The organism is Pseudomonas sp. NPDC089569 (genome assembly GCF_050280625.1).
Classification (GTDB): Bacteria; Pseudomonadota; Gammaproteobacteria; order Pseudomonadales; family Pseudomonadaceae; genus Aquipseudomonas.
This window is the reverse complement of the sequence record NZ_JBNNVQ010000044.1, coordinates 1-44540: the sequence shown is the minus strand read 5'-3', so window position 1 is coordinate 44540 and position 44540 is coordinate 1. Positions and strand designations below refer to the sequence as shown.

Annotated in this window: 38 protein-coding genes and 3 pseudogenes; 17 read left to right on the top strand and 24 right to left on the bottom strand. The window is 61.0% G+C overall.

From position 1 onward, the window contains the following. Window positions 1–589 precede the first annotated feature (589 nt). On the top strand, window positions 590–943 hold the full coding sequence (locus tag ACQKP2_RS18140; RefSeq protein WP_427578358.1) for a DUF6124 family protein: 354 nt from the start codon (window positions 590–592) through the stop codon (window positions 941–943). Between the two features lie 338 nt (window positions 944–1281). On the opposite strand, the gene ACQKP2_RS18135 is transcribed toward ACQKP2_RS18140, so the two are convergent. Beyond that, window positions 1282–1638, bottom strand: a complete 357-nt coding sequence (locus ACQKP2_RS18135) for a hypothetical protein (RefSeq protein WP_427578357.1) — start codon at window positions 1636–1638, stop codon at window positions 1282–1284. Window positions 1639–2251: 613 nt separating this feature from the next. Here ACQKP2_RS18135 and ACQKP2_RS18130 point away from each other — a divergent pair. Beyond that, window positions 2252–2605: a DUF6124 family protein gene (locus ACQKP2_RS18130; protein ID WP_427578355.1), complete on the top strand. Its 354-nt coding sequence runs from the start codon at window positions 2252–2254 to the stop codon at window positions 2603–2605. Between the two features lie 232 nt (window positions 2606–2837). Next, on the top strand, window positions 2838–3299 hold the full coding sequence (locus tag ACQKP2_RS18125) for a hypothetical protein (protein WP_427578354.1): 462 nt from the start codon (window positions 2838–2840) through the stop codon (window positions 3297–3299). Between the two features lie 110 nt (window positions 3300–3409). On the opposite strand, the gene ACQKP2_RS18120 is transcribed toward ACQKP2_RS18125, so the two are convergent. From ACQKP2_RS18120 to ACQKP2_RS18110, 3 genes and pseudogenes are all read right to left on the bottom strand, one after another. Beyond that, complete coding sequence (locus tag ACQKP2_RS18120; RefSeq protein ID WP_427578353.1) at window positions 3410–3970, bottom strand: YSC84-related protein; 561 nt, start codon at window positions 3968–3970, stop codon at window positions 3410–3412. Window positions 3971–4359: 389 nt separating this feature from the next. Continuing rightward, window positions 4360–4959, bottom strand: a pseudogene (locus ACQKP2_RS18115) (methyl-accepting chemotaxis protein); the annotation flags it as partial. Window positions 4960–5220: 261 nt separating this feature from the next. Further along, window positions 5221–5979 (bottom strand): annotated as a pseudogene (locus ACQKP2_RS18110) (MCP four helix bundle domain-containing protein); the annotation flags it as partial. A 488-nt stretch (window positions 5980–6467) separates the two neighbouring features. Between ACQKP2_RS18110 and ACQKP2_RS18105 the strand changes: the two are divergent. Further along, window positions 6468–6929: a hypothetical protein gene (locus ACQKP2_RS18105; RefSeq protein WP_427578351.1), complete on the top strand. Its 462-nt coding sequence runs from the start codon at window positions 6468–6470 to the stop codon at window positions 6927–6929. Window positions 6930–6997: 68 nt separating this feature from the next. On the opposite strand, the gene ACQKP2_RS18100 is transcribed toward ACQKP2_RS18105, so the two are convergent. Beyond that, window positions 6998–8026: a D-cysteine desulfhydrase family protein gene (locus tag ACQKP2_RS18100; protein WP_427578350.1), complete on the bottom strand. Its 1029-nt coding sequence runs from the start codon at window positions 8024–8026 to the stop codon at window positions 6998–7000. A 239-nt stretch (window positions 8027–8265) separates the two neighbouring features. Between ACQKP2_RS18100 and ACQKP2_RS18095 the strand changes: the two genes are divergently transcribed. Together ACQKP2_RS18095 and ACQKP2_RS18090 are read left to right on the top strand one after the other, a co-directional pair. Continuing rightward, a complete protein-coding gene (locus ACQKP2_RS18095; RefSeq protein WP_427578349.1) occupies window positions 8266–9489 on the top strand; it encodes a YbfB/YjiJ family MFS transporter in 1224 nt (407 codons plus the stop codon). Between the two features lie 25 nt (window positions 9490–9514). Then, window positions 9515–10756: an MFS transporter gene (locus ACQKP2_RS18090; protein ID WP_427578347.1), complete on the top strand. Its 1242-nt coding sequence runs from the start codon at window positions 9515–9517 to the stop codon at window positions 10754–10756. Window positions 10757–10758: 2 nt separating this feature from the next. On the opposite strand, the gene ACQKP2_RS18085 is transcribed toward ACQKP2_RS18090, so the two are convergent. Beyond that, a complete protein-coding gene (locus ACQKP2_RS18085; protein ID WP_427578346.1) occupies window positions 10759–11658 on the bottom strand; it encodes a LysR substrate-binding domain-containing protein in 900 nt (299 codons plus the stop codon). 271 nt (window positions 11659–11929) lie between these two features. On the opposite strand from ACQKP2_RS18085, the gene ACQKP2_RS18080 reads away from it, so the two are divergent. From ACQKP2_RS18080 to ACQKP2_RS18065, 4 genes are read left to right on the top strand one after another with little or no spacing between them, the layout of a single operon-like run. Further along, the gene (locus ACQKP2_RS18080) at window positions 11930–12244 is read left to right on the top strand and encodes a DUF485 domain-containing protein (RefSeq protein ID WP_427578344.1); all 315 of its coding nucleotides are present in this window, start codon (window positions 11930–11932) and stop codon (window positions 12242–12244) included. Beyond that, entirely contained in the window at window positions 12241–13914 is a 1674-nt protein-coding gene (locus tag ACQKP2_RS18075) for a cation acetate symporter (protein ID WP_427578342.1), read from the top strand. Before ACQKP2_RS18080 ends, ACQKP2_RS18075 begins: the two co-directional genes overlap by 4 nt. Window positions 13915–13962: 48 nt before the next feature. Beyond that, on the top strand, window positions 13963–14517 hold the full coding sequence (locus ACQKP2_RS18070; protein ID WP_427578340.1) for a cytochrome b: 555 nt from the start codon (window positions 13963–13965) through the stop codon (window positions 14515–14517). 3 nt (window positions 14518–14520) lie between these two features. Continuing rightward, window positions 14521–15528 (top strand): NAD(P)H-dependent flavin oxidoreductase, encoded by a 1008-nt coding sequence (locus tag ACQKP2_RS18065; protein ID WP_427578338.1) that lies wholly within the window; start codon window positions 14521–14523, stop codon window positions 15526–15528. A 186-nt stretch (window positions 15529–15714) separates the two neighbouring features. On the opposite strand, the gene ACQKP2_RS18060 is transcribed toward ACQKP2_RS18065, so the two are convergent. Beyond that, on the bottom strand, window positions 15715–16605 hold the full coding sequence (locus tag ACQKP2_RS18060) for a LysR substrate-binding domain-containing protein (RefSeq protein ID WP_427578337.1): 891 nt from the start codon (window positions 16603–16605) through the stop codon (window positions 15715–15717). A gap of 114 nt (window positions 16606–16719) precedes the next feature. On the opposite strand from ACQKP2_RS18060, the gene ACQKP2_RS18055 reads away from it, so the two are divergent. The 4 genes from ACQKP2_RS18055 (at window position 16720) to ACQKP2_RS18040 (ending at window position 20739) form a co-directional block, all read left to right on the top strand. Beyond that, window positions 16720–17397, top strand: coding sequence for an MOSC domain-containing protein (locus ACQKP2_RS18055; RefSeq protein WP_427578336.1), 678 nt, complete (start codon window positions 16720–16722; stop codon window positions 17395–17397). A 232-nt stretch (window positions 17398–17629) separates the two neighbouring features. Next, complete coding sequence (locus ACQKP2_RS18050) at window positions 17630–19147, top strand: CoA-acylating methylmalonate-semialdehyde dehydrogenase (RefSeq protein ID WP_427578335.1); 1518 nt, start codon at window positions 17630–17632, stop codon at window positions 19145–19147. A 127-nt stretch (window positions 19148–19274) separates the two neighbouring features. After that, complete coding sequence (locus ACQKP2_RS18045; RefSeq protein ID WP_427578333.1) at window positions 19275–19664, top strand: tautomerase family protein; 390 nt, start codon at window positions 19275–19277, stop codon at window positions 19662–19664. Window positions 19665–19689: 25 nt separating this feature from the next. Then, window positions 19690–20739, top strand: a complete 1050-nt coding sequence (locus ACQKP2_RS18040; RefSeq protein ID WP_427578332.1) for an NAD(P)H-dependent flavin oxidoreductase — start codon at window positions 19690–19692, stop codon at window positions 20737–20739. 118 nt (window positions 20740–20857) lie between these two features. Here the strand turns inward: ACQKP2_RS18040 and ACQKP2_RS18035 are convergent, their stop codons facing one another. Further along, window positions 20858–21583: a hypothetical protein gene (locus ACQKP2_RS18035; RefSeq protein ID WP_427578330.1), complete on the bottom strand. Its 726-nt coding sequence runs from the start codon at window positions 21581–21583 to the stop codon at window positions 20858–20860. A gap of 13 nt (window positions 21584–21596) precedes the next feature. Beyond that, window positions 21597–21761 carry a hypothetical protein gene (locus ACQKP2_RS18030; protein WP_427578329.1) on the bottom strand — a complete coding sequence of 55 codons (165 nt, stop codon included), beginning with the start codon at window positions 21759–21761 and terminating at the stop codon, window positions 21597–21599. A gap of 179 nt (window positions 21762–21940) precedes the next feature. On the opposite strand from ACQKP2_RS18030, the gene mdeB reads away from it, so the two are divergent. Next, a complete protein-coding gene (mdeB, locus tag ACQKP2_RS18025) occupies window positions 21941–24640 on the top strand; it encodes an alpha-ketoglutarate dehydrogenase (RefSeq protein WP_427578327.1) in 2700 nt (899 codons plus the stop codon). A gap of 24 nt (window positions 24641–24664) precedes the next feature. Here the strand turns inward: mdeB and ACQKP2_RS18020 are convergent, their stop codons facing one another. The 7 genes from ACQKP2_RS18020 to ACQKP2_RS17990 all read right to left on the bottom strand — a co-directional run bounded on the left by ACQKP2_RS18020 (window position 24665) and on the right by ACQKP2_RS17990 (window position 33030). Further along, window positions 24665–25420 carry an ABC transporter ATP-binding protein gene (locus ACQKP2_RS18020; protein ID WP_427578325.1) on the bottom strand — a complete coding sequence of 252 codons (756 nt, stop codon included), beginning with the start codon at window positions 25418–25420 and terminating at the stop codon, window positions 24665–24667. Continuing rightward, the gene (locus tag ACQKP2_RS18015; RefSeq protein WP_427578324.1) at window positions 25414–26475 is read right to left on the bottom strand and encodes a FecCD family ABC transporter permease; all 1062 of its coding nucleotides are present in this window, start codon (window positions 26473–26475) and stop codon (window positions 25414–25416) included. Before ACQKP2_RS18015 ends, ACQKP2_RS18020 begins: the two co-directional genes overlap by 7 nt. Next, window positions 26472–27659, bottom strand: coding sequence for an ABC transporter substrate-binding protein (locus tag ACQKP2_RS18010; protein WP_427578322.1), 1188 nt, complete (start codon window positions 27657–27659; stop codon window positions 26472–26474). Before ACQKP2_RS18010 ends, ACQKP2_RS18015 begins: the two co-directional genes overlap by 4 nt. Before the next feature lie 64 nt (window positions 27660–27723). Next, window positions 27724–30138, bottom strand: a complete 2415-nt coding sequence (locus tag ACQKP2_RS18005; RefSeq protein ID WP_427578321.1) for a TonB-dependent siderophore receptor — start codon at window positions 30136–30138, stop codon at window positions 27724–27726. A 96-nt stretch (window positions 30139–30234) separates the two neighbouring features. After that, complete coding sequence (locus ACQKP2_RS18000; protein ID WP_427578319.1) at window positions 30235–31212, bottom strand: FecR domain-containing protein; 978 nt, start codon at window positions 31210–31212, stop codon at window positions 30235–30237. Next, window positions 31213–31728, bottom strand: coding sequence for a sigma-70 family RNA polymerase sigma factor (locus ACQKP2_RS17995; protein WP_427578317.1), 516 nt, complete (start codon window positions 31726–31728; stop codon window positions 31213–31215). 84 nt (window positions 31729–31812) lie between these two features. Continuing rightward, the gene (locus tag ACQKP2_RS17990; RefSeq protein WP_427578315.1) at window positions 31813–33030 is read right to left on the bottom strand and encodes an MFS transporter; all 1218 of its coding nucleotides are present in this window, start codon (window positions 33028–33030) and stop codon (window positions 31813–31815) included. Window positions 33031–33299: 269 nt separating this feature from the next. On the opposite strand from ACQKP2_RS17990, the gene ACQKP2_RS17985 reads away from it, so the two are divergent. Next, window positions 33300–35540 (top strand): TonB-dependent receptor, encoded by a 2241-nt coding sequence (locus ACQKP2_RS17985; protein WP_427578314.1) that lies wholly within the window; start codon window positions 33300–33302, stop codon window positions 35538–35540. 76 nt (window positions 35541–35616) lie between these two features. On the opposite strand, the gene ACQKP2_RS17980 is transcribed toward ACQKP2_RS17985, so the two are convergent. The 5 genes from ACQKP2_RS17980 to ACQKP2_RS17960 form a co-directional block, all read right to left on the bottom strand. Continuing rightward, on the bottom strand, window positions 35617–36987 hold the full coding sequence (locus tag ACQKP2_RS17980; RefSeq protein WP_427578312.1) for a purine-cytosine permease family protein: 1371 nt from the start codon (window positions 36985–36987) through the stop codon (window positions 35617–35619). 5 nt (window positions 36988–36992) lie between these two features. Next, a complete protein-coding gene (locus ACQKP2_RS17975; RefSeq protein ID WP_427578311.1) occupies window positions 36993–37670 on the bottom strand; it encodes a cysteine hydrolase family protein in 678 nt (225 codons plus the stop codon). A gap of 91 nt (window positions 37671–37761) precedes the next feature. Then, complete coding sequence (locus ACQKP2_RS17970) at window positions 37762–37914, bottom strand: hypothetical protein (protein WP_427578309.1); 153 nt, start codon at window positions 37912–37914, stop codon at window positions 37762–37764. 202 nt (window positions 37915–38116) lie between these two features. Next, a complete protein-coding gene (locus tag ACQKP2_RS17965) occupies window positions 38117–39160 on the bottom strand; it encodes an LLM class flavin-dependent oxidoreductase (protein WP_427578308.1) in 1044 nt (347 codons plus the stop codon). 221 nt (window positions 39161–39381) lie between these two features. Next, entirely contained in the window at window positions 39382–39867 is a 486-nt protein-coding gene (locus tag ACQKP2_RS17960) for a flavin reductase family protein (protein WP_427578307.1), read from the bottom strand. Between the two features lie 324 nt (window positions 39868–40191). Here ACQKP2_RS17960 and ACQKP2_RS17955 point away from each other — a divergent pair, with 324 nt between their 5' ends. Next, a complete protein-coding gene (locus ACQKP2_RS17955) occupies window positions 40192–41598 on the top strand; it encodes a purine-cytosine permease family protein (protein ID WP_427578305.1) in 1407 nt (468 codons plus the stop codon). An 886-nt stretch (window positions 41599–42484) separates the two neighbouring features. On the opposite strand, the gene ACQKP2_RS17950 is transcribed toward ACQKP2_RS17955, so the two are convergent. The 3 genes and pseudogenes from ACQKP2_RS17950 to ACQKP2_RS17940 all read right to left on the bottom strand — a co-directional run. After that, window positions 42485–43636, bottom strand: a complete 1152-nt coding sequence (locus ACQKP2_RS17950) for an ABC transporter ATP-binding protein (RefSeq protein WP_427578304.1) — start codon at window positions 43634–43636, stop codon at window positions 42485–42487. 17 nt (window positions 43637–43653) lie between these two features. Continuing rightward, the gene (locus tag ACQKP2_RS17945) at window positions 43654–44430 is read right to left on the bottom strand and encodes an ABC transporter permease (RefSeq protein WP_427578360.1); all 777 of its coding nucleotides are present in this window, start codon (window positions 44428–44430) and stop codon (window positions 43654–43656) included. A gap of 51 nt (window positions 44431–44481) precedes the next feature. Beyond that, window positions 44482–44529 (bottom strand): annotated as a pseudogene (locus tag ACQKP2_RS17940) (hypothetical protein); the annotation flags it as partial. Window positions 44530–44540 lie beyond the last annotated feature (11 nt).

The window sequence follows — 44540 nt, the reverse complement described above, 5'->3', positions numbered from 1 at the left end:
TGAGAAAATATCTAAACAACCGCAATTGCCGTTAGCGGACGTCACGAACGGCGACCGTTGGACGTCAGCGGTCGCTTGCCGATAGCCGCTTTTGGCCGTCAGCAGTCGCGTGCTCATGTCCGCTTTTGGCCGACTTCTGCCCGTCGAGAACGTCCGCTTTCAGCCCTTCATTTGTACACGTGCTGATTGGCCGTCGTGCATCCAGTGCAGCTTTTCTCGGGAGGAGCGGGGCGCGTGTTTAAAAGCCCCCCAGATTTACTTCCAGAAAGCTACAAAATCTTGCGTCGTTACCTACCACTACGCCAGAATCCGCCGGCTTTTGCGCCTGGGGGCCGCTCGGTATCTTGATTCCTGTCACTGCCCATCAGTGATCGGGTTTCGCAGCTCGGCTAATCTCTAGGCGCACAACGTCTACCGTCCGTGAGCAGATACTTTTTTGAGTCTGTCACTCACGTCATGGCGGCTGTGCGTGGGAGACCTCAGGGTCTGCCGGGTTCCTAGAGTCCTGGTCTGCGAACCCGCGTACAGCTGCCACCCTATTTCGTTTCGCAGCGACGGGTGGGAGCTCCACATTTCTAGGAGTTTCACCATGTTCAAAGTCACACCTAACCCGCCGGACCCCGCATCCCCCTACGAACCCGACTCAAAAAAACTCAACGAGGCCGCCGAGCGAGCCCTCGACTTTCATTTCCCCTCGACGGCCGATATCAAGGCCGCGCCGCGCACCCCCAGTACGCTGTTCAGCGTCGATCCAGAGGCGTCGAGCGAAACCCTGGCGGTGTATCTGGTCGAGACGCTGGCCTCGGTGGATGTGATGGTCCATCAGTTGGTGGATCATCTGGACGGTGGCTCGCGCAATGCGCTGCTGGGCATTTCCAATAGCGTGATGCTGGCGGAGATCACGGCGAACCGGTTGCTGGATCAGATCGATCCTGTGACGTAGGCGCGGCCGGCAGCGGAAGGCAAAGCGGGGCATATGTATCGCTGTGTATCCGGCCCCCCTGTTCGGAGACTGGCTTACAAATGTCCCTCGATGCGGATACGTCCGGGATACATGGAAAAAGGGCGCAGATTTATTTTTACTCTGATGCAGGGCTCGCGTTATCTAAGGTTATCGACGTGCCTACGAGGGAGTGCTGCATCGGAGGCAGAGGTGCAAATTAGAGCAAGTAAAATAAATCCGAGTTGGCTTTTAGCCTTGACTTGAGACCGGCTAATGGGCGTCCCATTTTTCGTTATTTTTCGTTCTATTCTTCACTGAGCGCTATAGAGTTCTTCCGGTTACCACACCAAGATGGGAAATACATCGCGCCGCGTACTCACAACATAAGATTCAAACCCATTCTTCTCAGGATAGATTTTCAGGATCATTTCCCTACTGAAAGTGATGGTGAAAACGCCAAAACTATCAATTGAAAAGCCCTCTACATCGAGGTTTAGAAAGTCGAAAAGTAAAGGGCTGGTAGAGGGGTCTTCACCATGCCCCCACCTGCATACCCTACTGATATCGCAAGCGAATGGGCATTGAATTAACACGCTTGCCATGTCACCAAAAAGCAGGATCAGTGAACTGATCCCGACAGTTACTCCTGTTAGAGCGGAAGGAGTCATTTCAGCCAAATCTGAATCGTTTATCATTGCCGTGCTCTTTCCATAGAGGTGGTTGTTGAAGAATCATAGGCCTGAATCGGCTCTAGTGCGGTAGGCAGATCATATCTCCATTTGTTAGGGCAGCCATTCATGCCAACCGTTCGATTCTGGCGAAAGCGGCTCAGGCGAATGTCTGCTACTGGCCGACTTCTGCCCGTCAAGAACGTCCGCTTTCGGCCCTTCATTTGTACACGTGCTGATTGGCAGTCGTGCAGCCAGTGCAGCTTTTCTCGGGAGGAGCGGGGCGCGTGTTTAAAAGCCCCCGGATTTACTTCCGGAAAGCTACAAATTCTTGCGGCGCAGCCTACGGTGAAGCCAGAATTCGCCGGCTAGTGCGCTTCAGGGAGAGGCTCTATCGTTTACGTGCCGCTGCCAATTCAGCGGCCGGGTCTGGAAACCCGGAAATGTAAACGGCAACCAAAAGCGCCCTTCATCACGTATGCTTGCGCGCCTTTGATGTGCACTCCGTTATGGCGGTTGTGCGCAGGAGACCTTCAGGTCTACCGGGTTGCCGTTTTCCCGGGTTTCCAGCCTGCGTACAGCTGTCACCCCTTCGTCTGGAAACGAACGCGGCAGCTCCACTCGCAAACGGAGAGTCACCATGTTCAAAGTCACACCCAACCCGCCAAACCCCGCATCCCCCTACGAACCCGATTCAAAAAAACTCAACGAGGCCGCCGAGCGTGCCCTCGACTTTCATTTCCCCTCGACGGCCGATATCAAGGCCGCACCGCGCACCCCCAGTACGCTGTTCAGCGTCGATCCGGAGGCGTCGAGCGAAACCTTGGCGGTGTATCTGGTCGAGACGCTGGCCTCGGTGGATGTAATGGTCCATCAGTTGGTGGATCACCTGGATGGCGGCTCGCGCAATGCGCTGCTGGGCATTTCCAATAGCGTGATGCTGGCGGAGATCACGGCGAACCGGTTGCTGGATCAGATCGATCCTGCGCCGTAGGCGCGGCCGGCAGAGGAAGGAAAAGCGGGGCCTATGTATCGCTGTGTATCCGGCCCCGCTGTTCGGAGACTGGCTTACAAATGCCCCTCGATGCGGATACGTCCGGGATACATGTGTGCAGTCAAATAGCCTGGCCTTAGCGAGACAGCACAAGCGCCTCGCACCACGGCTTATCGCCCTTGCGGCATGACCCAGGCGGCCCAGGTCGCACACTGTACCCGGAGAAACAACCATGTCCCGTATGTCGAACAAATCCCGTATTGGCCTGATCGCCGTTGCACTGGCCGGCAGCTTGAACCTGGCGTCCACCGCTTTTGCTGCAGACGCCTTGCCGCAGGGCTATCAACTGGCCGCAGCGGAAAAGACCAGCGAAGGCAAGTGTGGCGAAGGCAAGTGCGGCGCCGGCGAAGCCGCCGCCAAAGTGACCAAGGCCGGTGAAGGCAAGTGCGGTGAAGGTAAATGCGGCGACGCCTCGTTCGCTCGCACCGACACCGATCACGATGGCCGTGTTTCGCTGAAAGAACTGCTGACCGTGGCCCCGCAGGGCGGTGAGGAATTCAAGGCGATGGACACCAACCATGACGGTTACCTGTCCGAAGCCGAGGTCTACAAGTTCCGCACCAATCAGTACGTTTCCAACGGCAAGAAAGTACCGACCGAGCTGTTCACCAAGATGAGCAAAGTCCAGGGCTGAGAAGGGGGCAGATTGATTTTTTACTGAGCCAGATAAAAAGCCTGCGGGGCGCAACACCCCGCAGGCTTTTTCAATCCACTGGAAGGACCCGCCTGGGACTTTCGTGGTTTTCAGCGCTTGATCAGGGAAATCTTCGTGCCTTCGATACTGATCCCGGCCATCAGCCCTTGCTGGTCGAAGATGAACGCATAGGCGTCATCCTTGAGTGTCGAGCTGGACAGGTTCTTCGAAACCCCTTCATCCACCACGACAACCGTTGGCCCTACACCAATTTCCCAGCCCTTGGTGTCGGCGACATATTTGACCGCCTTGTCGGTCATCAGAAACACCACATAACCATACGACTGCGCACCGGCCTGCAGGCCCCACGAGCCGCTGACGGAGTTGTAATAGTTCTCGACCTTCGTGCCCTTCATCAGTACGCCTTCGCCATAACTGCCGCCGAATACCAGGCCGGCCTTGATGATTTTCGGGAACACCAGCACGGCTTTGGCCTGGTGCGAAATGGTTTCGGAAAACGGATTGGTCTTGTAGAGCGTCTGCAACGCTTGTCGAGAGTCGGCATTCAGGTCCTCGGCGGTGGCCGCTCCTGCCGTATTTAGAAAGCTCGCCGATGCCAATGAGGCGAGCACGAGAAAGAAAGATAGAAAGAACCGCATCGAATGAGTCATTTGCATACTCCGATAAGGGAGCAGTGGACGGGAGCAGCAGTCAGCCCGGATTCAACCGGGAACCGAACCTGCCGAACGTTATCCGGCGCGCCCAGAAGTGTGTGGATGACAGGCGTCGCGCTTGAATGAAGGTGGTCCGGGACCACGGGGGCGATGCGACGCCATCAATGTTGTGACCATTGGGGTGGGGCAGGGTTCGTTGTCGGAGGTTGTCGCTCATATCCCGTGACGGGGCGCCCGTGAGAGGCGAAATCGGCCAGGCGTCGAAGGTTCTGCACTGCGGCGACTGGCGTGACCCCACCGGTCGCGCCACTCATGCCACGCAGTCGCAAGTAATCCTGGGTCGAAGGGCCGTCGGCAACACGTACCCGGACAATGCAGCGATTGAATCAAACGGTAAATTGAGCGACCACCTTGTTCAAGCCAATCGCCAACTTCGACAGCTCATTGCTGGCAATGGAGGTCTCATTGGCTACCGATGTACTTTGAACGGAGAGATCCCTGATGCTCATCAGGTTTTGATCCACGGACCGGGCGACTTGTGCCTGTTGCTCGGACGCGGTTGCGATCTGCAGGTTTCTTTCGTTGATATCAGCCACCGCCCTGGATATTTCCCGAATGGCTTCCCCGGCTTCGCGTGCAATCTCAAGCGTTTTGATGGCTTCTGCACTGCTTTCCTGCATCGAAAGCACGGACTTGTCGGAGCCTGACATGATGCCGCTCATCATTTGCTCAATTTCCTGTGTCGACTCCTGAGTCCGATGAGCCAAGGCCCTGACCTCATCGGCTACCACGGCAAAGCCGCGGCCTTGTTCACCCGCGCGGGCGGCTTCGATGGCGGCGTTCAAGGCAAGCAGGTTGGTTTGCTCGGCAATGGCCCGAATAACGTCGAGCACTTTTCTGATTCCTTGAGTCTGTTGCGCCAATTGCTCAAGGTCGTTGCTGGTTTGCTCAACGGTGCCCGCCAGATTTTCAATCGACGATATCGTCCGGGTGACCCGATCCAGGCCGGTCTGCGCGGCTGTACCGGAATGTTGTGTGGACCTGGAGGCTGACAGCGCATTGCTGGCGACGTCTTCGACGGCCGCCGTCATCTCGTTGACGGCCGTTGCCGCCTGTTCGGTTTCGAGACTCTGGCGTTGAATGCCCGATTTCGATTCATGGGTGATCGCGCTCATTTCTTCAGCCGCCGATGCCAGCGATGCAGCCGACTCGGAAATATGATGGATCGTGCCCTTGAGATTCTTCAGCATCGCCGCCGCTGACTGTTGCAGATCCGTCAGTTCATCGGTTCCCGACACCTCGACGCTGCTCCTCAAATCCCCACCGGCAATCATCTGGTTGATATGCATCAACGATTGAAGCGGCAATACGATGCTTCGTGTGAAGAAAATGGCGATGGCCACTGTGAGCGCCAAGCCTGCGGCAATGATCGCGATCACCCAGGCCAGACCGCTGTCGAAGGCGGCACGCGCATTATCGCCCGACGTTGCTGCACCAACGGTGTTAAAAACGGCCAACTGGTCAATACCGTCTATCAACTCATCAGCCGCCGGGGCAGTTTCGGTGCGGATATAAACAAATGATTGAGCTTGGGATTGTTTGTCCGCTTGCATCAACAGGGTATGCACTTTGTCGCGGTAATTTTTTACCAGTGCTTTGACTCTTTCATATTTGGCCCGCTCACCTGCAGAAGAAACATTGGACTCATAGGCCGAGGTGGCGTTATCGAGTTTTTTATCCTGTTCGATGACTTTGGCACGCGACGCATCATTATTGGTCGCGCCTTGAATAATGTAATACAGCAGTGACAAGCGAAGATTGTAGGCGTTCGATTTGATCGCGGCAGAGCCCTGTATGCTGGGCAGCCAGTCGGATTCGAGCATTTTCGCTTCCTTGCCGATTTGCGACATTTTCCAAATCGACAGTCCGCCCATCAACACCAATAAAAGGCATATCACACCAAAACAAAGTGCTGCGCGTGCGCTTAGCCTAATGCGTCTTATCATCATTTTTCAGTTCCAGTTCAATCCAGGTCGATTCAGGCTCAATACATCGGTTCAGTTTCCAGAGCTGACGGTCAAGCGACGGGGTTAGGAGCGCATACACCCTATTGAGCCCGATCAGGAAGGGGAATCAGTCAAGCCTTAAAAGGAAAATCGGGTTGGCCAAAAGGGGCTGTGCTTCAAACGGGAACGAAGAAAGAGAAGGCTGAGAATGTTCGCAGAAGGCAAGCAGAACTCGTGCTTTGCTCGATCCTGCGGCGTAGGAGCGACCTGCAGAAGAAAAGCGGGGACTATGTATCGCTGTGTATCCGGCCCCCCTGTTCGGAGACTGGCTTACAAATGCCCCTCGATGCGGATACATCCGGGATACACGTGTGCAGTCAAATAGCCTGGCCTTAGCGAGAAAGCACAAGCGCCTCGCACCACGGCTTATCGCCCTTGTGGCATGACCCAGACGGCCCAGGCCGCACACTGTACCCGGAGAAACAACCATGTCCCGTATGTCGAACAAATCCCGTATTGGCCTGATCGCCGTCGCACTGGCCGGCAGCTTGAACCTGGCCTCCACCGCGTTTGCCGCAGACGCCTTGCCGCAGGGCTACCAACTGGCCGCAGCGGAAAAGACCAGCGAAGGCAAATGTGGCGAAGGCAAGTGCGGTGCTGGTGAAGCCGCCGCCAAAGTGACCAAGGCCGGTGAGGGCAAGTGCGGTGAAGGCAAATGCGGCGACGCTTCGTTCGCTCGCACCGACACCGACCACGACGGCCGTGTTTCGCTGAAAGAACTGCTGGCCGTGGCCCCGCAGGGCGGTGAGGAATTCAAGGCGATGGACACCAACCACGACGGTTACCTGTCCGAAGCCGAGGTCTACAAGTTCCGCACCAACCAGTACATCTCCAACGGCAAGAAAGTACCGACCGAGCTGTTCACCAAGATGAGCAAAGCCCAGGGCTGATCGATCGATGCGACAAAAAAACTCCCCGGATTCACGTCCGGGGATTTTTTTGCGCTTGAAAAACCGGCTCAGTCGAAGGCGCTGCGGTAGGCAAACAGCCCCGGCAAGCCGCCGGTCATGACAAACAACAGGTGACTGCCCGCCGGGTAGTCGCCCCGGCGCACGGCAGCCAGCAAACCGGCGAAGGCCTTGCCGCCGTAGACCGGGTCGATGAGCAAGCCTTCGTGGGAAGCCAGCAGGCGTACCGCCTCCAGCATTGCATCGGTCGGTGCGCCGTAGGCGTCGCCGCGCTGGCTGCCATCCACACTCACCGTGTGTTCGACCAAGGCAACGGAGGGGGCGAGGAGCTGCAGGGTTTGCCGGGTCTTTTCCAGTGTCGTGGCCAAGGCCTGTTCCTCGGTTGCCAGTACCGAGTAGCCGAGGATTTGTGTGGAGGCGCGCGCCAGCGTCACACCCGCCAGCAATCCGGAATGGGTCCCGGCACTGCCGTTGGGCACGACAATCTGGTCGAAATGAATACCCAGTGCATCCGCCTGACGCAGGATCTCCGCTGCGCAGGCGGCATAGCCCAGGCTGCCACGGGGGCTGGAGCCGCCCAATGGCATGACGAAGGGCTTTTTCCCTTGGCCTTTGAGCGTTTCAACCAGTTGCCCCGCATGGACATCCGGTGCCACCCCCCTGGCCAAGCGATGGATGTTTGCCCCGAACAGACCATCGAGCAGGACGTTGCCGTTGTGGCAGAAGTCCTGATCGCTGCGCACGGCGGACGGGGTCAGGATCAGTTCGCAAGCCAGGCCATGCCGGGCGGCGACGGCGGCGGTCAGGCGCGCGTGATTGGATTGAAAGCCACCCCAGGTCACCAGGGTGTCGGCGCCTTCGGCCAGCGCTTCGCCCAGCAGGAATTCCAGCTTGCGCAGTTTGTTGCCACCGCCGCCAAGGCCGGTCAGGTCATCGCGTTTGACGTACAGGTTGCAGCCATTGAACTCGGGCAGGCTGCTCAATCGGGACAGTTTCTGGATCGGTGTCGGGCCTTCGAGCAACGCAGCCCTGGGGTAGGCGGCCAGCGCGGTATCAAGAGGGTTCAAGTCATGGGTCATGAAAGTTCGCTCGTCGGGTGAAAAGGGAGTGAAAGCCATGAGCCACTGTAGGAAAGCCTTGATCGGAAGATATACCGCTTCGCGGGAATTACAGTTGATACGCCGTGTAATAAACCCTCGGCAAAGTCAGCTGCCATCGGCATATCTTTTTTACAGATAGCCGATAGCTAATTTATTCGTTACTGGAGATATCGTCTCGCGCGTAGTGTTCGCCCAACTGAAGACTGCAAGGGCAGACGATGAACAGCGTAAAACCCACGATTGCCGCCACCGCACCCCATCCGGTCAGTCCATGGCGGGGCACCGTGGCCGGCTTCTCCGCCAGCCTTGTCGGCATCGGCCTGGCGCGGTTTGCCTATACACCGCTGCTGCCGGCCATTGTGGACGCCCATTGGTTCGATGCGTCGAAGGCCGCCTATCTTGGCGCGGCCAATCTGGCGGGGTACCTGGCCGGCGCTTTGTTTGGCCGCACGCTGGCGGCGAAAATCTCTACGCGATGGACCCTGCGACTCATGATGCTGCTGGCCAGCCTGGCGTTTTTCGCCTGTGCGTGGCCGCTGTCCTTTGTCTGGTTTTTTGCCTGGCGCCTGTTATCGGGTGCAGCCGGCGGCGCATTGATGGTGCTGGCGGCGCCGACGGTGTTGGCCCATGTGCCGCCGTCCCGCCGAGGGTTGGCGGGCGGGGTGATTTTCATGGGGGTGGGCGTCGGGATTGCGGCGTCCGGGACCCTGGTGCCGCTGTTGTTGCAACAGGGGCTTGCGCAAACCTGGCTCGGGCTGGGCGTCATTGCGTTGTTGCTGAGCGCCATTGCCTGGCACGGTTGGCCGACGGACAACGCCCCGGCGACCGGCACTCCTCATCCTCGTCGCACCCCATCGAATGGCACGCTCAAGGCGCTGTATGTCGAGTACGCGTTGAACGCCGCCGGTTGGGTGCCGCACATGATCTTCCTGGTGGATTTCGTTGCCCGCGGCCTGGGTCAAGGGCTGCAAACGGGGGCGCAATACTGGGTGCTGTTCGGTATCGGTGCCACGGTCGGTCCGCTGCTGGCGGGAGTGCTGGCCGATCGGGTCGGGTTCGGCCGGGCGTTGCGGGTGGCGTTCCTCATCGAGGCCGTCAGTGTCGCGGTGCCGGCGATGGGTGCGGGCACTGTCTGGCTGATGGCGTCCAGCGTGGTCGTCGGCGCCTTCGTCACCGGCACCGTGCCGCTGGTGCTGGGACGGATTCAGGAAATCCTTGTTCATCACCTCGCTCAACAGAATGCGGCCTGGCAAACCGCCACGGTGGGGTTCGCGCTGTTTCAGGCAATCGCCGCCTATGGCTTGTCGTTCCTGTTTTCCTGGAGTGGTGGCAACTACCACCTGCTGTTCCTCATTGGCACGTCGGCCATGCTGATCGCCTTTTTCATCGATGTGATGGCGGCGCTGCGTGGCTCGCAGCCATCCGGACAATCGGCCCTCTGACCTTCACCTGCGGAGTACTCGTCACATGAACTATGCCGATCGCAATCGCGCCTACTGGCGGCGCAACCTGGCCATTTGTGTGTTCGGCTCGTTCACCACCCTGGTGAGCCTGAGCATGCTGCTGCCGTTCTTGCCGTTGTATGTGCAGCAGTTGGGCGTGACGAATCAGGCTGACGTGGTGCAATGGTCGGGAGTGGCCTTCGGCGCGACATTTTTCGGTACGGCGATGACCGCGCCGCTGTGGGGGCGGTTGGCGGATCGTTACGGTCGCAAGCCAATGCTGGTCCGTGCGGCCATCGGTATGGCGGTGGTGATGTCGTTGATCGGGCTGGCGCGGGACGTCACCGAACTGGTGGCGCTGCGCCTGATCGCCGGGCTCATCGGTGGTTATGCCTCGGCCGCAATTGTGATGATCGGCACCCAGGTGCCCAGGGAAAAGGCGGGTTGGGCCCTGGGTGTGCTGTCGACCGGCGCCTTGTCCGGCAACCTCGTCGGGCCGCTGGTGGGTGGGTTCCTGCCACAACTGGTGGGGATTCGCGGCACCTTCTTTGTCGGCGGGACGATGATCGCGGTGGCGGCGATTATCACCATCCTCTGTGTTCGCGAAGACTTTGACCGGACAACGGATGGATCGCGGCGCGACAAACAGACTTCAACCGACGGTGACAGCTCGCGCTGGCCAGTCGTCGCCGCGCTGTTGGTGACGGCGATGATGGTGCTGCTGGCCAATATGTCCATCGAGCCGATCATCACCGTCTATATCGGTTACCTCGGCGTGGCCCTCGATGAACAGGCGTGGATTGCCGGTGTGGTGATGGCCGGTTCGGCCCTGGGCAGTATCCTGACCGCCGCCAGGCTTGGCGCATTGGCCGATCGCATCGGCGGCTGGAACGTCATCATCGGCTGTCTGGTGTTGACGGGTATCGTCATGGTGCCCCAGGCCTATGTGACGCAGTGGTGGCAACTGGCGGTGTTGCGGGGCGTCATGGGCATGACCCTTGCCGGATTGCTGCCGGCCATCGCCAAACTGCTGCGTCAATCGGTGCCGGAGCACAGCACCGGTAAAGTCCTGGGTTATCTGCAGTCGGCGCAGTTTGCAGGGCAGGTGATCGGCCCGCTGATCGGTGGCCAGATCGGCGCGCATGTGGGTTTGCATCACGTGTTCCTGGTGACCGGCGCGCTGCTGGTGCTGTGTGCCGTTATCAACGCCTGGGTCAAAGGCCGTTTCAATGCGATGCCGGTGTTGCAGGCCAGTGTCGGCCGGTGAAACTACAGCGTTACGCCAGCCAGCGCCGGAGCAGAGGCGGCGTCCTCATGCAGGCTGTGGAGGAAGGTGGCCAGTGTGCTGGAGAAGTAGCCGTCGATCCGCCGCACGAACACGGTCTGCACTTCAGCCAGCTCCGCCGGCAGATCATGCATGGCGACCAGCCCTTCGCGGGCGGCATTGGCCACGACTGCCCGGGGTAACAACGTGACCCCGACCCCGGCGGCTACGCAGGCGATGATGGCTTCGATTGAGCCGAACTCCAGTGGCTCGGGGGCGACGATGCCCAGGCCGGTCAGCAGCGTATCCAGGCGTTGGCGGTAGGAGCAGCCGATGCGGAATACCACTGTCTTGAGGTTCTCGACGTCGGCGACCGACTCCAGGCTGCGCAGGGCAGGTGAGGTGACCAGTACCAGCTCTTCGCAAAATGCCGTTTCGCTGTGCAGCTCCGGGTGGTTGACCGGCCCGGCAACGAATGCACCTTCGAGCCTGCAGTCGATGACGCTCTGGATCAGGCTGCAGGTGGTGCCGGTGCGCACCACCGGGCGAACCTCGGGGTAGGCCTTGGCAAACCGCGCGATCAGGCGCGGCAGGCGCATGGCCAGGGTGGTTTCCAGCGTACCGATCTCCAGCAACCCTTTGGGCTGGCCGTCATCGCGGGCGGCGCTGGAGGCATCGAGCAGCAATTTCGACAGCCGGGCGGCGTAGGGCAGGATGCGGCGCCCGGCGGGCGTGACCTGAACGCCCTTGGCGCTGCGCTGGAACAGCGCCACCCCGAGTTCGTCCTCAAGCGAGCGAATCCTCGCCGAAACGTTGGATTGCACGGTGTTCAGTTCGCTGGCGGCCTTGTTCATGCTGCCGTGGCGTGCCACGGCATCGACCACCTTGAGATCCGTTACATCCATCACATTCACCTATCTCTAAAAGTAATAACCGAATCAGGTTTCGCCGCTTGAGTGAGATCAGTGTTGGAGAAATCGCGAGACAAGTACAGGGAAAATCGAGGGCTTGTTGATTCACCAAAAGCGATCAGCTGAATCACAAATGATCATTTTACATGATCATATGCCGGGCATAGGTTGAACGGGCACAGATACCGCAGCCAGTGGCGGATCGAGTCTTCGAGTCTGAGGCTGTGGAACAACAATAACGCAACCACTGCTACACGGAGTCAACGTGAACCCTGCAACCGAATCAGCCAGAATTCGCAATCACCCCCGTTACAAGGATTTGGTCTCGAGGCAGCGAAGATTTGTCGCCGGCCTCAGCGCGGCCACCCTTGTCCCTTACTTCACGTTCATCCTCGTCGCCGCCTTCGCTCCGCAACTGCTGGCGACGAAGCTTTCGGCCACCAGCACCATCAACATCGGCTGGCCATTGGGCCTGGTGTTTATCGTTGGCGCCTGGTTGTTCACCGGGCTCTACATCCTGCGCGCCAATGGTGAGTTCGATGAACTGACCGCGCAAATCCGGGCGGGGGCCATCGTATGAAACGCATTCTTTGCAACCTGGTGTCGCTCACGCTGCTCATCGCGGTTGCCACCGGCGCCATGGCCGGCGACGTGATCCAGAACGTCGAGCAGCAACCGCTCAACCTCACCGCCATCGGCATGTTCCTGGTCTTCGTCGTGACGACTCTGAGTATCACCTACTGGGCCGCTGCCAGGACCCGGTCCATGGATGATTTCTACAATGCCGGCGGTGGCATTACCGGTTTCCAGAACGGTCTGGCGCTGGCCGGCGACTACATGTCGGCGGCAGCGCTGCTGGGTGTCACCAGCATGATCTTCTTCAATGGCTTCGACGGCGTGTTGTACTCGATCAGTTTCTTCGTTGCCTGGCCACTGCTGTTGTTCCTGTTTGCCGAGCGCATCCGCAACCTGGGGCGCATCACCATTTCCGATATCGCCTCGTTCCGCCTCGATCAGAACCGCATCCGCACGATGACGGCCTTCGGCTCGCTGACGGTGGTGTGCTTTTATCTGGTGGTGCAGATGGTCGGCGCCGGTCAGTTGATTCAGCTGTTGTTCGGCTTGCCCTATAACTACGCGGTCATCGCCGTGGGGTTGCTGATGGCGGTCTATGTCACCTTCGGCGGCATGGTCGCCACCACCTGGGTGCAGATCATCAAGGCCGGGCTGCTGTTGTTGGGTGGAACGCTGCTGGCGTTCCTGGCCCTGAGCCGCTTCGGTTTTTCCTTCGATCTGCTGTTCGAGAAGGCGGTGGCCGCGCACCACGAGGGCGAGCGGATGCTGCTGCCGAGCAAACTGGTGGCCGACCCGCTGTCGCTGATTTCGCTATCGCTGGGCCTGGTGTTCGGCACGGCGGGGCTGCCGCACATTCTGATGCGCTTCTTCACCGTGCCGGACGCCCGGCAGGCACGCAAATCGGTGTTCGTCGCCACGGGCTTCATCGGCTTTTTCTACCTGATCGTCGCCGTGCTGGGCCTGGCCGCCATCGTGATAGTCGGGCAAGACCCGGCCTTCTACGAGTCGGGCAATCTGGCGGGCAAGCTGATCGGCGGCAGTAACATGCCGGTGATGCACCTGGCCAAGGCGGTAGGGGGCGATTTGCTGCTCGGGTTCATTTCCGCCGTGGCGTTCGCGACGATTCTGGCGGTGGTGTCCGGGCTGACCATGGCCGGCACCTCGGCGATTTCCCATGACCTGTACGTGAGCGTGATCAAAAAGGGCAAGGCCGATGCCGGCGAAGAACGGCGCGTGTCGCGGATGGCTTCGGTGGGTATCGGCATCGTTGCGGTGGTGCTGGGCATCCTGTTCAAGGATCAGAACATCGCGTTTCTGGTCGCGCTGACCTTCGGCGTCGCCGCGTCGGTCAATTTCCCGATCCTGGTGCTGTCGATGTACTGGAAGGGGCTGACCACCCGCGGGGCCTTGATCGGCGGTGTCGCGGGCCTGATCAGCGCCGTGGGGCTGGTCATTCTGTCGCCGGCGGTGTGGGTCAAGGTGTTGGGCAACGCCCAGGCGATTTTCCCATACGACTACCCGGCGATCGTCTCGATGAACGTGGCGTTTCTCTGCACCTGGCTGGGCTCGGTCACTGATCGCAGTCACGCGGCAGTGCTTGAGCGCGAGCGTTTCGATGATCAGTTGGTCCGTGCCCGGACCGGCCTTGGTGCTGCGAAGGCAGTCAGCCACTGAGGCACCTTTCCCTTTCCTGATTTGCCCGTTCTGCAAAAGGAGTCAGTCATGCAGTTACGAGACAATGGCTTGAGATTTTCCCCCGTCACCGTTGCGTTGCATTGGGTCGTGGCGTTTTCGCTGCTGGCGATTTTCGCCCTGCAAGTGTCGATCGGCCTGGTATCGGCAGAGGCATTACGCACGGAGCTTGGCAGGGTGCAAAACCTGTTGGGCCTGATGCTGTTCCTGGTTTCGACCTACAGGTTCTGGGCGCGCATCACCTCCTATCATCCGCTGCCGGTGGGCACGCCCAATCCCATCGAAGTCATTATCAGCCGCTCGGTGGCCGTGGCGCTGGCCCTGGCGATGGTGCTGCTGCCCATCGCGGTCTGGGCGTCACGGGCGGCGGCCGGCGAAGCGGTGGAGCTGCCCGGCGGAATTTCCATTCCCATGCTGCTGCCCAGCAACCCGACCTTGAAGCATGTGGTCGATACCTTGTTCGACATCGGCGCCTCGGCGTTCCTCGCCGGCCTGGCGCTGCACATCTTCGGCGCGGTGAAGAATCACGTTGTCCTGAAGAACAACACGCTCAAGCGGATGCTTGGCAAACACGTGGAGCTGTGAGTCATGAATGACGTGAACGAAGCCATTTTCGAGTTTCCCGGTAACGCCATCACTCGGCTTTGCGGCGTGAAATATCCGATTTTCCTTGGTGGCATGGCGGCGATTTCCGGGCCGCAACTGGTGGCGGCCGTCGCCAATGCCGGGGGCATGGGGGTGATCGGCGGCTTGCGCCTGCCGCCCCTGGCCTTGCGCCGCTGGATCGCCGAGACCCGTGCACTGACCGACCGGCCTTTCGGCGTGAACCTGGTGCCGCAATTCGGCGGGCCGGATGTGTTCGAAGCGCAATTTCAGGTGATCCTCAAGGAAAAGCCCAAACTGCTGTCGCTGTTCTATGCCGAGCAATATGCCGCCGACATGATCCCCCGGGCGAAAGACGCCGGGTTGCTGGTCATGGTGCAGGCAGGGTCGGTGGAGCTGGCCCATATCGCCATCGCCCAGGGCGCCGACATCATCATTGCCCAGGGCAGTGAAAGCGGTGGTCACCTCAATCGCGGCACCATTGGCATCCTGCCGTTGCTGACGTCGATCCTGGCGATTGCCGAAGGGCGCCCGGTGCTGGCCGCCGGTGGTATCACCCACGGCAACGACGTACGGGCACTGATGTCGCTGGGGGCGTCCGGCGTGGTGGTGGGGACGGCGTTCATTGCCACCGACGAGTCCAACGCCCACCCGCTGTACAAGCAGAAAATCGTCGAGGCGAGCACCGATGACACCGAGTACCGCACCGGCTACTCGTTCGGCTGGACCTACGGCACGCCGCACCGGGTCATCCCCAACCGGGACAAGTGGAACCTGCTGCGCTTTATCGGCGGTGGCGCGCGCGCGATCGACAAGCCGCGCATGGCGCAGAAGCTGTCGCTGTACGCGGGGCAGGGGGTGGGCAAGATTCACAGCGTCGTACCGGCGGCCGAGCGCGTGGCGGAGTTGGCCAGTGGTTTGGTGACCGTGGTGGAGCGGCCTGCCATGGCCACCTGTAGGAGCGAGCAAGCTCGCGATGGTGTTCAACGATAACGCGTGCATTCAGGATAAACGCGGTGCCTTTGCTGTCATCGCGAGCAGGCTCGCTCCCACAGGTTCATGTATCGACCGCAATACATGAGAACGACACACCCGCTTCGTAGGAGCCAGGCTTGCCGGCGAAGGCGGCCGCACGTCATGCGGCGCCATTGAAAACGACTTCGCCGGCAAGCCTGGCTCCTACGAGGTAGGTGTTGGTTGGGCGATCTGCTGTTGTGCCAGGCCGATGAACGCGCTCATGGCGGAGGTGATCATCGAGTCGTTGCGACGGATGAACACGGTCGAAACATTGGCGAACTCGGGCGGCAGCGTGTGCCAGCGTATGGCATGGCGCACGCTGCTGTTCTCCGCGATGGCCTTGGGCAGCAGGGTCACGCCCATGCCGGCGGCGACGCACGAGAGGATGCCGTCCAGCGTGCCCAGTTCCATGATCTGGTTGGGCACAAGCCCGGCCTGATAGAACCAGTTTTCCAGGGTCGATCGATAGAAGCAGCCGGTGCGGAACACCAGCACGGTTTGCTGGGGCATTTTGTCGATCAATGCCGGCAGGGATTCGAACTGGTTGCTGCTGACCAGCACCAATTCCTCGGAGAAGACTTCTTCCTGGGCCAACGCCGAGTTCTGGTGGAAGCCGCCGACAAAGGCACCATCGAGCCGATGGGCCTCGATCGCCTTGATCAGTTCGACCGTGGTGCCGGTCAACAGTGACAGCTGCACATCGGGAAATTGCTCACGGTATTTGGTCAGCACCTGTGGCAAGCGGATGGCGGCCGTGGTTTCCATCGAACCCAGACGCAACAGGCCCGCCGGGCTGCCGGTGTCCATCAGGGCGCTGCGACTCTCGTCGGTCAGCTGCAGGATGCGCCGCGCGTAGCCGAGGAAGGTTTCACCCGCCGCCGTCAGCACGACCCCGGACTTCTTGCGTATGAACAGCTCGCGATTGAGTTCGGCTTCCAGTTCCTTCACGCGCATGGTGACGTTGGACTGCACGGTGTTCACCTGAACCGCTGCGGCGGTGAAGCTGCCGAGTTCGGCCACGGCGCAGAAAATCTTCAGCTGACGCATTTCCATGATCGTTTCCATCCATCTTGAAAAGTGATTATGGACATATTTAATGATCACTTTACGAGCTTCTGCGCCGCTAAGTAAAGTGACCCAAACCGGCTGATGAGCGCAGGCAGATCCATGACAGTGATTTCGAACGTTGACCAGGTCTTTGCCGGAGGACTGAGCGTATTGCCGCCCGAAGGGCAGCGCACCGGCATGTTCAAACAGCGCCATGCAGGCTCGGTGCGCGTGGAGCGGCACGGCATCGTCGGCGACCAGCATGGCGACACCCGGGTGCATGGCGGGCCGGAAAAAGCGCTGCACCAGTATGCGGCGCAGAACTACGAACGGCTGGCGCAGGCCTTTGCGCACAGTGCCGCGCAATTGGTGGCCGGCAGCCTGGGAGAGAACATCTCCGCATTCGGGCTTTGCGAGCTCAACGTGCACATCGGCGATGTGTTTCGGATCGGTAGTGTCGTGTTGCAGGTGTCCCAACCGCGCAGCCCGTGCTGGAAGATCAATCACCGTTTCGATGCCGAGCACATGTCGATGTTTGTCGCCAAAGAGCGCATCACCGGTTGGTACTACCGGGTGCTACAGCCGGGCTCACTGCAAGCGGGCGACCGGATCGAACGGCTGGAGCGGCACAGCGAGCTGTTTTCCATCGACCGTTTCTGGCAGGTGCAGTTGTCGCACAGGCCGGTGATCGACGACCTGATTGCACTGGCGGCCACCCCGGGCCTGGCTCCGGACTGGCAGCGTCGCCTGTCCGAGCGCGCCAAATACCTGCAAAAGCTCACCGCTTCATCCCTGTAGGAGCGAGCATGCTCGCGATGGTCGTTAACGATGACGCTGGGTACCTGGCACCCAGCGGCGCTCATTCGTCCATCGCGAGCATGCTCGCTCCTACAAAAACCATGTTCATGAAATGTGATTTTTACGATCATTAATCATCATTTTACATGATTGATTGGCTGGCCTAATTTCGTCTGGCACCACCTGACAACAAAAAGAGATGGCTTTTATCCACCAGCAGGGGACACCCGCCATGAGCAACCAGCCAGCAGACATCGCACACTACATTCACGGGCGCGTGACGCCGGGCAACTCCGGTCGCGCACAGAACGTCACCAACCCCGCCACGGGGGCGGTCACTGCCAAAGTAGCGCTGGCCAATGCCAGTGAAGTCGATGCGGCCGTGCAGTCGGCAGCGGCCGCTTTCCCGGCCTGGTCGGCGACACCGCCGCTGCGCCGGGCGCGCATTCTGTTCAAGTTCCTGGCGCTGCTCAACGAGCACCGCGACACCCTGGCGCAGATGATCACCCGCGAGCACGGCAAGGTGTTTACCGATGCCCAGGGTGAAGTGACCCGTGGCATCGAAGTGGTCGAATTCGCCTGCGGCATTCCGCAACTGCTCAAGGGCGACTACACCGAGCAGGTTTCGACCCACATCGACAACTGGACGATGCGCCAGGCCCTCGGCGTGGTGGCGGGTATCACGCCGTTCAACTTCCCGGTCATGGTGCCGATGTGGATGTTCCCGGTGGCCATCGCCTGCGGCAACACCTTCGTGCTCAAGCCCAGCCCGATCGACCCTTCGCCGTCGCTGCTGATCGCCGAACTGTTCAAGGAAGCCGGGTTGCCTGACGGTGTGTTCAACGTTGTCCAGGGCGACAAGGAAGCGGTGGATGCGCTGCTCGACCACCCGCAGGTGCAGGCGGTGAGCTTTGTCGGTTCCACGCCGATTGCCAACCATATCTACGAGACCGGTGCCCGCCACGGCAAGCGCGTGCAGGCCCTGGGCGGGGCGAAGAACCACATGGTGGTAATGCCCGACGCCGACATCGACCAGGTGGTCGACGCCCTGATCGGCGCAGCCTTCGGCTCGGCGGGCGAGCGCTGCATGGCGATTTCGGTGGCGGTGTTTGTCGGTGATGTAGCCGACAAGGTCATGCCCAAACTGGTGGAGCGCACCCGCACGCTGAAGATCCTCGAAGGCATGAACCTGTCGGCGGAAATGGGCCCGATCGTCTCGTCCGCCGCGTTGCAGCGCATCACCGGCTACATCGAGCAGGGCATCGCCGAAGGCGCCGAAATGCTGGTGGACGGCCGTGAGTTCGATGGCGCCCAGGCCGGTGCCGATTGTGCCGGGGGCTTCTGGCTCGGCGGCACGATTTTCGATCACGTCAGCGCGCAGATGAAAATCTACAAGGAGGAAATCTTCGGCCCGGTGCTGGCGTGCATGCGGGTGAAGGATTTTGCCGAGGCCATCGAGCTGGTCAATGCCCACGAGTTCGGCAACGGCACCGCCTGCTACACCCGTGACGGTCACATCGCCCGTGAATTCGCCAGCCGCATCCAGGTGGGCATGGTCGGCATCAACGTGCCGATTCCGGTGCCGATGGCCTGGCACGGTTTCGGTGGCTGGAAGCGTTCGCTGTTCGGTGACATGCATGCCTATGGCGAGGAGGGCGTGCGTTTCTACACCAAGCAGAAATCGGTCATGCAGCGCTGGCCGAACAGCACCGCCAAGGGTGCCGAGTTCGCCATGCCGACTGCCAAATAAGCATCGTCGATTTTCGGGTTGGAGGGTGTGCTGGCGCGGGCTTGCACGCTGTCCGCTTTGCCCGGGGGAAGCGGCTGTCCATTTCACTGACGACAGCTCGCTTCCGGTTTTTTCCAGGAGAGTTGCCATGCCACTGCTCAAGTTCGACATCCTCCAGGGTCGCACCGATGAACAGCTGCGTGCGTTGCTGGACGTGACCCATCAGGCCATGGTCCAGGCGTTCGACGTGCCGTTCAGCGACCGCTACCAAAGCGTTACGCAACACCGTCCGGGGGAACTGGTGCTGCACGACACCGGGTTGGGCTATACGCGCTCGGCCAGGGTCGTGCTGCTGACCGTGGTGTCCCGACCGCGCTCACAGCAACAAAAGACCGAGTTCTACCGCCTGCTTTCCGAGAGGCTGCTGGCCGCCTGCGATCTTTCGCCGGATGACCTGATCGTTTCACTGGTGGAAAACACCGATGCGGACTGGTCGTTCGGACGCGGTCGAGCGCAGTTTCTGACCGGGGAGCTCTAGTCATCTTCATCACTCAGGTACTGCCATGTCCAATTCACTGTTGTCCCTCTTGAATATCCAGTTGCCGATCATCCAGGCGCCCATGGTCGGTGTCTCGACCCCCAGGCTTGCGGCGGCAGTGTCCAACGCCGGCGGGCTGGGTTCCATTGGTATCGGCGCGAGCAATGTCGAGCAGGCGCGGGCCATGCTGCATGAGACGGCAGCGCTGACGGACAAGCCCTTCAGCGTGAACCTGTTCTGCCACCGGCCTGCGGTGCAGGACGCCGCACGCGAGGCGCAATGGCTGAGTGTTCTTGCACCCGTGTTTGCCGAATTCGATGCCGTTGCACCGGCCTCATTGCGTGAGATCTACAGCTCGTTCGTCGAAGACGCCGGGATGCTGCAAATGCTGCTGGAAGAAAAGCCCGCGGTGGTCAGTTTCCACTTCGGCCTGCCAGCGCAAACGGCCATCGATGCACTCAAGGACGCTGGGATTGTCCTGCTGGCTTGTGTGACCAGCGTGAGTGAGGCGCAACAGGCCGAGCACGCCGGTGTGCACGCGCTGGTGGCGCAGGGTTACGAAGCCGGGGGCCATCGCGGTGTGTTCGATGGGCATCAAGACAACCAAATGGGCACCTTGGCCCTGGTGCGGGTGTTGGTGGAGGCGTGCCGGCTGCCGGTGATCGCCGCCGGCGCGATCATGGACGGTGCCGGGATAAACGCCGTTATGCAACTGGGCGCCAGTGCCGCACAGATGGGCACGGCGTTCATTCTGTGCCCCGAATCCAGTGCCAACGCGGCCTATCGCGAAGCCCTGAAAGGTCCGCGTGCGCACCAGACCCAAGTCACCAGTGTCATCTCCGGTCGGCCGGCACGGGGCATGGTCAATCGCAACATGACATCGCTGGAGGCGTCAGGCACGGCATTGCCGGATTACCCGATTGCCTATGACGCCCAGAAAGCGCTCAACGCGGCGGCAGCGGCCAGGGGCAACAGCGAGTTTGCCGTGCAGTGGGCCGGGCAGGGCGCGCCACTGGTTCGGGAGATGCCGGCGGCAGCGCTGGTGAGGCTGCTCGCCGCTGAGATGCAAGCCTGAGGCAGTTGCCCCAATGTTCTCGCTCGGCGTTTTTTTCATCGAACAACGCCGCGCAAGGTGGGGATGACGCAGGCATCTGAAGGCGGGTCGCAGGACTGAAAAGCGCTCTGGCCCGTTTTCAAGGCACTTCGTACATGTAGTCGATACTCAGCGTGACCGTTTCGTCGTAGCTGATGACGAATGCATTGCTGGCGATGTAGATGCTCTTGTCCATGATTTCCTGTTCGCTTAGCGAAGCATCCAGGTCTTTCATGTTCCAGCGGTAGACGCCGCGCAGGATCAGCCTGTCCAGTTCGCCGTCATGTCGGTTGACGATGTAGTCGACCAGCGCGCCGCGATACAGCACTGATAGATCGCCCACCACCACAATGGCGGAAACAAAGATGAGGTCCGGTTTCTTTTCCTGATCGGCGCCATGCAGGATGTAGTACCAGGGTGCGTCGAAGCGCAGCATCCAGCTCAGTTTGGAGTCGATTCGATCCAGCCGCTTTTCGATGATGACTTCACGCAGGTAGGGTGGTGCCAGCCAGCAGAACATGTACAGACTGACGAAGTAGGCAGTGATTTTTAACTGGTCGCGGTATATGACCTCCAGGGTGTCCTTTTTCAGGGAGGAGAGCAGTTGTAGCAGGGTCCTGACATCAAGCACCTGTTTGAACAGCAACCAGGTTGCAAGTAACCAGACACCATGAAGGATCACCACCCAGAAGAACGCCTGTCCTACCACACGGCCAAAAGGGGAGTAGTCGAACGTTTCCCTTTCCGCCCGCTTGAACTGAGCCCTGAAGATAAAGCCCGGCGTGATGATCAGGAAGACGATGACTCCGGGGAGGGCGATTTCCATAAAAAGTGCTCCCCTAAATGGTCAGGGTGATTTTGTTCTTCTTGTCCAAAATGACCGTGACGATAAAGGGCGTCTTGACCGGCCCGATGTGCCGGCTGCTCATTGCCGTCATGATTTTGTTCAGGGCTTCGGGGTTTTCCAGCACCCGTTTTGCGTTTTCAGACAACGGGACTTTCATGTGTCGCCTCCAATCGTCCGCTTGGCATCTGATTCGATTGTAGTCACCGAGCCGAATCTGCGACGGATGGTGTGACGAAGATGCATTGCAAAAGCGCCGTGGCCGAATGAGTTGATGCATCATGGTTTGTGCCGTTCGCGCCATCTTGAAGGGTCAGCCGACCCGCACGGGAGATGCTCATGAATGCGTTCGAACCTCCTTCCGGATCACCCGGCCAGTCGGCAGACACTGACGAGCAACTGGCCGAATGGCGCGATGCCTTGCTGTCGGTCATCGCCCAGGACGGCGCGGCCCGGGCCAGGCAGATCCTCGACCTGCTGGTGACCGTGGCCGGTAGCGCGGACATCGGTTGGCGGCCCGGTCATGTCACGCCTTACATCAATACCATCGGTGTCGAGCACCAGCCGCCTTTTCCGGGCGATCCGGCCATCGAGGAACGACTGGCCTCGATCATGCGCTGGAATGCCCTGGCCATGGTCGCCAGGGCCAACCAGGCCTATGGCGAGCTGGGCGGGCACATCGCCAGTTACGCCAGCGCCGCGGATCTGTTCGAGGTGGGGTTCAATCATTTCTTCAGGGCACGCACTGAGAACAGCGGTGGTGACCTGGTGTTCTACCAGCCACATTCGGCGCCGGGCATCTATGCCAGGGCCTTTCTCGAAGGACGCCTCGATGAGCAGGACCTGCGGCACTATCGGCAGGAAATCGGCGCTCGTGCCAATGGCGCGCGGGGCCTGTCGAGTTATCCGCATCCCTGGTTGATGGCGGACTTCTGGCAGTTCCCGACCGGGTCGATGGGCATCGGCCCGATCAGTTCGATCTACCAGGCGCGGTTCATGCGCTATTTGCAGCATCGCGGCTTGCAGGACACCCAGGGCAGAACCGTATGGGGCGTGTTTGGCGACGGTGAAATGGACGAGCCGGAAAGCATGTCGGCCCTGACCCTGGCCGCGCGCGAAGGGCTCGACACCCTGGTGTGGGTGGTCAACTGCAACCTGCAACGGCTGGACGGGCCGGTTCGCGGCAACGGGCGGATCATCGACGAATTGCAGGCGCTGTTCGCCGGGGCCGGCTGGAACGTGATCAAACTGGTCTGGGGCTCCGATTGGGACAGCTTGTTTGCAAGCGATACCGACGGTGCGCTGGTGCGGGCGCTGTCGGGTACGGTCGATGGTCAGTTCCAGACCTTCGCGGCCAAGGACGGGCGTTTCAACCGCGAGCGATTCTTCGGTCAGAACGAGGCATTGGCGCAGTTGGCCGAAGGACTGAGCGATGAGCAGATCGACCGCCTCAAGCGTGGTGGTCACGACATCGTCAAGATCTACGCCGCCTATCAAAGCGCACGGCTCGAAGGTCGCAAGCCCACGGTGATTCTGGCCCAGACGAAAAAGGGTTTCGGCATGGGCGATGCCGGGCAGGGCAGGATGACCGTGCACCAGCAGAAGAAACTCGACAGGGACGCGCTGATCGCGTTCCGCAACCGTTTCAATCTGCCGCTGACCGATGAGCAGGCCGCTGACTTGAGCTTTTTCAAGCCTGAGCCGGACAGTGCCGAAATGCGCTACCTGCATGAACGTCGCCGGGCATTGGGCGGCTACCTGCCGTCACGGTCCGCCACGTGCGCGCCATTGGCCGTTCCCGGAGTCGACAGTTATGCCGGGTTTGCCATCGCCACCGAAGGCAGGGAAATGTCCACCACCAAAGCTTTCGTGCGCATGCTCGGCGGTTTGCTGCGCGACAAAAAACTGGGCCCGCGCATCGTGCCGATCGTGGCGGATGAGGCGCGCACCTTCGGCATGGCCAGCCTGTTCAAGCAGATCGGCATCTACTCCAGCGTCGGCCAGCGATACGAGCCGGAAGACATCGGTTCGATCCTCAGTTACCGCGAAGCGCTGGAAGGCCAGATTCTCGAGGAAGGCATCAGCGAGGCCGGGGCGATCAGCTCCTGGGTGGCCGCCGCCACCAGTTACTCGGTACACGGCCTGCCCATGTTGCCGTTCTACATCTACTACTCGATGTTCGGCTTCCAGCGCATCGGTGACCTGATCTGGGCGGCGGCGGACCAACGGGCCCGCGGCTTTCTGCTTGGCGCCACCGCCGGCCGCACCACACTGGGCGGTGAGGGCTTGCAGCACCAGGATGGCAGCAGCCACCTGATGGCAGCCACGGTCCCCAATTGCCGCGCTTACGATCCGGCCTTTGTCGGCGAGTTGGCGGTGATCGTGGATCACGGCATGCGCCAGATGCTGGAACGTCAGGTGGATGAGTTCTATTACGTCACCTTGATGAACGAAAACTACCCGCAACCCGATCTCCCGTCAGGCGTCGAGCAGGGGATTGTCAAAGGCCTGTATCGGTTTGCCGGGCATGAGTGCATGAACGCCTGCGGCAACGTCCATCTGTTGGGAAGCGGTGCGATCCTGCGCGAAGTCATCGAAGCCGCCGAACTGCTGGCCAGCGACTGGAATATCGCCAGTCAGGTGTGGAGTGTCACCAGTTTCACCGAGTTGGCCCGTGAGGCTCGCGAGGTCGAGCGCTGGAATCGCCTGCATCCGCAGCAGCAGGCACGGCAGAGTCATGTGCAAGCGTCGCTTGGCGATTCGACGCCGATCATTGCTTGCAGCGATTACGTTCGCGCCGTGCCGCAATTGATTGCCAGCTATGTGGCGGGTCGGTTCACTGCACTGGGCACCGACGGTTTCGGGCGCAGTGACACCCGCCAGCGGTTGCGCACCTTCTTCGAAGTGGATCGTCACCAGATCGTCCTGAGTGCCCTGACGGCGTTGGTGCGCGAAGGGCGTATCGAGGCGAGTACCTGCACCGAGGCCATTGCCCGATACGCCATTGATGTCGAGGCCAGGCCGCCCTGGGAAACCTAGCGCAAGGGCGGCGCTATGGACCTGTCAGACGATATCGTCGATCAGGATATGGTGTTGTCCGCGACTGCAACGCTCGATCCGCGCCTCGACCTTGTAGACATGGCGAAGCATCTGCTCGGTGATCACCTCATCGCTGGGGCCGCTGCCTTGCGCGGTGCCGTCGGCGATGACCAGCACCTGATCGGCAAAGCGCAACGCCTGATTCAGATCATGGATGGCGATGAACACGATGACCTCACGCTGGCGAGCCAGGGTGCGCATGAAGTTCAGCACCTGCACCTGCCGATGCATGTCCAGCGCGCTGGTGGGTTCATCCATCAGCAGGATTTCCGGCTCGCGCACCAGGGTCTGCGCGATGGAGACCAACTGCTGCTGGCCACCGCTGAGTTCCCCCAGGTTGCGAAAGGACAAACCGGTGATGCCCAGTGCATTGAGAATCTCGTCGACGCGCTTCAATTCATCGTCCTGTACGGGCCAGCCCTGCGTCAGTTGCTTGCGCGCCAGCAGCACCGATTCGTAGACCGTCAGCCGAGCGCTGGCATTCAGACCCTGGGGCATGTAGCTGATGCCTGTCGGGCCCTTTTTCGAATCCTGCAGAATGACCTGGCCCGGCCCGTCGATCAGCCCGGCCATGCGTTTGAACAGGGTTGATTTGCCCGCCGCATTGGGGCCGACCAGCGCGACCACTTGTCCGCCATGGAATGTGGTGGTCGTGACGCCTTTGATGATCTCGCGCTGGCCATAGCGGGCACCGAGACTTTCCAGCCGAATCTTTACCATGAGTGTTTCTTCCCGCCGAGAATCAGGGAGATGAAGAAGGGCACGCCGATCAGCGACGTGACCACGCCGATCGGAAAAATGGCGCCCGGAATCAGGGTCTTGCTGACCACCGAACTGGCGGACAGGATCAAGGCGCCGGTCAGCAACGAAGCCGGCAGGAAGAAGCGTTGATCCTCACCGATCAGCATGCGCGCAATGTGCGGGCCGACCAGTCCGATAAACCCGATGGTGCCGACGAAGGCCACCGGGAACGAGGCCAGCAGACTGACCATGATCAGCGTCTGCAAACGCAGGCTGCGCACATTGATGCCGAAACTCGCGGCCTTGTCGTCGCCCAGGCGCAAGGCGGTCAGGGCCCAGGCGCGCCGGGCGAAGATCGGCAGGGTGATGAGGATCACCAGGCAAATCACCCCGAGTTTGGGCCAGGTGGCCTTGGTCAGGCTGCCCATGGTCCAGAACACCACGGCCGCCACGGCCTGCTCGGTGGCGAAAAACTGCAGCAGCGCCAACAGTGCGTTGAAGGTGAAGACCAGGGCGATGCCCAGCAGCACGATGGTTTCGGCGGTCACGCCGCGGCGCATGCTCAGGAAGTGGATCAGCAAGGCCGACAGCATGGCCAAGATGAACGAGTTCACCGGCACCATGTACTGCGCCGCCAAGGGAAACAGCGCAACCCCGAAGGCCAGGCCCATGGCCGCGCCGAAGCCGGCGGCGGCGGAAATGCCCAATGTGAACGGGCTGGCCAGCGGGTTGTTGAGGATGGTCTGCATCTGCGCGCCGGCCAGCGACAGCGCCGCGCCGACCGCCACGGCCATCAGCGCGACCGGCAGGCGAATGTCCCACATCACCACCCGCACCTGCGCCGCAGCGGTGTTCGGGGAAAACAGCGCGCCGAGCACTTCGCCAAGGCTGTAGCTCGCCGGCCCCAGGGCCAGGTCGAGCAGGACGCTGCACAGCAGCAACACTGCGAGGGCAGCCAGGATCAGGCGTTTACGCAGGACCAGGTGACGGTAGGTGTCGCGCTGAAGCACCGGGGCTTCGTTCAACGAACTCATGGCTTGGCTTCCGGGGTGCGCAGGCTGACAAAGTAACCGGGCTCATAGGGAACCGGCAGGAACCGTTCATGCAGCTCGCGAAACGAGGCGTCCGGGTCCAGGTCGGCAAAGAGCGTGGGGTGAAACCACTTGGCCAGTTGCTGGATGGCCACGAACTGGTAGGGGCTGTTGTAGAACTGATGCCAGATGGCGTGAAAGGCTCGGTCGTCCTGGGCCTTGATGCCGGCATACGCCGGGCGTTGGGTGTACCAGGAGAGTTTTTGCCTGGCCTGGGCCATGTCCGCGCCGGGGCCGACACCGACCCAATGGCCGCCGGGGGCGAAGGCCTCCCAGTTGGCACTGGTAACGACGACCTGGTCCGGATTGGCCACGATGACCTGCTCGGCATTCAACTGGCCGAAGGTGCCGGGGATGATGCGCCGGGCAATATTGTTGCCACCGGCCATGTCGACGAACAGGCCGAAGTTCTCATTGCCGAAACTCAGGCAGCAATCGTCGGTGTAGCCACCGATGCGTTCGATGAACACACTGGGGCGAGGCGGGTGGCGTTTTTCAATGACGTCGGTGACGCGGTGGATCTGCTGGTTGCGAAAATCGATGAAGGCTTCGGCGCGTGCCTCCTTGCCGAACAACTGGCCGAACAGGCGCATGGTCGGCTCGGTGTTCTGGATAGGGTTGTTGCGAAAGTCGACGTAGACCACCGGAATGCCCAGTGCGTCGAGTTTTTCGATGTAGCGGGCATCTTCGGTGGCGTGTTGGGCTTCGATGTTGAGGACGATCACATCCGGTTGCAGGGCGATCGCTTGTTCGATATCGAAGGTGCCGTCTTCGAATCCACCGAAGGTCGGGATCCTGGCGATATCGGGAAATTTGCGCAGGTAGGCGTTGTAGGTGTCCGGATCGGACTGGATCAGGTCCTTGCGCCAGCCGACGATGCGTTCGATGGGGTTTTGCGTGTCCAGCGCAGCGACCAGGTACAGCTGGCGTCCCTCGCCGAGCATGACCTTCCTGACCGGAAGATGGACCCTGACCTTGCGCCCCAGCAGGTCGGTCACCGTGCCCAAGGCAGGATCGGCATCGGCCGCGAGCACGCCTCGCGGCGCCAGGGAAAACAATGACAGCCCCAGCAACCCTGCAAACAGCAGGGCAGCGAAGGTGTGGCTGCGTCGATACAGGGTCACCATGGTCAAAGCCTTTTCAGAGGCCAGGCCGGGCAACGGTTCAGGCCGTCATCCCGGACCGGACGTTTCAGAAGTCGACAGTCGCCGACAGTAATAAGGTGCGTGGCGCGCCCTGAGAGAACGCACCGTAGGAGGCGACGCCCGACCAGTACTCGCGATCGAACAGGTTCTGCACGGTGGCACGCAGGGTGGTCGGACGTTCTGCGATGCGGGTGGCATAGCGCGCACCCACATCGAAGCGCGTCCAGGCGTCCAGTTTCTGGGTGTTGGCCTGGTTCACGTATTGGCTGGCGGTATGGATCGCGCCACCGGTCAGGGTCAGCCCTTCGATGCCGGGTGTGTCCCACTCGGCCCAGAGGTTGGCCTGCAGGTCCGGGACACCGACGGGTTTGTTGCCACGGTTGGCGGCCACGCCGGTGCGGGTCAGCTCGCCGTCCAGCAGGGTCACGCCGCCCAGCAGGCGTGTGCCGGTGGTGATTTCACCGGACAGGCCGAGTTCCAGGCCACGGTTGCGTTGCTCGCCCTGCACCGAGAACACCCCGGACGATAGCTCGCCACTGGGTTTGGTGATCTGGAACAGGGCCAGGGTCGACATGAAGCTGCCGTAGTCGACCTTGACGCCGACCTCCTGCTGACGGGCGATGTAGGGCGAAAAAATCTGCCCAGCGTTCGAGGCCGCCGATGGCGCGACGTCGCCCTTGCTCAGGCCTTCGATGTAGTTGTAGTAGAGCGATACGCCGTCCCAGGGTTTGACGACGACACCGAACAGCGGCGTGGTTGCGCTTTTGTCGTAGGCGGTCGTGACCGCGCCGGCCGGGTTGAAGTTGTCTGATTCGATGTTCTGTTGGCGCAAGCCGACGGTGACGCGCACACGTTCGTCCAGCACCGACAGGGTGTCGGCCAGCGCCACGCCCGACAGTTCGCTCTCGGAGACTTTGGGCGTGTCCGGTTTGGCGATGGCGGGTTTCGGCCGGTCCACCGGGTGGTAAATGTTCGAGGCAATGGCCGGGGCGGAGAGGATGCCCCGGGACAGTTCATCACGATAACGGGTGACCTGCATGACCGCGGCGTGACTGACCGGGCCGGTGTCGAATCGCAGGCGGGCGCCGGTGTCGACCGTGTAGCGCTGGACTTCGAATTTGTAATAGCCGGGGACTGAGGAGGTATCGCCGGCCGCGTTGATGATGGTCGGGGTCTGGTCGGACATGCGCGCGACGGCCGAGCGGCCGCCGCCGGCATGGGCAAACAGGGTCAAGGCATCACTTAGATCGTATTCACCACCGAGCAACGCCGACTTGTCCCGGGTCTCGGACCAGCCCCAGTCCTGGCTCACGCTGGTGCGGCCGTTGGCGGCGGCGGGAATGGGGACACCGGGGGCGATCAGGAAGGGTCGGGATGCAGCGTCGAATTGTTCTTTCTGGTCGATCAGGTCCAGGCTGGTTCGCCAGCGATCAGCCTGGTAGTCCAGGGACAGGGCACCGATGCCGATGTCCCGGTGTTGTTTGTCGATGGCCGTGTCGCCTTGCTGGAGGCTGCTGTTGAAGCGTATGCCGAAACGGCGCTCCAGACCCAGGCGCCGACTGATGTCGAGGTGGCCGCCAAGCTGGGTATCCATGGCATAACGGGCCGTGACCCGGGTCAGGTCCTCGTCGAGGGACCGCTTGGGCACCACGTTGATCACGCCACCGACGCCGCTGTTGGGGGACATGCCGTAGAGCAGGGCGCCGGGGCCCTTGACCACTTCGATACGCTCGGCGTATTCGGTGAACACCCGGTAGTTGGAGGCCACGCCGTATACACCGTCGAAGGCCAGTTCGCCGAGATTGCCTTCACCGACGGGAAAGCCGCGAATGAAAAACGAGTCGACAATGCCCCCGGTCTGGCCGGTGGAGCGCACCGAAGAATCGCGTTCGAGCAGGTCGCCCACGGTGACGGCCTGCTGATCCTTGATCAGGGTCGAGGTGTAGCTGGTGACGCTGAACGGCGCGTCCATCACGTCCGTGTTGCCCAGCAGGCCGAGTCGTGCGCCGCTGGCGACCTGGCCGCCGGGATACACCGGTGGCAGGCTGTCGGGCCGTTGATCGGTGCCATTGACCGTGGTTTGCGAAAGCGTGACCTGGCGCTGCGCCAGGGTGTAGCTGCCGTCGCTGCGCAACACCATGTCCAGGCCGCTGCCGGCCAGCAATCGCGATACGGCTTCGCGGGTGCAATAGCTGCCCGTCAGGCCAGGGCTGGTCAGTCCTTCGGTGATCGAAGGCTGAAACGACAGGGCAATGCCGGCGTCCACGGAAAAACTCGACATCGTCGCGCCCAGCGGTCCGGGGGCGATGTGGTAGTCCCGGACCGTCACACAATCGAGTTGTGCCGGTTCGACGGCCAACGCAGGCAGGCACGCAACGCCGGTCAGGGCAAGGCAGAGCAATGCGCTGAACATGACGGGCTTGAGCGGGCGATCCGGACGCAGGAGGCGTGCAGCGGGCATGGAGTGAAGAGCCTGTGAACGAGGTGGAAAAGTTGTTCCTCTCTTTGCCAGTCGAGATCGAAAAAAGTATCAGCGTACGGCGAATATTTTTTCCGGTCAGGCGGCGGAGAGCGTCACCCAGTAGCCGTTCAAGTGGCCGGTGACGTGAATCGGGTAGGTTTGCGCCAGCATGTTCAGCGTGCGCTGGGTGTCGCTGATGGGGAAGGCACCGGAGATGCGCAACCCGGCAATGGCCGGATCGCAGCGCACGAAGCCTCGGCGGTAGCGCGCAAGCTCGGCGACGAAATCCGCCAGGCGCATCTTGTCGGCCATCAACATGCCTTGGGTCCAGGCGCCGATGGATCGATCAGTCGGCTGCAACGAGCCGAAGGCCTGTGAAGAAAAATCGGTGCGCTGGCCTGCATTGACGATCATGGGTGTGCTCTGGCCGCCGTCCGCCAGTTCAATCCTGACCGCACCTTCGAGGACCGCCAGTTGGGTACGTGGTGATTGTTCGCGAACGGTGAAGCGCGTGCCCAATGCCTGCATCCGGCCCTGGCGCGTGCTGACCAGAAAAGGGCGGGCCAGCGGTGAAACATCCGGCGCGGTCTGCACCAGGATTTCCCCTTCGCGCAAGTGGATCAGGCGCTGACCGGCATCGAACAGCACGTCGATGGCTGTGTCGGTGTTGAGCGTGATCTGTGAGCCGTCGGCCAAAGTCAGTTCGCGTCGTTGGCCGACGGCAGTGCGATAGTCGGCCGACCATTGCTGCGACTGCGCCAGTTTCCAGCTGCCCCAACCGGTGGGGATCGCCGCCAGGAGCAAGGCCAGTTTGCCCAGGGCCACACGCCGTTGCGGGCTGCTCGGACGGTCCAGGGCCGACATCGCCAGGGACGGCGGCAACCCGCCGAGTTTGCTTTGCAGCAGTTGCGCGCGCGACCAGGCACGGCCCCGTTCGGGGCTGCTGAGTTTCCAGCATTCCCATTCGCTGCGCTCGCTGTCGCTGAGGTTGTCTTCGCTCAGGCGCATCAACCACTCGGCCGCCTCTTCGAGGACTTCGGGAGCGAGCGGTGGATCATTGCGACGACCGAGCATTCATTCCACCAGCAACAGGCACTGCACAAAGGCCTGTTTCATGTAGCGCTTGACGGTGATCAGCGAGACGTCCAGTTGCTCGGCGATCTCGTGGTATTTGAGGCCGCCGATCTGCGACAGCAGGAACGCACGCTTGACCAGCGGTGCAAGGGTGTCGAGCATGGCGTCGATTTCGTGCAGGGTCTCCAGCACGATCAAGCGCAGTTCGGGCGCCGGCACTTCCTGGACGGGCAATTGAGCGAGTGCGTCCAGATAAGCGCGCTCCAGCGCCTTGCGCTGATACCAGTTGATGAGAATGCCCTTGGCCACGCAACTCAAGTACGCCCGGGGCTGTTCGATGACGGTGGCGGGCGAGGCGAGTATGCGGGTGAAGGTGTCCTGCGCCAGGTCCGCCGCATCCATGGCGTTGCCCAGTTTTTTTCTCAGCATGGCGTACAACCAGCCGTGATGGCTGCTGTACAGGGCTTCGATCACGCGCAGATGATGGGCATTGTTCGCGGGAAGGGTGTCGCTCATGATGGGAATTTTATGCAATTGAGAAATATTCCCAATGCTAATTGACAACGAACCCGTGACGCAAGCGCGATTCGGTGCCACCTCTCAGGCGTGATGGAAGGCGCGATAGCGCAACGTGGCAATGGCAATCAGTGCCAGGCCGTACGCCAGGCAAACGTACAGGTAGGTGTACTGCAAGCCATGGATCTGACTGAGCAAGCCGCCGACCGAGATGCCTGCAATCGACGCAAATTGCGTGGTGCCTTGTGCAATGCCCATCACATGACCTTGTTGCGAACTGTCGACGGCTTTCGAGATCAGGGCCATCAGCACGGGGGTGGTGGCACCCAGCAGAATTCCCCAGAGGAAGTAGGCGCCGGCAAACACCACCGGATTGTGGGTGGTGCCTGCCACGGCTGAAAGGGCGATGCAGGCAATGACCACCCAGGTGATGCGCTGCAGGGTTTGCTGTTGGGTGCGCTGCTCGAAGTAACGTGACCATGCGGTGGCCGACAGGATGAAACCCAGTGCCAGCAAGCCATAACACAAGCCGACAACCCAATTGCCGACGTCGAACTCGGCACTGACGTACAGCGCAAAAACGCTCTGCGGCAGCAGTCGCGCCACCAGCAAAATCCCCATGACGCCCAGCAACGGCAGCAATGGCGATCCCTGCCAGACGCTGCCTTTACTGCCGGTGGCCGGGGAGCCTGCGACGGGGGCTTTCTTCACCGGCGCTACATCCGGCAATGTCACCGCCGCCACGACCGTGCACATTGCGCAAAGCAGGCAGGCGATGAAGTTGATCCAGAAGAAGCTCGCATGATCGAGGATCAGACCACCGACCACCGCCCCCAGCAATGAGCCGACATTGGTCGATATCTGCAGGATCGCGAACAGCCGCGCCCGCCGCGCAGGCGCCTCGATGCTGACGCCGTAAGCCTGGGCCGGCGCGATGTAGCCGGCACAGGCACCTTGCACGAAGCGCAGGATCAGAATGACCTCTATGTCGCTGGAAAACGCCAGCGCCAGTTGGGTCAGGGACAGGCCGGCGAGGGCGCGGATCATCATCAGCTTGTGGCCGTAGCGATCACCGATACGGCCCCAGAACGCGCTGGTCAGCATGATGCCCAGCATGGGCGCGATGTAAACGGCGCTGCCGGCAAAGCTCGACAGGGCTTGCGATGACGCCAGATCGCGCAGGTGCACAGGCCAGAATGGCCCGCTCATTTCCATCGCGCCCATGGAGATGAGCTGGATCGCGAACAGCAGATAAATCAGGGTACGGGTCTTCGAACCCTGAATGGCACCTGCATCGGACATGGGGCGGCCTCGGTGGTTGATCGACAGCAAACGGAGCGGGCAACGACAGGGCAGGTTTGCCATCGCCGAAATCGCGGGGCAGCAGACTACGTGCTTTGTCGTCGCAGGAAAACAGCACAGCGGAATTTTGCCGATGGCTCTGCAATGCCCGGTCGTGCGTCGAATCGACCCGGTGAAAAAATAAAATCCCGCAGGGTGATACCTTTTCAAAAGTCGACTGGCAATAGGAGTGATTCCCATTGTCCCCTGTCGAAAAGGACCCCCACGTCATGCCTGTTGCAAGTCGACCCAACGGTGAGTGCGCACTCGCGCTCGCCATCCGTACCGCCACGTTGAGCTTTGTTCTGGTCGCAGGAAGCGCCAACGCCTGGGCCGCGGCCCCCGAGCAGCAGGAGACCGCCGCGGACAAGGCGTCCGGCCTGTCGACGAATCCGCAGGGCGACGTCACAGCCGATCCGCTGACGCTGGGCGTGACCAACATCGACGCTCGCTACAACGGTCCGAGCGCACTCCCGCCCGTGCTGGCCGGAGGGCAGGTCGCCCGTGGCGCACGCCTGGGGATGCTGGGCAACAAGGACGTCATGGACACGCCGTTCAGCGTCACCAGCTACACCGCCAAAACCCTGGCCGACCTGCAAACGGTGACCGTGGCCGATGCCCTGGAACGAGACCCTTCCGTGCGCTCCACCGGCCAGACCGGGGGCATCGTCGACTCCTTTTTCATCCGCGGCTTTCCGATCGGCGAAGGCAACATTGGTGAGCTGGCCTACGACGGCGTGTATGGCGTGGCGCCCAACTATCGGGTGTTCACCGAGTACGCCGAACGTGTCGAAGTGCTCAAGGGGCCGGGTGCCCTGATGTACGGAATCTCCCCCAACAGCGGTGTCGGCGGGGTGATCAATATCGTTCCCAAGCGGCCATTGGCCGAGGACCTGACCCGAGTGACCACCAGTTATGCCTCCGATTCGCAGGTGGGCGGTCATCTGGATGTCAGCCGTCGCTTCGGCCCGGACAATCAGTTCGGCGTGCGTTTCAACGGCAGCCTGCAAGGTGGCGATACCGCCGTCGATGATCAGAAAAGAGACGTGGGGATCGGTGCCATTGCCCTCGATTACCAGGGCGAACGGCTGCGCTTGAACCTCGACTTCATCGATCAGAAGGAAAGTTTCGATGCAGCCTCGCGGCCGTTCACGATCGCGCCGGGTATCGATGTTCCGTCCGCGCCCAATGGGCGTACCAACCTGTCGCAGAAATGGGGTTGGTCGGACACCAAGGAGCAGTCGGCAATGCTCGGTGGCGAATATGATCTCAATGATGCGGTCACCGTGTTTGCCCATGCCGGTGGTGGCAGGTCCGACGTCAAGCGCCGGTCCGACCAGGTGCCGAGAATCCTCAACGAGGCGGGCGATACCAGCAATATTCCGGGCTACTACAAGTTCAACGTCGACCGTTCCACCGCTGATGTGGGCATGCGCGGCGTGTTCGCCACCGGTCCCGTCACCCACACCACCACGTTGATGGCAACCCGATACCGGGACGAGCTGGACCGGGGGATCAACAACGGTACGGAGATTCGCTCGAACATTTACCACCCGGTGGATGTCCCCAAGCAAACCATCAACGCGCCCAAAGTGTTGCGCATCTCCGAGTCGGACCTGGACGGCGTAGCGCTGACCGATACCTTGTCCGTGCTGGACGACCGTTTGCAATTGACCCTGGGCGTGCGCCGGCAAGACATCGAGTCGCGCAACTACAACGCCGCGGGCGCAGTCAGCTCACGCTATGACGACAGCGCCACGACGCCGCTGGTGGGCGTGGTGGTCAAGCCCTGGGAAGACGTTTCGTTCTACTACAACTACGTCGAGGGCTTGAGCAAGGGCGATATCGCGCCGGGCACGGCGGCCAACGCCGGCCAGACCTTTGCACCCTATGAGTCCAAGCAACACGAGCTTGGCGTCAAGTACGAGCACGGCACGTTCCTGACCACCCTGGCGCTGTTCCAGATCGAGAAGCCCAGTGGCGAAATCGGCGCAGGCAATGTGTTCTCGGTACAGGCCGAACAACGCAACCGTGGCGTCGAGTTGAGTGTTTACGGGGAAGTGGCGCAGGGCACACGCTTGATGGGCGGTGTGACGCTGCTCGATGGCGAACTGACGGATTCGGCCACCGCCGCGAACAAGGGCAACAAACCGGTGGGCGTGCCGGACGTACAGGCCAACCTCTGGGCCGAGTGGGATACGCCGTGGCTCGAAGGCTTCACCCTCACGGGCGGTGCGATCTATACCGACAGCCAATACATCAACCAGGCCAACACCCAGGAACTGGACTCCTGGACCCGCATTGACGCGGGGGCTCGCTATGCCACGAAGATCGAAGGTCGACCCACGACGTTCCGCGCCACGGTGCAGAACGTGTTCGATCGCGAGTACTGGTCGGGTGTCGCCTCGTACGGTGCGTTCTCGCCGGGTTATCCGCGCACCTTGCAGTTGTCGGCCACGGTCGATTTCTGACGGGGGAAAGAAGAGGGAGCTTGCGCTCCCTCTTGTTGCAGCCCAATGCCGGGACAGTCATTGGGCTTCGAGGTGTTTACCGCTGAAGCTTTGCCTGACCCACCTGTGGGGCAAACTTGCCGAGTTTCATCAGCCAGAAGTAACTCAACGCCGGTACCAGCAAACCGACCAGCCAGGCCAGGTCGACACCGTCCAGCGCTGTGGCAACCGGGCCGACGTACAGCGTGGTGTTCATGAACGGTATCTCCAGGGCGATCGCCAGCACGAAGCTGCCGCAGGCAATCCAGTTGATCCGCCCGTACACCCCGTTGAGGTCGAAGATGTCGTCGATGCGGTACTGACCTTTGCGCAGGCCGTAGTAGTCCACCAGGTTGATCGCCGTCCAGGGGATCAGGAAGTAGCTCATGAAGAAAATGAAATTGAGGAAGAAGGTGATGAAGTCGTCCTGACTGACGGTGCACAGGGCCGTGGCGACCAGGCTGATGACCAGCATGAACACCCCGCGCACCCTTGGCGTCACCTTCAACCGGGCGAAAGGCTCGATCACGGTGATGGTCGACATGAACGCCCCGTACAGGTTGAAGACGTTGATCGACACCTGGCCATAGACAATGAAGGCGAACAGCAAGAGGGCGCCACTGCCGAACAGCCCGGCGACATGCCCGCCGACATTGCTGGAAAAATCACCGATGCCGACACTCAGGATCGCGCCGAGAATCATCATCCACGCACCACCGCTGACCGTGCCAGCGTAGCTGTACCAGAACACCCGGGCTGTGGGCGTGTCACTGGGCAAGTAGCGCGAGTAGTCGGCGACGTAGGGTGCATAGGACAGCTGCCAGGTCACGGCAATGCTCACCGCCACCAGAAACTTCGCCAGCGAAAACCCGGTTGGCAACCATTGTCCGTCCGGAATCGGCAACTGCAAGGCAAGCAGCGTCGCAACCACGAACACCAGCAATGAAAGGATCGACAGCAGCTTCTGCAAGCGGTGAATCAATCGGTAGCCGTACAGTGCAACGACGAAACACAGGGCGCCGATCAGGTAGATGTTGCCACTGGCGGGCAACGGGCTGACGGACTCCAGTGCCTGGGCGGCGAGCAGGGTATTGCTGACGAAAAAGCCCAGGTAGATCAGCATCACGAACAGCAGCGGCAGCACCGCCCCGATCACGCCGAACTGGGCCCGGCTCTGGATCATCTGCGGAATACCGAGCCTGGGTCCCTGGGCGGAATGGGAGGCCATGAATATGGCTCCCACCAGCGAGCCGATGAGGATTGCCAAGGCACTCCAGAACAGGTTGAGCCCCATCACCACCGGCAACACGCCGGAGGCGATGGTGGTGATGTTCATGTTGGCGCCGAACCAGATGAAAAACAGCGAACCCGGCCGCCCGTGACGTTCGGTTTCGGGGATGAAATCGATGCTTCTTTTTTCGACTTGCATGGCGATCACTCCTGAGTCCGAACGAGGCGGTCTTGCAGACGGGCAATGGTGGCTGGCAACTCATGGGGCTGATGGGCAAACGAATCCGGATGCTCGGGGATCAGGCTCAGGTAGTCGTGCGACGCCAGGGCTCGTTCGCATTGGGCACAGGTGAGGATTTCCAGGGAGTAGATCCAGTTGGCCATGATCAACAGGGCCGAATAGTGCCCGGCCTGGGTGGTCGTGGTGCAGGCATCGCTCACCAGGCGAATGTGATAACCCAGGGCGAAGGCATCGAACACCGTGCTCAGTACGCAGACATCGGTCAATACGCCCGTGACGATCAGCGTGTCGACGCCCAGCGACTTGAGCCGGGTATCCAGGTCAGTGCGGTGGAAGGCGCTGTAGCGGCCCTTGTCGATCACCGGTTCGTGGGCCTGCGGCGTGAGGCGTTCAATGATCTCGACCTGGCGAGTGCCGGCGCGATAGCTGCTCGGTCCGCCGTCGGCCGCCCGAGGCTCGCCTGGGGGCATGTCGTGGCCGTCGGCCGGGTTGATGTGGCGGGTATGGAGCACCGGGACCCGCTGGTGGCGGGCGGTGTCGAGCAGGGTGGCGATATGGCCGACCACCGTGTCGACGTTGTCGAGGACGAAGCTGTCCTCTTGCTGCATGTCGATGATCAACAGCGCGTTTTTATTGTTCATTGGGCAAACCTGATCATAGGCGAAACACAACGCACCGCGCACGCCATCGGATGGCGAGACGCGCAGTGCATGAGTAGCTGTTCGGGTGGGCTCAGTGAACTATTTGCCAGAAGCCGTTCTGTTTGGCTGTGACACTGGCGCGCAAGCGCTTGAAATGCAGGTGCGAAGCGGTCCATTCGCCGCGCAGGTAAACCTGTGCGGCGCCGCAGGGAAGGGCCAGGGATGGGAGGCGATCAGCGATCATTGAATGGGTCAGCCGACGCATGCGGCGACCGATATTGCGCCATCGCGAGCAGGCTCGCTCCCACAGGGGATCTTTGGCGCATACAGAGTCTGCGTGCGACGCGTGATCAATTGTGGGAGCGAGCCTGCTCGCGAAAAGCGTCCGGACAACGCGGTCATTCAGATGACGCGCGTTATCGTGGGTGTCCATCGCGAGTTCGTTCCTAGCGAAAGGCCGGTACGACATGCTTGATGAACAGCTCCAGGGACTTTTTCTTTTCCGCGTGGGGCAGGCTGTTGTCGCACCAGAAGCTGAACTCGTCGACGCCCAGTTCCTGGTAGTACTTGATGCGCGGAATGATTTCTTCGGGTGTGCCGATCATCGCGGTCTTGTGCAGGCTCTCCAGTTCGAACTCCGGACGGCCGGCGAATTTCTCTTCCGGGCTGGGTGCGAGGAAGCCATTGACCGGCGTTTCCTTGTTGCCGAACCAGGCGTCGAAGGTGCGGTAGAACCTGGAGATCGCCCTGGCCCCGACCTTCCAGCCTTCCGGATTGTCAGCGGTGTGCACGTGGGTGTGACGCAGCACCATCAGCTGTGGGCGCGGTACATCCGGGTTGTTGTCCAGTGCGGCCTGGAACTTGTTCTTCAGATCCAGGACTTCCTCGTCGCCTTTCATCAACGGCGTGACCATGACGTTGCAGCCGTTGGCCACCGCGAAATTGTGCGAGTCCGGATCACGGGCGGCGATCCACATCGGCGGGTTCGGCTTTTGCACCGGCTTGGGCACGCTGGTGGAGGTCGGGAATTTCCAGATGTCGCCGTCATGGGCGTAGTCGCCCTGCCACAGCGCACGGACCACCGGCACCATTTCCCGCAGGGCCTGGCCGCCGGAGGAGGCTGGCATGCCGCCGGCCATGCGGTCGAACTCGACCTGGTAAGCGCCACGGGCCAGACCCACTTCCATGCGTCCGTTGCTGATCACGTCCAGCAGGGCGCATTCGCCGGCGACCCGCAGCGGGTGCCAGAACGGCGCGATGATGGTGCCGGCGCCCAGGTGAATGGTGGTGGTTTTGGCGGCCAGGTAGGCCAGCAACGGCATCGGGCTTGGCGAGATGGTGTATTCCATCGCGTGGTGTTCGCCGATCCACACGGTGTTGAAACCACCGGCTTCGGCCATCAGGGTCAGTTCGGTCAAGTCCTCGAACAGCTGACGGTGGCTGACGCTTTCGTCCCAACGTTCCATGTGTACGAACAGGGAAAATTTCATGACGCTTACCTCGGATCTTTTGTTGTTGGCCTGTCGACTGCGGGCTCGTTGATTATTGGTATACCATAATACGAAATGACTGCAAAACTTTTAATCGCCCCTGTCCCTGTAGGAGCGAGCATGCTCGCGATGAACGAGAGAGCACCGCTGGGTATCAGGTATCCAGCGTCATCGTTGACGACCATCGCGAGCATGCTCGCTCCTACAGGGGAGGGTAATGGTCAGGCCAGGGCAGGCAGGGCACCCATCTTGCCGTGGCAGTACACCAACGGGCCGGTGTCCTGCATGGGCACAATCAGGTTCTTCACCGCACCGACCATGATGGCGTGGTCGCCGCCTTCGTATTCGCGCCACAACTCGCACTCGATGACGGCGGTGGCATTGGCCAGGATCGGATTGCCCAGCTCGCTCAACGTCCATTCGATGCCTTGCGCCTTGTCCTTGCCCTTGCGCGCGAAGGCATAGGCTTCGCTCTGCTGGCCACCGGACAGGACGTGAATGGCAAAGCGTTTGTTCTTGATCAGTACCGGATAAGAGTCGGAGCTGTAGTTGGGGCAGAACAGCACCAGGGCCGGGTCCATGGACAGCGAGCTGAATGCACTGGCGGTCAGGCCGACGATTTGTCCATCGTCGTCCAGCGTAGTGATCACGGTTACGCCGGACGGAAACGAGCCCATGACTTGTTTGTAGATGGCGGCATCGATCATTGGACGGTCCTCGGGTGGTGATACGCGGTTTTTATGTGTTTGTAGGTCTGATGGTATACCGTAATACACGCTTTGCAAGTGCTTTTTGTGCGCACCGACAAACGTGCACCGTTGGTCTTCAAGTCAATGATTACGCGGGTTTGCGCTAGGCAGGGGGCATCGTTATACGGCAGGATTGCGGATCAGATGGGCCTGAAAAGATCGAATCAGTCTTGTGAAAATGTTGGAATACCATAATATGGTGCGCATCTGAGGGGCGCCCACAGAGCACCCCCGGTTTGGCTTTTTACAAAGATAAGAACAGACAAACTCGAGTTCATGCACATGTCCCAGATGTCCCGGCAAGACCCGTTGATCGAGAACCACACGGTCGACTACGTTCCACTCGCAGAGCGCCATGGGAAGGCCCGCGATCTCTTCACCCTGTGGTTCAGCACCAACATTGCACCACTGCCTATCGTCACCGGTGCCATGGTGGTTCAGGTGTTCCATCTGAACCTGTTCTGGGGACTGCTGGCGATTGCCCTGGGGCATATGGTCGGCGGGGTGGTCATCGCCCTGGCGTCGGCTCAGGGGCCACGCATGGGCATTCCGCAGATGGTTCAAAGCCGCGGCCAGTTCGGCCGGTATGGTGCGCTGCTGATCGTGTTCTTCGCCGCACTCATTTACGTCGGGTTTTTCATTTCCAACATCGTGCTGGCCGGCAAATCGATTGTCGGTATCGCGCCTTCGGTGCCGGTACCGGCCAGCATCCTGATCGGCGCGCTCAGCGCGACCGCCATCGGGGTGATCGGTTACCGCTTCATCCACACCCTCAACCGTATCGGTACCTGGGTGATGGGCAGCGCCTTGCTGGCAGGCTTTCTCTACATCTTTGCCCATGACCTGCCGGTGGATTTCTTCACCCGCGGCGGTTTCAACCTGTCCGGCTGGCTGGCCACGGTGTCCCTGGGGATCATCTGGCAAATCAGCTTCTCGCCTTATGTCTCGGACTACTCGCGCTACCTGCCGGCCGATATCGGCATTACCCGGCCGTTCTTCGCCACCTACCTGGGCGCGACCCTGGGCACGATCCTGTCATTCACCTTCGGCGCGGTGGCCGTGCTGGCGACCCCGGAAGGCACCGAAGCGATGGCGGCGGTCAAGCAGTCCACCGGGTGGCTGGGGCCGATCCTGATGGTGCTGTTTTTGCTCAACATCATCAGCCACAACGCCTTGAATCTGTATGGCGCGGTGCTGTCGATCATCACCTCGATCCAGACCTTCGCCAGCCAGTGGACGCCGAGCATCAAGGTGCGCGTGGTGTTGTCCAGTGTGGTGCTGGCGGGCTGCTGTGTGGTGGCGCTGGGTGCCTCGGCGAATTTCATCTCCCAGTTCATCGGGTTGATTCTCGCGCTGTTGCTGGTGTTGGTGCCATGGGCCTCGATCAACCTGATCGACTTCTACATCATCAAGCGTGGCCATTACGACATTGCCTCGATCTTCCGCGCGGACGGTGGCATCTATGGGCGCTTCAACCTGTATGCGATCGTGGCGTATTTCATCGGCATCATCGTGCAGTTGCCGTTTGCCAATACGTCGTTGTATGTGGGGCCGTATGCCAACCTGGTCGAGGGTGCGGATTTGTCGTGGCTGGTGGGGTTGGTGGTGACGTGCCCGCTGTATTACTGCCTGGCGACGCGTGGGGAAACTCGACGCGTTGGTGCAGGGCAATTGGGGTTTACCGATTGAGTTGAGTATGTGTTTGTCTGGAACGCCCGGTTTTTGCCGGGCGTTTTTGTTTTTGGGATTTACCCTGTTGCTGCGGTCTAGATTGGTTTTTTGTGGGAGCTGGCTTGCCAGCGATGGCGGCCTGATAGCCGACCCGCATTTTGCGGATGTACCCCATCCAAATGTGGGAGCGAGCCTGCTCGCGATAGCGGTCTGACAGCCGACGAGGATTTCTGACCGAGTACATATCCAATGCTGCGGTAACGACGGCTTATGGTTTCGCCCTTACGGCGACTTACTTTTTTGACAAACGCCTCAAAAAAGATAAGCAAAAAAACGCTCGCCCCGGCGTCCGGCCCCTCGCCAAGGCGAGGGGTTCCTTCGCTCCGGTGTCCATCCGGGGGCATTGCCCTCCGGTCCGCTGCGCTTGCCCTGCATGCAATGTGTTCGACTGCGTCGAACGGCGCTGCGCGCCTATCCCCGGATGAACACCTGCGCTCAGCCTCCCGAAGGGGCGGGTGGATCAAAAACCTGTAGGAGCCAGGCTTGCCGGCGAAGGCGATCTCAGGTCCGTCTTCGCCGGCAAGTCGGATCGCCGCACCGCTGGCTCCTACAGCGGTACACGCAACGCCCCCTCGAGGGGACCCGTAGCGCAGTGAAGGGCCGAACGAAAGGGGCAAGGGCCCTTGGTTACTTGGGGCTCTTCCAAGTAACCCACCGTAAGGGCGGAACCATTTGTGGCCGTTACCGCAGCAACGGATATGTACACACTCGAAACAAATACAGCCATCGCTGGCAAGCCAGCTCCCACAGGAGCCACGCAAAAAAAAGGCCGCCGCAACCCGACGTTGCGGCGACCCGAGGGTGACACGTTATTGAGGTCCCGCAAGCACGGAACCCGCAAGGATCAATGAGCCGCAGCCGCCTTGTTCAAATCGCTCTCGGCCCATTCGGTATAAACGCAGGCATCGGCAGTCGCCCAGCGCACCTTGACCGGATCGCCCGCCTTGAGCGGCATGCCCGCGGCGGACAACGCCTTGACGGTCATCGACGTACCACCAGCAGTGACCACGCTACAGGTCTGGCTCTCACCCAGGAACAGCACTTCCACGACCTTGGCCGAGACTTCGTTCCAACCGGCGGCCAGCGGTTCGTCGATGGCTTGTTGAGTGCTCAGCGCCAGGGCTTTTTCCGGGCGGACCATCAGCAGTACGTCCTGATTGGATTGCAGACCGCTGGTCAATCGAATCGACAGCGCCTGGCCTTCGAAGGTTGCCACGGCATTGCCCTGGGCCTTGAGCTTGAGGAAGTTCGAGTTGCCGAGGAACGAGGCCACAAAGGCATTGGGCGGGTTCTGGTACAGGTCATAACCGCTGCCCAGACCGACGATCTTGCCGTGGCTGAAGATCGCAATGCGCTGGGACAGGCGCATGGCTTCTTCCTGATCGTGGGTCACGTAAACGATGGTGATGCCCAGGCGGCGGTGCAGTTGACGCAGTTCATCCTGCAAGTCTTCGCGCAGTTTTTTATCGAGGGCGCCGAGCGGTTCATCCATCAACAGGATGCGCGGCTCATAGACCAACGCCCTGGCGATGGCCACGCGCTGTTGCTGGCCGCCGGAGAGTTGCGAAGGGCGCCGATGGGCAAATTGCTCAAGCTGCACCAGCTTGAGCATGGCATCGACCCGACGTTCGCGTTCGGCGGCATCCAGTTTGCGGATCATCAACGGGAAGGCGATGTTGTCGCGCACCGACAGATGCGGGAACAGCGAGTAGCGCTGGAACACCATGCCGATGTCGCGCTTGTGCGGCGGTACGTTGACCAGCGACTGGCCGTCGACCAGGATTTCGCCGCTGCTCGGCGTTTCGAAGCCGGCGAGCATCGACAGGGTGGTGCTCTTGCCGGAGCCGCTGGAGCCGAGGAAGGTCAGGAACTCACCGTCCTTGATGTCCAGCGAGATGTTGTCCACGGCCGCGAAGTCGCCGTAGTACTTGTTCAGGTTGCACAGGTTGACCAGCGACTGGTTTTGCTGCGCGGAATCTTTGATCACTGCACTCATGTCGTACTCCTGGGCGCTCAGGCGCGGATTTCATTGCGCCGGCGCAAGGCTGCGGCGATGACCATGACCAATACCGAAAGACCGATCAGCAGCGTCGAGGCGACGGCGATCACGGGCGTCAGGTCCTGGCGCAAAGTGGTCCACATTTTCACGGGAAGGGTCTGCAGGGTCGGGCTGGCCATCATCACGCTCAGCACCACTTCATCCCAGGACACCAGGAAGGCAAACAGGGCGCCGGCCACCATGCCCGGACGAATCGCCGGAAAGGTCACCTTGAACACCGCTTGCAGGCGTGAGGCACCGCAGATCACCGCGGCATCCTCGATCGACTGGTCGAACAGCTTGAGTGAGTTGATGATCGAGATGATGGTGAACGGCAAGGCGACGATCACGTGGCTGACCACAAAGGCGAACATCGTCCCGGTGTAGCCCAGTTTGAGAAACAGGGCGTACACCGCCACGGCGATGATCACCAGCGGCACGATCATCGGCAGGGTGAACAGGCCGTAGAGCATTTCCCGGCCGGGGAAGCGGCCACGCACCAGGGCGAACGCGGTGGGCAGGCCCAGCGCCACGGCGAAGATCGTGGTCAGCACGGCCACCTTGAGGCTGGCCATGGCGGCGTTCATCCAGTCGGCGTTGGAGAAGAACTGCACGTACCATTTGAGCGTCCAGCCCGGTGGCGGGAACACCAGCCATTGCGAGGATCCGAACGACAGCAGCACGATGAACACGATCGGCAGCAGCAGGAACAGACCGATCAGCCCGGTGGTGGTGTACAGGCCCAGGCGCATCCGGCGGCTCATGGCATGCGCGTCTTCCATCCCCAGACTGACCAATGCATTGGCCGAACGCTCGCGAGAGCAGCTGCAGCGGAAACGCAGTTTCTGCACGTCGAACAAAC

Bases quoted from the DNA above. Each gene is read 5' to 3' on its own strand.
- ACQKP2_RS18140 (WP_427578358.1), top strand. From the start codon at position 590: ATGTTCAAAGTCACACCTAACCCGCCGGACCCCGCATCCCCCTACGAA.
- ACQKP2_RS18135 (WP_427578357.1), bottom strand. From the start codon at position 1,638: ATGATAAACGATTCAGATTTGGCTGAAATGACTCCTTCCGCTCTAACA.
- ACQKP2_RS18130 (WP_427578355.1), top strand. From the start codon at position 2,252: ATGTTCAAAGTCACACCCAACCCGCCAAACCCCGCATCCCCCTACGAA.
- ACQKP2_RS18125 (WP_427578354.1), top strand. From the start codon at position 2,838: ATGTCCCGTATGTCGAACAAATCCCGTATTGGCCTGATCGCCGTTGCA.
- ACQKP2_RS18120 (WP_427578353.1), bottom strand. From the start codon at position 3,970: ATGACTCATTCGATGCGGTTCTTTCTATCTTTCTTTCTCGTGCTCGCC.
- ACQKP2_RS18105 (WP_427578351.1), top strand. From the start codon at position 6,468: ATGTCCCGTATGTCGAACAAATCCCGTATTGGCCTGATCGCCGTCGCA.
- ACQKP2_RS18100 (WP_427578350.1), bottom strand. From the start codon at position 8,026: ATGACCCATGACTTGAACCCTCTTGATACCGCGCTGGCCGCCTACCCC.
- ACQKP2_RS18095 (WP_427578349.1), top strand. From the start codon at position 8,266: ATGAACAGCGTAAAACCCACGATTGCCGCCACCGCACCCCATCCGGTC.
- ACQKP2_RS18090 (WP_427578347.1), top strand. From the start codon at position 9,515: ATGAACTATGCCGATCGCAATCGCGCCTACTGGCGGCGCAACCTGGCC.
- ACQKP2_RS18085 (WP_427578346.1), bottom strand. From the start codon at position 11,658: ATGGATGTAACGGATCTCAAGGTGGTCGATGCCGTGGCACGCCACGGC.
- ACQKP2_RS18075 (WP_427578342.1), top strand. From the start codon at position 12,241: ATGAAACGCATTCTTTGCAACCTGGTGTCGCTCACGCTGCTCATCGCG.
- ACQKP2_RS18070 (WP_427578340.1), top strand. From the start codon at position 13,963: ATGCAGTTACGAGACAATGGCTTGAGATTTTCCCCCGTCACCGTTGCG.
- ACQKP2_RS18065 (WP_427578338.1), top strand. From the start codon at position 14,521: ATGAATGACGTGAACGAAGCCATTTTCGAGTTTCCCGGTAACGCCATC.
- ACQKP2_RS18060 (WP_427578337.1), bottom strand. From the start codon at position 16,605: ATGGAAATGCGTCAGCTGAAGATTTTCTGCGCCGTGGCCGAACTCGGC.
- ACQKP2_RS18055 (WP_427578336.1), top strand. From the start codon at position 16,720: ATGACAGTGATTTCGAACGTTGACCAGGTCTTTGCCGGAGGACTGAGC.
- ACQKP2_RS18050 (WP_427578335.1), top strand. From the start codon at position 17,630: ATGAGCAACCAGCCAGCAGACATCGCACACTACATTCACGGGCGCGTG.
- ACQKP2_RS18045 (WP_427578333.1), top strand. From the start codon at position 19,275: ATGCCACTGCTCAAGTTCGACATCCTCCAGGGTCGCACCGATGAACAG.
- ACQKP2_RS18040 (WP_427578332.1), top strand. From the start codon at position 19,690: ATGTCCAATTCACTGTTGTCCCTCTTGAATATCCAGTTGCCGATCATC.
- ACQKP2_RS18035 (WP_427578330.1), bottom strand. From the start codon at position 21,583: ATGGAAATCGCCCTCCCCGGAGTCATCGTCTTCCTGATCATCACGCCG.
- ACQKP2_RS18030 (WP_427578329.1), bottom strand. From the start codon at position 21,761: ATGAAAGTCCCGTTGTCTGAAAACGCAAAACGGGTGCTGGAAAACCCC.
- mdeB (WP_427578327.1), top strand. From the start codon at position 21,941: ATGAATGCGTTCGAACCTCCTTCCGGATCACCCGGCCAGTCGGCAGAC.
- ACQKP2_RS18020 (WP_427578325.1), bottom strand. From the start codon at position 25,420: ATGGTAAAGATTCGGCTGGAAAGTCTCGGTGCCCGCTATGGCCAGCGC.
- ACQKP2_RS18015 (WP_427578324.1), bottom strand. From the start codon at position 26,475: ATGAGTTCGTTGAACGAAGCCCCGGTGCTTCAGCGCGACACCTACCGT.
- ACQKP2_RS18010 (WP_427578322.1), bottom strand. From the start codon at position 27,659: ATGGTGACCCTGTATCGACGCAGCCACACCTTCGCTGCCCTGCTGTTT.
- ACQKP2_RS18005 (WP_427578321.1), bottom strand. From the start codon at position 30,138: ATGCCCGCTGCACGCCTCCTGCGTCCGGATCGCCCGCTCAAGCCCGTC.
- ACQKP2_RS18000 (WP_427578319.1), bottom strand. From the start codon at position 31,212: ATGCTCGGTCGTCGCAATGATCCACCGCTCGCTCCCGAAGTCCTCGAA.
- ACQKP2_RS17995 (WP_427578317.1), bottom strand. From the start codon at position 31,728: ATGAGCGACACCCTTCCCGCGAACAATGCCCATCATCTGCGCGTGATC.
- ACQKP2_RS17990 (WP_427578315.1), bottom strand. From the start codon at position 33,030: ATGTCCGATGCAGGTGCCATTCAGGGTTCGAAGACCCGTACCCTGATT.
- ACQKP2_RS17985 (WP_427578314.1), top strand. From the start codon at position 33,300: ATGCCTGTTGCAAGTCGACCCAACGGTGAGTGCGCACTCGCGCTCGCC.
- ACQKP2_RS17980 (WP_427578312.1), bottom strand. From the start codon at position 36,987: ATGCAAGTCGAAAAAAGAAGCATCGATTTCATCCCCGAAACCGAACGT.
- ACQKP2_RS17975 (WP_427578311.1), bottom strand. From the start codon at position 37,670: ATGAACAATAAAAACGCGCTGTTGATCATCGACATGCAGCAAGAGGAC.
- ACQKP2_RS17970 (WP_427578309.1), bottom strand. From the start codon at position 37,914: ATGATCGCTGATCGCCTCCCATCCCTGGCCCTTCCCTGCGGCGCCGCA.
- ACQKP2_RS17965 (WP_427578308.1), bottom strand. From the start codon at position 39,160: ATGAAATTTTCCCTGTTCGTACACATGGAACGTTGGGACGAAAGCGTC.
- ACQKP2_RS17960 (WP_427578307.1), bottom strand. From the start codon at position 39,867: ATGATCGATGCCGCCATCTACAAACAAGTCATGGGCTCGTTTCCGTCC.
- ACQKP2_RS17955 (WP_427578305.1), top strand. From the start codon at position 40,192: ATGTCCCAGATGTCCCGGCAAGACCCGTTGATCGAGAACCACACGGTC.
- ACQKP2_RS17950 (WP_427578304.1), bottom strand. From the start codon at position 43,636: ATGAGTGCAGTGATCAAAGATTCCGCGCAGCAAAACCAGTCGCTGGTC.
- ACQKP2_RS17945 (WP_427578360.1), bottom strand. From the start codon at position 44,430: ATGCGCCTGGGCCTGTACACCACCACCGGGCTGATCGGTCTGTTCCTG.